Below are 57,671 nucleotides of genomic sequence, written 5' to 3'. Positions count from 1 at the left end.
CAGAAAAACCTATTGGCTTTTCCTGCGAAGTATTTACCAACCAGCCCCTGAACTGGGTCGTTCGCGTCGAGCACCACCAAAAAACGCCCAGTATGCCGGGCAAGAAACAAACCTATCGGCCGCGCAAAACGTACAAAGTCATCCACATTGCGGCAATAGACAAGCTGCTGCGCACATGAAACCTTCTTCAACTTTCGGCTTCGAAATACAAAAGGATGCGCGCCTTGAGGCGTAATGCACCACAGACTAGTGCATCCGCAATCTGCGTGCTCAAGCAGTAGATCGCGATCGTGTGGATCTAAAGAAACATCCAGTTTGGTATGCACATCGACGACGCTGACAGGTGCGTCCTTGGGAGCTCGACTGAACAAGGGGATTGAAACAAAGATTCCATCGCAATATCTGACGTAGCTCAAAGCTTCGATTATGCGAAACGTATGTTCGGCCGGCGTAAGGTTAAGTATCGTGGCGTCCCTGATGCTGGAGGCTTTTCTTATTAGCAGTGGCGCATACATCCTAAATGCCGGATCGACATACAAGCCGGACCCGCCGCAACGGATCTTGGCTTTGCCATTCTCCCAAATTGTCGAAAATATTAAGAGCAAAATACCAACAAGCTCGCCGTCACTGTCGATGACGTATCCAAACCGTGGCAATTCTCCTGCGTGCAGCGGTCGAAGCCTCAAATAGGAGAAAATATGCTCCCAAAAACTGCGAGGGCGGGCGGGGCCGTCGGCCCCCCCTGGCCCATATCCGCGGGTCAGCAGATTTATGGCCGCCGGGATGTCGGCGTCAGTTATGAGTCGGACTTTGATGCGGGGCAACGCCTACCTATAAACTGCCAAATCGAGTTGTGTGGATGGTCGTACGCTTGTTGACCATGCTCGGGTGCGGTTCGCACTGCAATTTCAATTTTCGGATTCAAGAGCACGGCGCACTCGAATTCCAGCACGCCAGGGCCTCACAAGCACTTCCAGCGAATCTTGCCGGTACTCTTTCGCCAGTAGATGCGGAACTTGACGTCGGCATGTCATGTCATCATCATCGACGCGCGACGATACCTGACCACAGCTCCGGTCGGTAGCTCCACTTCGGAGGTACCTCGCTCGGAAGCGCGGGCCTTCCGACATCCACCTTTGCGCCCCCGACTACGCAAGTGCGGTCGGTTAGACTGTGGCATAGAATCCACGCTGCATCTCGACCCGGTTCGGGTCGTACAGCCATCAAAGGGAGGCGTTGGGCCATGAACGTACAGGAAGTCCAACTCCCGGCACTTCACCGCGGAGCCTTCCGTTAAGGGCCAACGGTTTTGAGGGTTGGAAACGTCAGGAGGCCGTCATGATTTTCAACAGCAAGCCCGTCACCCATTCGCGGACATGGACATTCTTCCAAGGCCAGTGGCACGAGGGCAACGTGCCGATCATGGGGCCACGCACCCATGGGCTCTGGCTCGGCTCGACGGTGTTCGATGGTGCACGCGCCTTCGAAGGCGTTACGCCCGATCTCGACCGCCATTGCGCCCGCGTCAATCAATCCGCGCTCAACTTCGGGCTCAAGCCAATCGTCGATCTCGACACATGGCTGGGTCTGGCGCGCGAAGGCATCGCGCGGTTCCCGGCCAATGCCGAGCTCTACATCCGTCCCATGTATTGGCCGCAGAATGGCGTCGGCGGCGGCGTGCTCTTCGATCCGGAAACGATGGACTGGTGCCTTTGTATCTACGAAGCGCCGTTGCCGAAGCCTGTCGGCAGCGCGATCACGCTGTCGCCGTTCCGCAGGCCGACCGCCGAATGCGCGCCGGTCGATGCCAAGGCCGCCTGTCTATACCCGAACTGTTCGCGTGCGCTGATCGAGGCCGCCTCGCGTGGTTTCCAGAACTGCCTGATGCTGGACATGCTCGGCAACGTCGCCGAGTTCGGCAATGCCAACGTGTTCATGGCGAAAGATGGTGCCGTCTATACGCCGGCGCCGAACGGTACCTTCCTGAACGGCATCACCCGGCAGCGGGTGATCGAACTCTTGCGCGGCGAAGGCGTCACCGTGGTAGAGGCGACACTGCGCTATGCCGATTTCCTCGCCGCGGACGAGATCTTTTCGACCGGCAATTTCGCCAAGGTCGCGCCGGTGATCCGGATCGACGACCGGCAGCTCACGCCCGGGCCTTTCTATGCGCGTGCGCGGAGGCTGTATTGGGATTTCGCGCACGCGGTGAAGCTTGCGGCGTGATGGTGATGAACCTCCAACCGAGATTGTGTCGCATGGCTTTTCGGGTCGCCGATCTAATCGTGGATTCTCTGATTGCGCACGGCGTCGACCGGGCATTTAGCGTGCCCGGCGAAAGCTTTCTTGCGCTCCTCGACGCTCTGTATGAACGCGACGAGATCGATCTCGTGACTTGCCGCCACGAGGGAAGCGCGAGCCTTGCCGCAGTTGCCGACGCCAAGCTCACCGGCAGGGCGGGCGTTGTGATGGTAAGCCGCGGACCGGGCGCATCCAACGCGGCGCTTGGCCTGCATGTGGCTTCCCAGGAGGCCATACCCCTCGTATTGCTGGTTGGTCAGGTTGACACGCCGAACCTGAATCGTGACGCAGTGCAGGAGATCGACACCGGGCGGGCGTTCAGCGGCCTCATTAAGTGGTCCACCAGAATAGATTCAGCGGCCCAGGTGCCCGAGATGATGGCGCGCGCATTTTCCGTGGCGCTTGGCGGCACGCCCGGGCCGGTTGTGATCGAGCTTCCTCAAGACGTTCTCGAGATGGAGGCCGGTCTGCTCTCCGCCAGGGTTCACGGCGTTGCGCGAGCCGAGCCCAGTCGCGCCGCCGTGGAGCAGGCAGCCGCCTTGGTTGGCGAGGCGGAGAGGCCGATTCTGCTTGTCGGAGGACAGTGTCGAACTGCGGAATTTCGCGAGGATCTGATTGCGGTGAGCGAGCGCTGGAATGTGCCGGTCGCGGCCACCTTCAAGATGCAAGATCAGTTTCCGAACGATCACCGGCTCTGGATCGGGCAGCTTGGCTTCTTTACTTCGCCAGCGCATGTTGAACTCTTTGAGCGAGCGGACCTGATCGTTGCGATCGGAACGCGGCTCGGCGACTTGTCGTCTCTGGGATTTCGGTTTCCGCGACAATCGCCGACGCCTCAGCCTCTGGTTCACGTCTACCCCGATCCGAATGCGATCGGGACTCACTTCCATACGGATGTTCCGATCGTCGCGTCGGCGCATCCCTTCCTGATATCCTGGCTCGACGTGCCGGTCGTCTCACGCGAGTGCGCGGGGTGGATCGAAGCCGTGTCGAAAGCTCGGGAGGCAGTGCACGCATGGCCCGAGCAGCGCATCCCCAGCGCGGATGTCCTGGGGCATGCGGTTGCGGCCATCGCAAAGCGTTTCCCGGCAGATGGTATCGTGACGACCGACTCCGGCAACTTCGCCGCCTGGGTACACCGTATATTCCGCTTCAAGCCGTCGGCCCGACTGCTCGGCTCGGCCTGCGGCGCGATGGGCAGTGGCGTTCCTTCTGCATTGAGCGCGAGCCTTCGTCATCCGAATCGTCAGGTAATCGCGTTTTGCGGAGACGGCGGTTTCCTGATGACCGGGAACGAGTTGGCAACCGCCGTTGCCCGCCGGCTCAATATCAAGATCGTCATCTCCAACAACCGGTCGTACGGGACCATCCGTTCGCATCAGGAAAAAGCATTTCCGAAACGTCCCTGGGGTACGGACCTGTCCAACCCTGACTTTGCGGCCCTTGCCCGCGCATTCGGCGCGCAGGGCTATACGATCACGAACGCCGCGCAAGCGGCCGATATCGTTGCGGACGCAATGTCGGCGAAGGGCCCCGCGGTGGTCGAAGTTCGATCTGATGTACGCCAAACACTCGATCGATCCCTCGCTGCGGCGTCGGGCTGATGCCTCAGAGCGCTCTGATGGTCTGAACTTTCACCGGTGAAGCATGAACGCGCCGGCAGTCATCGATTTGAAGCAAGCTTCCTCGTGAATTGGAACCGTCCGTTTAAAAAAGCCGCGAGCGTTTCTTCGCGTCGCGGTTTGTCGGCAATGGTTTCCGGTTCCAGGATTCGCCTCGGTCGCGCGTTCCTCAACGCTCGCCAGGCCTAGGCGATCAGTTCAAATCGGAAAATAATGCGTGAAGGAAACTTGAGCAGTTCATGGCTTCGATCGGACTCGATCCCCTGCAGCCTAACCCAAAAGGGGTACCCCCCATGTGAGTTATAGGATTCCCATCGGCGGAGCGCAGAATGAACGGGCGGTATGCCACTGGATCGGCCTGAGCGATTATTTTCTCAGTGATAAGAATTATTGCCGAAGATGGGCCGAAAGCGACTACAAAGTGAGGCCTCAATTTGCGCCTCTCAGGTGTGGAACATGCGGTTTGAAGAAAGAAACATCGGGCTCTTAGGACAATTCGTTCGTTTCAGCGCAATTGGTTTTGCATTGACCTTGGTGATACTGACGATCGTACCGGCCGCGGAACGGCCCGAGACCGGTCTCCAGCACGATGTTGAACATTTCGGAGCATTCTCGCTGCTCGGCCTCCTGTTCGCTTTCGGATTCCGGGCCGAAGCAAGGTCCATGCTGCTTGGTTCAATAGCATTCGCGGCATTCATTGAAGGCACGCAGATCCCGCTGCAGACGCGGCATGCTCGCCTGGAGGATTTTCTGGTCGATGCGGCGGGACTTTGCGTGGGTATCTTAATCGCACGGCTGGTCTCGCGAAGTTACCTCCGGCTGTCTTTGACAAAGGATGGTTTTCGAGCGCCCGTTGAGTAAGCCATCACCTCTCGTTTGATCCTGGAGTCGTCGGTCTGACATGCGAATAACAATGGTCGGCACTGGCTACGTTGGCCTCGTATCCGGCACCGCAACGATCCTTGGTGCCAGGCTCGACTCTAAGTTACTGTCTTCTCACGAAGATCTCGTTTGGGTTCGTTCTGCCGAATATTGCCCCTATCGCGGGCGGACCTCCTTCTCAACGATGTTTTTTCTCAGCTTTGAATCCGAGCGCTGCGAGTAGCGTTCCAGCGCCGCGAGGCGTCGAATCGCCGTATGCAGCGCATCGAGGTCCTGGGATCTCGACAAAATATCAACCTCGTTGAGAGCCTTGGCGCGTTCAACCTCGATCTGGCGGAGACGCTGACACATCGCATCAACGGACGAGTCATCGGTGGATGCATCGCCGTCGGTGCTAGCAATAGTAGCCACGGCCAAGCCATGGCGAAGCGCGTTCATCCTCGAACGCGCTTTGCCTTCCTGACTGCGTGGGCCACGACTTTTCGCGCCATTGCGCCTGTTCGCCGCGATCTGCCGTTGCGATGCCATTTGCTTACTTCATCGATGCTTGCGACTGGTCGGACTTGTTGGCAGCGATGGCCTTCTCTGCTGCCAAGCGCAGTGCCCGGGCGCTGGCTTTGGAGGTCCTCTCCAGATCGTCCAGAAACTTATCCAGACGCTTCTGTGCCGACACGACCAGGCGCTCGATGGTGGCCAAAGCCGGCAATGCGAGTTGGAATGCTTCGACCTCCAGGGCATCGGGTGGGTAGCCGGCGTTCTCAATCACTCTCATCATGGCCGGCCGGGAGGCGGGGTCCTTGAACCACGGCGCCGCGAGCTCACGTGCCTCCGATTGCGCAACCACCTCAGAGATGCCCATCTTCGACGCCGTGCGCACTTTGATTTTGCGGAGCAGGGACTCCAATGCCGGTCGCTGGTGGCTGCGCAGCACTCCGATTTTCATCTGCTGGTAGCGCAGGATGTCCCAAGTCAACACCGTGGCTTGATGCACCGCCAAATAGTCGCGGGAGGTCTGGGGCTTGCCATATTCCGCGAGGCTGTCAAACAGCTGGATGAATTCCTTCGCGTTCTCGTGTGGCAGCAATTGCGGGGTATCGAGATGACGCTGCAGGACATCCAGCGGATAGCTCTTCTTGTCTCGGGCAGATTTATTGTCGCTCATGGTTGGGGCCTCTATGCCGGCACAGAATTGTGCTGGGTATCGAGGAACAGGAGCGGAATGGATTCTGCGAGAGTCCGGTTGTGGGAACAATCGGGTAATGTGGAAAAAATCGAGTGGCGTGCTGCGGATCTAGCTGGCCTTCGGGAAATCGGCAGTTATCAGGCGCACGATCGTCTCGGTGGTCACCGGCGCAAGTCGTTGTTCGCCGAGGTATGCTCGCAGCGGTTTCAAAACCAGCTCAAAAAAATCGTAGACCGGACCGCCTTCCACGTAGACCAACTTGCCCTGGCGCATGACCGGCTCGCGGCGCCGGCGAACCGGCTGCCCGCTCCTGCGAAAGATGTCGCCCAATCGGTCTGCAAGAATTCGATCAGCGCGATTGTGCTTCCGGCCAGCCTTCCGCGTTTTCTGAAGGGAAACGATGGCGGCGCCTGCTGCCTTCGCGATATTCACGTCGGTCGGTTGTTCGATTTCTCCCGGAAAGGCCGCAACCTGGTCTCCCCAAACGTCTCGCCAATGCGTCCCTGGGGGCTCGTCGTCGCGCTGATAGTCGCACGCAATTGCCCACTCGACTGGTGCCGGAAGCTCGCGAGTGAAGAACAGGCCGGGGTTTTTCGAGACTGTCAGAAGGGTAGCGGCGAGTACACCGGCTGGCATGGCGGCCGACGCCGCCGCTGCCACCGTCAGCGCGCTGGCTATTTGACGTAATTCCTCTTGTTCATCTGTCGTTGGAATCGCGTCTGAGTTCTCTTCCGGGGGCGGCAGGTCGTGTTCGGTGTAGAATCCGAGAGCTGTCAAGATGGACCCGCGATCCCGGCACAGTTCCAGATACATCTGATCGAACGCGGCTCCCCACGGAGAGTCGGGTCCCATCAACTGGGCATTGGAAAGAGTTGGCATCAACGCTCCATCAGAATTGACAACCATATCGACCGAAGTTTTTTGCAAACCAAGTCATAATAGTGAATTCGTGTTCACTTATCCCCTGTCATTACAGTCCGGCCATACCGACTTATCGAATCCGCACGGAACTCTTCTTGGCGGAGGCCTTGAGCGGCGAATCTGGCGCCAGCGGTGACGTTCACCAACGGCATCCATAGGGTGACCGCACCGGCAGTGCGCAGGCGGTGACACTGACATCTGAGGACCTGACGACGCTGACCGGCGGCACGATCAACGTGAGTGCGATCGACGGCGTGCATACCGCAAACATCGTCATCCTGGGGCAATATTCGGGGGCCGGCTTCACTACGTCGGTAGACAATGGCGGAGGAACGATGGTCACCTACCACGATCCGCATGCTATCGCTTAAGGAGCGGTCACGGCAAAAGGGGCAGCGCGAGCAGCCCCTTTTGATTGTCAGGATTGCCGCTGTGGTTACCTTAGGCAACGCGGAAGCAGGGTTGATAGATTAGAATAATTGAGCCGCTCCTATTTCCGCTACGTGCTCCTCGGGGCCGTGCCGTCCGACCGTGTACGCAACCAGAGCCGCTGCGCCATCGACATTGGATCGAGACTCAGCTGCTGCCACCACATGCGTTCGTCGCCGTATCGGTGGAGCTCGTGATGGTGAAGTCTGCAAAGCGGCACAGTGAACTCGTCGCTTACTTTACGTCCCATGGCGCGCTGCTGAGCGAACTTAAGATGGTGTGCATCCGAGGGGCTGCGACCGCAGGCGAGGCAGGGCTGGGTGCTCACGAACTTCAGATGATGGCGGTCGCGCAACCGAAGAGGTTTGCTAATCGGGGTGACGAGCTGCGTAGGCGCCTGCGAAGTTGCGCCGACGACGGATGCATTTTGCTGCGTTGCGCCGCGCTTAGGCACGCGATCGTCGTTGAGCTTTGCCGGAATTGACGTGCGGTCGAAACTGGTGTCGCCGTCTGCAATAGCTGGCTTGCTGTTGCCGTTGGTCTCGGCTTTCGCGCTCACCTCGGGCATATCGAGAGCTGCACCACCGTCGTCGCAGAGCTCGTTGAGCTTTGCGGCAAAAGCGGTCTCGACCTCCTGGGCATCCGATGTGGTGAGCTGGTTTTTGAGTTTCAGAATCCGTTGTGCCCACATCGTCAAAGCGTCGGATTTTGTCAAGGCCTCGAGCTCGGAGGTCAGTTTTTCGCGCAGAGCCAGCGAATGATCAGCAGGCAGGACAACGCGGGGCGGTTTGACCTGTTTGCGTCGGCCGTTGTCGGACGCCGTTGGCGCAGGTGGGACGGGCGCAGAAACCGCACTATTCGGCGGCAGGTTTAATCTTGCCGCTGCGGCGATTTGCTCCTGACCAGACTCGTCCAACCCGCTAGGACGGGGCACGGCGCCCATCCCACCAAGATCCGGCGCATCGAGGTCATCTTCGCCGGCAATCCCGACCAGCGTGAACAGCGCGTAGCGCCGGGCATAGGTGAGGGCGGCTCCCATCCGATGGGGGGTGGCCGTCTCGCTGACCGGACAGACCGGCCAATCCGAGGAGACCCATTCGCCGGATGAATGCGCGATCGTCGTGGTTAGCCGGATCAGCCCGGCCGCTTCATCGATCGAGGTGGTTTGCACTGTGGCAATCTCGTGCCGGCCGAGGCTCTTGCGTACCAGATCTAATCCACTGGATAGGGACGCGTAGCGGAAGCTGCGGTCGCCTTCGCGCGGGAAGGGGGACCGGATGGTCGCGGTCAGCGACTTCTCAGGATTGGCAAGTTCGATCTGAGCTTTTGCCAACGCGCCTGCAATTGCGCCAATCGATTGGCTAGAGCGCTGCATGACCGACCTCCGCCACCTGGAGGTCAAAGCTGATGGCGCCCGATTTGGAGCGCTTGGCGCGGATGCCATGCCCGATCGCCTCCTTGGCATCCTCCGGCATCAGCTTCTTCAGCTCGACCTTCGCGGCTTCATGATTGAGGAAGGCTCCGCGGGTCTGGCAAAACACGCCAGCGAATTCCGCCCAGGAATTGGATGAGGTCATGTCCACGATCCGGACCGCCTCGATCCGCGGCCTTGGCGTCTCGACACCGAACAGATGAGGGATCTCGCCAGTCTCGACGCAGCGCCAGAACCTCTTTTCCGCGGTGAGCAGGAGATGCTGGTAGAGCGGGTCGGCTGGGATGGTCATCTCGACCCATTTGCCGCCACCGGTGATGATCGAAAGCACCGCGGAGCGGGACTGGATCACCCACATGTTGTGCTGGAGTTGGGCCATGTGCTTCTCGGCGGCTGCTTCTTCCGAGAACGACCACGGCAGCATGAATTTGGCTTCGAAGACTGCTCCCGTGCTCTCGACAACCCCGTCCAGAGTTGCCGCCATCCACGGGATTACCTGGTGCCGGGCGCGTCGCTGGACATCCTTAACGACATGCCCGCTGTTAAGTTCGTACCACCGCCGATTGAGGTCTTCGGTCACGGTCCCAAGTTGGACGATAAGGTTACCCGACAGGTCCTCGGGCTCGGCCTCGCCACGCTTTTCCCGCCACAGCCGTAGCAGTGCGCTTTCGTCGCTTCCCATGATGATCCGGGCATCAGAGCCTCCGATGAAGGAGCGGCGGGTCGAGGACGAGTGTAGGTTGGCAAAGAACTCTGACATTGCAACTCTCCAGCAACTGATTCGATCGGCGGGTGCGCTATCGATACTGAAAGTATCAATTGATATGAAATCAAAGTCAATACTAAAAGTATCGATTCGTCAGATCAAAGCGGCGCGCGCGCTATTAGATTGGTCCCAGGAGCAATTGGCTTTAGCTGCGGACGTATCCATTCCAACCATTAAGCGGCTGGAGGCAAACGATGGTCCCTTAGGGGGCCGCGGAAATACGGTCGAAAAGATTCTAAATTCGATGGAGGCGGCCGGCGTGGAGTTCATCGACGAGAACGGCGGTGGCCCCGGCGTCCGTCTTCGAAAGCCCGCAAAAGAAAAGCCTCGGAAATGAACCGGTCCAGCGCGTGACGGGCCCGGACATCAAGAGTGCCGCCTTGCTCCAGTCATTTGAAACCGCCGGGGTTCGACGCGTGGCAGGGGGCCTCCTTTTGGACAAAGTGGCCCCTGGTAGCTATATTCGATCTATGCGCATGGCGACGCGGTTCGGAACTTCCGCCGCCGGGCGGGCCAAACAGGAGCAATTCGGGCCTTGCAGGGGAGCAAAATTGCACGCCGAATGACACCAATTCCAGGAACCGCCTCGACCGCGCGTTCCTGAATGACCCCACCCCGTTGCCGGGCGATCAATTCAAATCATGAAGTCATTCAAAGGAACTTCGAGCAGTTCACGCCTTCCATGATCGGACACAATCCGCCGCCGCCTAACCCAAAAGGGGAGGGAGGGTCCCCCATGCGGATTATAGGATTCGCGTAGGCGGAGCGCATAATGACGCATCTGAACAGGCCGTATCGCCATGCGATGGGGGAGTGCAGATGGGTCGTACGGTCGTTCTCGATGAGCAAGTCAATACTGCCCGCGACATCGCGGGCACGTCGCGCAACGCTTCGAACGAGAGGCGGCTTACGCAAAAATCAATGAGGGACCTGCCCACGCAGGGACGATCCGCGATCCTGTGGATGGCCGCCATGCTCGCGATGACATGGGCGTCGGAAACGCGGGCTTCCCCGGATCAATCGCGGGCGGATACGCAATACGCGATGGCTGTCCGCAATCTCGATTCTGTTGGAACGGCAGGTGATGGCGATTTCGGAGCCTTGCCGCCGAGCCGAGGCGGCAACGACAAATCGGTGCAGGTTGCACAAGCGACGACCAGCGATACAGGACAGTCTCCGGAACAGGAACGCCACTGGGCGGAGACACTGTCCTGCGAACTCACCAATGCAAGGCGCGATATCGAGTTGCTGCAACATCTCGAGCAGGAGCGCGATCGGACCGAGTGGCTGGAGCAGGGTCTTGCGGCGGCGCGACGCGATGTCGAAACCCAGATCGCGCTGACGGCTAAAGCGGTCGAAGAAACTGCCGGGGTGAAGCAGGCTGCGCAGAGCGGCGCGGCGGAGTTGCAGAACTCCCTGCAACAGGCGCGTGAGCGGGCGGAGCGGCTGGAGCAGGATCTCGCGGCAGCCCGGCGTGATGTCGAGACCCAGACCGCTCTGGCGGCAAAGGCAAGCGAGGAAGTTTTGCGGCGGAAGCAGGCGGCGGAAGCCGGTGCTGCCGAGCTGAGGCAATCGATGCAGAAGGAGCGCGAAAGAGCCGACGCGCAGGCACAAGACCTCTCCCTGACGCGCAGCGCGATCTATGCATACGAGGCTCAGGTCCGCAAAGCTGGAGACGAAGCGGCGGAACTCAGACAGGCGGCTGCAAACGGTGCGCTTGCGCTGGGAAAATCCGCACAGGACGAGCGCGTGCGGTCCGCGCGACTGGAGGAGGAACTTGCGGGGGCGCGACGCGATGTCGATATCCAGACCGCACTAGCGGCGAAAGCAAGCGAGGAAGCGTCCCGGCTGAAACAGGCGGGGGAGAGCGGCGCGGCGGAGCTGCGGAAATCCCTGCAACAGGAACGTGAGCGTTCCGCGCGGCTGGAGCAGGATCTTACGACAGCGCGGCATGGCTTCGAGACCCAGACTGCATTGGCGGCGAAAGCAAGCGAGGAAGCTTCCCAGCTGAAACAGGCAGGGGAGAGCGGCGCGGCAGAACTGCAGAAATCCCTGCAACGGGAACGCGAGCGTTCCGCGCGGCTGGAGCAGGATCTTACGACAGCGCGGCATGGCTTCGAGACCCAGACCGCATTGGCGGCGAAAGCAAGCGAGGAAGCTTCCCAGCTGAAACAGGCGGGGGAGAGCGGCGCGGCGGAGCTGCAGAAATCCCTGCAACAGGAACGTGAGCGTTCCGCGCGGCTGGAGCAGGATCTTACGACAGCGCGGCATGGCTTCGAGATCCAGACCGCATTGGCGGCGAAAGCAAGCGAGGAAGCTTCCCAGCTGAAACAGGCGGCGGAGAGCGGCACGGCAGAACTGCAGAAATCCCTGCAACAGGAACGCGAGCGGTCCGCGCGGCTCGATCAGGATCTCGCGGCAGCGCGACGCGATGTCGAGACCCAGACTGCATTGGCGACGAAAGCAGGCGAGGAAGCTTCCCAGCTGAAACAGGCGGGGGAGAGCGGCACGGCAGAGCTGCAGAAATCCCTGCAACAGGAGCGCGAGCGGTCCGCGCGACTGGAGCAGGATGTTGCGGCGGCGCGACGCGATGTCGAGACTCAGACCGCGCTGGCGGCAAAGGCAAGCGAGGAGGCTTCGCGGCGGAAACAGGCAGCGGATGCCAGTGCCACGGAGTTGAGACAGTCGATGCAGAAAGAGCGCGAAAGAGCTGACGCGCTGGCGCAAGACCTCTCGATGACGCGCAGTGCGATCTATGCGTACGAAGCGCAGGCCCGCAAAGCCGGCGACGAAGCGGCGGAGCTCAGGCAGGCAGCTGCAAACGGCGCGCCGTCGCTCCGCAAATCCGCGCAGGACGCGCACGATCGGGCGGAGCGGCTGGAGCAGGATCTCGCAACGGCGCGTCGCGATCTCGAAACCCAGACCGCACTGGCGGCCAAGGCGAGCGAGGAGGCCGCCCAGGCGAGGCAAACGGCGGAGCGGGACTTGGCCGCGTTGCGCAGTTCGCTGCAGCAGGAACGCGCCAGGGCCGAACGACTCGAACGGGATCTCGCGCTTGCGCAACGGGTTGCGACCAATCTCGTGACCATCGGTTCGAACGCGCGGGACAAGCCGGTCGATGAAAGCAACAATCCCGCCGCCGACCAGGCACCACCGGCGGGCGCTCGGGGCGATGCTCAGCCCAATTCCGAGGAAGCCGCGGTGGCGGCAGGGTTGGTTGCGCGCGCGAGCGCGCTGCTCCGGCAGGGCGATATAGGCGCAGCGCGGATCGTGCTGGAGCGCGCCGTCGAGATGGGCAGCGCCCAGGCGAGCTTCTCGCTCGCAGAAACCTATGACCCATTGATCCTTGCCAAATGGGGAACTTACGGGACGCGCGGCGATACGATCAAAGCGCAAGATCTCTATGCGAAGGCCGACGCCGCAGGAATTAAGGAGGCGAAAGCGCGGGTCAAGGCGCTGCGTCGGTAGTACCAGGCTTCTCGGAGCTGCGAAAATCCCTAACACGGTTTGCCGTGGAAAGGAGTTGGTCGATGAACAAGCTTGTTGGATTCCGCCGGCGGCTTTTGCTCGCGGCACTGGCCCCGCTGCTCATGATCATTCAGCCTTCCTTTGCGGACGCGCGGCCGCAAGATATTCGGCCGCACAACGTTCGTCCGGTGCGGGTCGAGCCACCGCCGCCAAGGCCGGAAGTGGCGGCAATGAACGCCTGGACCGTCGGCATTGCCGGGGGGCTGCTGGAGGGCGCGCCCATCCGCTTGGCCGCGGAGATCGCCCGCGTGGTCGACGACGGAGACAACCTGCATGTTCTGCCGGTCGTGACTCGAGGGGCCACGGAAAACGTGAATTCACTGCTCTATCTGCGCGGCATCGATGCGGCGATCATCAATTCCGACGCGCTCGAGGAGTACAAGAGCCAGGTGCCGGACATCCAACGCCGGCTTGCCTATGTGCTCAATCTGTTCCCGTCCGAACTGCATATCTTTGTCCGACCGGAGATTCAGAGCCTGAACGACCTCGTCGGCAAGAAGGTGAATTTCAATACCCAAGGCACTGCCGCAGCCTATTCGGGACCGCTGATCTTCAGTCGCCTCGGTCTCGAGGTGGAAAAGACCTTCATCCCGGATCAGGTCGCGCTGGAGCAGATGCGCAAGGGCGAGATGGCGGCCGTCGTCTTCATTACGTCGAAGCCGGTGGATGCTTTCGTGAAGGGCCGATGGGAGTCCGGCTTCAAGTTCCTGCCGGTCCCCTATGACAGCAAGTTCGAGGACTATTATCTTCCAGCCGCTCTCGACGCGACCGACTATCCCAACCTGATCAAACAGGGCGAACGCGTGACCACGATTGCCGTGCCGACCGCGCTGGTCGCCTTCAACTGGCCGGCCAAAACGAACCGCTTTGAGCGCGTCGCACGTTTCGTCGACCACCTGTTTTCGCGGATTGAAAAATTGCAGGGACCCGGCTTCGACGCGAAGTGGAAATCGATCAATCTCGGGGCCACGGTTCCTGGTCTTGCGCGCTTCCCTGCGGCGCAGGCGTGGCTCGATCGCCAGCCGCGCGCGACACAAGCATCGCAATGAAACGCGCGGCCGTCCCGTTCGCGGTTGCAATCGTGGTGACGAGCGGGATTGCATTGGCGCAAGGAACAGAAGACCCGATGGCGAAGCTTCGCGACTGTTCCCCGATGGAGCGCGCCGAACGGCAGCAGTGTCTGGACAAGGCGTCGCGCACCATCGCGCCTGCGCATCAGCCGGCGCCCAACGGAGATGACTGGACGATCAGCCTGACGACTTCGCCCGTCGACTATTCACCGGTCGCCACCGCCACGACCTCATCGCGCGATGGTGCGGGCGAATCAGCAATGAAGCTTTCAATTCGTTGCCGCGGCGGGCGGACCGAACTGGTAGTCGCAGGGACCAGCGCTTTCGGCATCGGCGACGATTACGCGATTTCCTATCGCGTCAACGAGGGGCAGTGGGTGCAGATCTCGGCAGCCGTGGCGGCGTCTCGAGCCGGCATCGCGTTCGGGGGCGACGTCGTTCGCTTGCTGCAGTCCCTTCCAGACAGTGGGAGCCTCAGCATCCACTTTGCATCGCGGACCGGAACTGCTCTGGATGGAACGTTCTCGCTAGTCGGGTTGGATGCGGTGCGTACGAAGATGGTCGCTGCGTGCAGGTGGCCACTTCCAGTCGCGAACCCAACGGGTACTGCAGTCCGATAGCGCCCCCTACCGCTGGGCCGGTTGGTTAAAATCTAAATGACAAAAGAAGCCTCAGAATATGATTTATATACACGTATGTAGCACCGACAACGTACCCTATTTCGTCTCCAAAATCCAAAGTTGCCCATCGGGGTCCGCTTTTAGCCCGTTGCGGCGACGAGTTTTGGCGATAGCGCTCGCGGCGTCGGAGTTGCCGAGAGATTGCGAGCGCGATGAGTGCGTGATCGTCTCCCCCGTCGTTGAAACGCCAGCGGTTGTGGTTCGATGATGTAGAGATCGATGCTCACATAAATTGCCGAAGAACGACGCGAGAGCCAGCCGCGAAACGAACGCACGCAAGTGTCAATCGATCTTAGCGCGTGTTTGCGAAGGCGCTTCGCCGCCGCCTGGGTCGATGCCGCGGATAGTGAAATTCGAACTCCGCGACCAGTCGCCAAAGCTCCACCTGGTAACCGTCCGCTAGCTGCCCGGCGAGCGCTTTCGCGGAAAGATCGTCTGCGCAGTCAAGATTGAGCACGCCCTCCAACTGGCCATCTTCGTCCAGGATGTAGACACGATAGAGCGGCATCGCTTGTCCCCGGCCAGCGGCGGCATTCTAGCTGCCAGCGTCGCGATCGTGCTTGGAGATTTTGGGTCCTTACGAGCTACCTCCGATGGGCGGCGCGCCACCTGGGGCGGCCTGCACTGGAGCGTGGAGACGCCGAGGCTTGCGAATCCCAGGACATGCTGACCGCGCGAAGGAGCTGTCATTGGGGCCCCTCGCATGAAGGCGCTGGCCCATCCGCTTTGGCATCTCAGATCGACGCTCTGCCGCGTAGTCGGGTGCTCAGCGCCGAGACGCTAGAGATCTGGACCGCCCCTGGACCTTCAGAACTGGCGTATCGCGATAGCCGTTGGGATTCTTCAGTTGCCAACGCCAATGGTCCGCACACATTTGCTGCAAGGACCGCGCCGATCTCCAACCCAGCGCTTCCCTCGCAAACGTCGGGTCGGCGTAACAGATGGCGACATCCCCCGCCCGGCGTTCCCCGATTTCATACGGAATCGATCTGCCGCTCACCGCCTCGAATGCCCGAATGACCTCCAGAACGCTGCTGCCATTGCCTGTTCCAAGATTGACCGTGAGCACGCCGGGCCGTGTCAGGTGGCGCAAGGCGCTTAGATGACCGGATGCAAGATCGACGACATGAATGAAGTCGCGGATTCCGGTGCCATCCGGAGTATCATAGTCGCCGCCCCAAATCGACAGCTTGTCGCGCTGTCCAATTGCCACCTGCGCCACAAATGGCAACAGGTTGTTCGGAACGCCCAGCGGGTCTTCTCCGACGAGCCCGCTTTCGTGCGCGCCAACCGGATTGAAGTAGCGCAGAATGCCAATCCGCCAATCATCGTCGGACCGATAGATATCCCTCAGAATTTCTTCGATGAAGCACTTTGTACGGCCGTACGGATTTGTCGGCCCGAGAGGATGCTTCTCATCGACCGGCAGGTACCGGGGGGGCCCGTAAACCGTAGCGGACGAACTGAAGACGAGCGTCTTCACATTCGCCCTCTTCATGGCCGACACGAGCCGCATCGTTCCGAGGACGTTGTTCTCGTAATACGTCATGGGCCGAACGTTGGAATCGCCGACGGCTTTCAGACCCGCAAGGTGAATGACCGCGGTCACTCCGCAGTCACGAAGTATTTCGTAGATGGCCTCTTCGTCCCGCACGTCGGCGTGCCGGAAGACAAGCGACCGCCCGCAGATGGATTGCACCCGCTCGAGAGACGCTTTGTTGCTGTTTGAGAGATTGTCGATTGCGACGACGTCGAGTCCGGCGTCCAGCAACGCGACGCAGACATGGGACCCGATGTAGCCGGCACCTCCGGTCAACAAGATCATCAGCGACACCTTCCCTGTTGGCTCAACCGGCTTCCGCGCGATGCCTTCCCAGGCGCCGGCTACGCTCTCCAGAGACCGTGAGCTTAGTCATCCCTCCACGTGACTCTCGCCGGAAGCCCAGTGCAACGGCCCCGAAGGATTACCCCTTCGAGCGCCTCGCGCGGAGTGTTTCGATGGCACACGCGACAAAGGCGATCGAGAGCGAGGAAAAGCCGGGAATATAGGTGCTACCGACGCAGCCTCGCACCGCGCTTTCCCTTCCTTGGATTCCCGCGGCGTCGGCCTTCGCATCCGGCGAGGGCCGCGGAGGCTTCACTTCACGCCGAAGAAGAAAAGCGGCTCAGCGCGTGCACTCGCTGAGACCGCCCAAAAGTCGGAGCTGGCTGAACAGCGAGGGACGAAGCTGGATTGCGTCTGCCCGGTCCAATGGTTGGCCTGTACGGGCATGCCGCTGCCCGAGCGAGAGTGAACGAAATTCGGCGGTTAGACTAGGAACAACTTGCGGATCTAGGAATCGATCTACTACTTCCGGATTCGCCGTGCGCCGTGCGCCGTGTACGATCCCTGTATATTATCGACTGCTCGAGCTATCTCCGGAGGCTGGGAAGAAGCACATTCGCCGTTCGCCGGACATGCAAGCCTCCGCGATGCGCCGGAAGGGCATCGCCGGGCGCCTGATCGCTCGGGACGCGGCCGTCCGAGCGGCAAACCGGCACGCCGTCATGCGCCTCAGATGGGCAGGAGCACAATCTCCGAATAGAGCCTGTCGAGGTCACCGGCCGCCAGCAGCGGGGAACGGTAACAGGTGCGCATCGGGACTAGAACGCCCCTTGGCCGGACCGGAAAGAGCCGCGCCTCTGCGACGAGCACCGCCGTCCGCTGCCGGCGCAGGATCGCCAGCTTGACTCGCTCGAGATGCCGCGACAGCAGCTCCGGCGCACTGCAATGCAGGATGTCCGAATACGGGATCCGCACCGGCAGAACTCGCCCCAGTCCCCCCAGTCGCCTCGCACTCAGCCGGTGCGTACGGCGCTTCACCACCAGATAGGCATGATTGGACCCGTCGCTGACGGTGAGCTGCAGGCAATCATACGGCGTGTGATCGTCGAAGATCTGTCGTTGCTGGCTGGTCAGCCTCTCGCGGACCACGGCCGGATCGAAGCTGATGACCGGCCGGTTCGGCCCGAACAGCGCCTCGGCCTGTAGCAATGGCGGCATGAAGATCCTGTGCGAGTCCAGCGGCGTGAAACGCTGCGCCAGCAGGGCAGCCCAGGAGGTCGGGTTCGGGGTAAAAGACGTGTAGGTGAGGCTCTCGTCCCGCAGCACCGCGGCGAGCAGGGCCATGCCCCATCCGCGGTACTTCGCGTGCACGGCCCAGGAGGAGAGGTTGCAGACAAGCGCTGCCTGCCCGTCCTCCTGCCGCCGGGCGGTAATGGTGCCGATGAAGCCGACGATTGCGTTGCCGTCGAGGAGCACAAAGCCGCGCCCGCGATCGGACCAGTCATGGTCGAATAGTCGGCGCCAGGTGGCGGCCTTGAGTCCCGACTCGCGGAAGGCCTGCTCGAGGAAGCGGCAGACCGGCTCCCGATCGTCCGGACCGAGGGCACGGACATGCGGGCCCGACCCACCAGCCTGCTGCGCCGCTATCGCCTCCGCGCCGACGGACAGGGCCGCGGCCAGGCCCTCGATCGACGGCGCCGACAGCAAGGCCGAGAAGGGCAGGGGACGCCCAACATGGTCCTCAATCTCAAGCAGCAGGTTCACCACTGCCAGCGAGTCCACGCCGAAGCCAAGAAGATTATCGGACCAGCTGATGGGCGAGACGCCCAGCACGCGCTCGCAGACCGCCTGCAGCTCCCGCCGCAGCGGCACACCATCCGGGATCGCCCCACGGCCCGGCGCCGGCCCCCGCGACGCCTTGATGGCCGCAGATGCCCCGACCACTGGATGCTTGGCAATGGCATCGAGGCATTCCGGGTTCTGCAGGGCATCACGGTTCCGTGCAGGGCGGCCATTCACCGCATCGCGCGCTGCGGCTTCGGACCGCTTGCCGTTGAAGGTGACCGGAAGCGCCTCGACCTGTGCGATGCGCGCCGGCACGAACGCGGGGGAGCCGCAGCGCGCAAGTTCGGAGCGGATGTGCTTCGCCAGCGTGGTGTCGAGCACCAGGCCTTCGCGCAGCACGACCAGGAGAACCATGCGCGTGCCGCCGGGCTCCTCCTCTGCCTGCTGCTCGACCGCCATCGCATCGAGGATCTCCTCGATGTCACCGAGGATGCGGTAGATCTCCGCGGTGCCAATGCGGATGCCGCGCACATTGAGGACCCCGTCGGAACGGCCATGCAGCCGCCAACCGCCATCCGACGTGGCCTCGATCAGGTCGCCATGCGTCCAGAAGCCGGGGTTCTGGGCGAAATAGGCGGCATGGAAGCGCGTGCCGTCGGCATCACCGTGAAAGCCGAGGGGGCGCGAGGGAAAAGGGTTGGCGCAGACCAGTTCGCCGATCCGCGTCTCCGGATCGTCGGGTGGCGGCAGCGAGCGGACATCGAGGCCGAGGCTGCGGCACTGTGCCTCGCCGCGATGGACGGGGAGGACCGGATTGCCCAGGACAAAACAGCCGATGATGTCGGTGCCGCCCGAGATCGACTGGAGCGGCATCGCCGCTTTCACTTCGCCGCGCACCCAGTCGTACTGGCGGGGATACAGGATCGAGCCGGTGGAGAGCACGGCCCGCAGGGCGGAAAGGTCGAACATCCGGCCCGGGGAGAAGCCTGCCTGCTCGCAAAAGTGAAGATAGGCAGGATTGGTGCCGAAGACGGTCACGCGCTCCTCGGTGACGATCCGCCAGAAGGTGTCCGGCCCTTCGAGCGGCCCATCGTAAAGGACGATCTCCACGCCGGAGGCCAGGGCAGAGAGCTGCCAGTTCCACATCATCCAGCCGCAGGAGGTCTGGAAGAACAGCTTGTCGCCCGGTCGGAGATCGCAGTGCAACCGGTGCTCCTTCACGTGCTCCAGCAGGGTGCCGCCGGCGCCGTGCTGGATGCATTTCGGCGCGCCCGTGGTGCCGGAGGAGAACATCGTGAACAGGGGCTGGTTGAACGGATGGCGCAGCCAGCCGGGTCGGTCCTCGCTGCCAACGGCATCGCGCAGCAGATCGGCAAGCCTGTGCTGGGGCACCGTCCTCTCGCTGGCCGGAAGCGAGCCGTTGTCCAGCGCGATGATCGCGGCGAGGCCGGGCAGGCCGGCCGCCGCGCCAGCGACGCGCTCGGCGACGGGCACGCCCGCATCCCATGGCTCCGCCCGGAGACAGCCGAACAGCACTACGGGCTCGAGCGGGGCGAAGCGCGCGAGGATGGCGGGCACGCCCATGTCCGGCGCGCAGCTGGCGAAGGTCGCGCCAATGGCAGCGGTGGCCAGGGCGGCAATGACCGCCTCGGCATTGTTGCGTGCGATCGCCGCGACATGGTCGCCACGGCGCACACCCAGTCGCTGCAACGACGTCGCCAGCCGCGCGACCGCGATGCGCAGTGCGCCACGCGTGAACCGGTCGCGGCTGCCGCCAGCGTGGCAGGCCGTCAGGACCGGCTGGTCGAGACTGCCGTCGAGCAGGCACTCGGCGTAGTTCAGACGGAGATCTGGGAAGAAGCGGGCGGTCTCGCAGGCATCGCCGACACAGACCGGGTCGACCGCACCGTCCCGGGGCAGGCCAGACCACTCCAGGAAGTAGCGCCAGAAGCTGCGGAATCCCTGCACCGAGAAGCGGTCCATCGCAGCATGATCGGGCAGGGTCTGCCCCGTTCGGGCCTCACACCATTGCCTGAAGGCGATCAGTAGCGAATTCGCGACAGCCTGGTCATCGGGAGAGAACACCATTTGCTCCAGACTGGTCACGACCTTCTCCCTCTAACCTGTAAAGCTTCAGCCGATTTCCAAGTTACGCTTTTCTTCATCTCATCGTAAGTCTCCCCCAGCGCGCCCGCGTGTGTCCGCTTTCTATACCAACTGACCTGAGCCCCTTCTTTCATCCAGCGGCGGGTAGAGTCCCGGGTCGATTTGAGCCTTGGTGGCTCGGTGATGCAACGGGATGGGGCGCGGAGCCCTCGGCATCGCGCAGCGTCCCATACCGTTGCATCTTGGGGACGCTGAGTCCGGCGTAGATAGACGGTGCTAGATTGCCAAGACCGCTATGCGGTCTCACCGTGTTGTAGTCGTCTTTCCAGATTGCCAGTACTTCGCGGGCATGGGCAAGGGACGCGAACAGCGTCTCGTTGAGCCATTCGTCCCGCAGCCGTCCGTTGAAGCTCTCGACGAAAGCATTTTGCGGCTTTCCAGGCGCGATGTAGTGCCACGCAATGCCATGTTCCTGTGACCAGCGCAGTATCGTCATGCTGGTGAGTTCGGTACCGTTATCGGAACGATCATCGCTGGGTGGCCGCGACGAGCAACGATGGCATCAAGCTCGCGGGCAACACGCAGGCCGGGTAACGACGTATCGGCGACCAGCGCCAGGCATTCGCGAGTGAAATCATCGACGATCGCCAGGATGCGAAACCGCCGGCCATCGGCGAACGCGTCCGATAGAAAATCCAGGCTCCAGCGCCCCGGCCTCCTGCTCCCGCAAAACCCCAATGATCTGCTCATCCGTGAACCGACTGGCCTTCATGTCCATCCCCCAGCGGGTGACGCGGACTCTACCAATTCTTGGAGGAATTAGCGGGGCTCAGGTCACCGGCGTCTTGTAGTCCGGGAACCTGCTCAGAAGGGCGGCCTTCATAAATCTGAAATGGGAAATCTCCGTAGCCAGTTCCTTGAGCCTACGCTGCCCATTTAAAATCTCGGCGCCAAATAGATCCTGGTGATGGTTATCCAGCGCATCGCGCTCCAGATATTCGTCGGTTCCATTTCCGAAAGTCACCGCGGCGCGTGCCAGGACATCGTCCACCCGGCGGCTCAAGCCTGATTGTTCGCTCTCTGCTGCATGCAGCGCGGTTTCGATCGCGGTTACAATCGAGCCGACACGGGCCAAATCCGTCTCAGCATCCCGTTCGGCCGAACGTGCCCTAAACCCGTCGTCGCCCAGGCGGCCCCTGATAAAGTTGTGTACTCGATCCCGCAAAAGCAGCTGAAACATTGTCGTATTCCGGGTTCAGACTAAGAGGACAGGGAACAAGACATAAGGTCGCTCAATTATATTTAACAAATCCTGAAGCTTCACGGCGATCCGCCTGAGCTCGCGTCTTCCACTCCATCCAGGCGATATCGTGCTTGCAATAGAGTTCGCGCCAGCGCTTCTCACGGGTCGTGGTCGGGGCACCGTTTTCATCCCGGGCAACATGCCCGCCTGTCTCATCCAGAGCCGGAAGATTGTCTAGTCTTTCAAATTCACGCGTTTCTTCGGTCGTCAAACCGATAAGCACGCGACGCCCGCTGCCATCGACAAAGTATCGCCGCGGTAAATGACCCCGGGGGCTAGTCATTTCGCGACATCTCGTTTGCGAACCATCGACCCGTAGACAATTCCGGCCCACTCCTGCACGACCGCCACGTCAGCAATCATCCCTAGGTTTTTGAAGTTTCGAGAGTAGCCACGAATTACGTTCCGGAAATGCCCAGCCCTCGTCACCTCGTCCCGACGCGCAGCGAATCGTCCCCGGTCGCCTCGGTCCGGCCTATCCCTAGTGAGGTATTTGAACTGCTTAGCCTTCGGGGAGGCGCGTCAGGACCATCCTGGTATCGCAGGGTGACCTCGACAGCGTCACCCGGTTGCAACTCGGTATCTTCGCTCGCGATAATCCGTTCCGGCCCTTTCTCGCCTTTTCTAATGATGGCAATGTCCGGCTTACTGCCGGCTCCTCGTACGAGTTGCGATCGAACCATCGCAGTGTACTGAAGCTTCTCACCGACGCTCTGCAGCTTTTCGCGAATTTGGTTGAGCCTTAAGCTTGTGTCTTGCAGCTCACGGAGCAGGTCAAGCCTCCGCTGATCGTCGAGCTTTGTCAGCTTTCTGGAGAACTCGTCCTGCTGCTTCTTGACCTGCAGCAGTTGCGCAGAGGTCTGCAGCTTCCGGGTTGATGACAGCAGCACCGCGCGACGCGCATCCGTAACGCGAGGACTGGTCAAGGAACCCTTGCCGAAGAGATCGGACGCTTTCTGCAGGTCTTCGAGGTCTGACTGAAATCCCTCTTCCTCTCTTTTCTGCTGCTCCGACAGCACGCGGACCTCGTCGTCTCCCTGTCGGACGCCGCGCTCGAGGAACGCCTTTTCCTGCTGATAGTCGCTCTGCTTCGTCTTCAAATATTCCGTTTCTGCATGGACGATTTCCGAAATCGCCGATCGAGCTATGGGCACGTCCGTCAGAGCGCCTGGGCTGATCTGTGCCCCTTCTCCGAGCTCAATCCTGATGCGCCACATACGCGCCTGTTCTTTGGCGAACTCGGTCCAAAGCGATCCATACTCGCTTCTCAAGTCTGCTGACTCGAGATACGGGTTATTCATTCTGATATGCATGATGTCGTAGCCGCCCGCCATAGCGATGACCTGGCGTGCGGTGGTGGCCGGACGATAAGGGTACTCACCCGGCTTCGACACGTCCCCATTTACGTATATCGGCCTGTATTCCGCCACGACCGTCGTGACCTCATCTGCGTCTATCACGATGACGACCTCACGGCCATCCGGGGTCCTCTGTCGAAACACCTTGCTCGCCAGTGCGGCCCCGACTTTGGCCCGGATCTGCGGTAAGGGCAGGCCTGCCACTGAAAGCGTTCCGGCCAGTGGCAACGAAATGTTCCCGTCCATTTGGACGGCAGCACGATGCCGTAGCTCCGGCACGCCCGCCACCGCGACCTCCAGTACATCTCCGATGTTTATTCGATATTCGGCCTTTGCTTGAGTGACGGAAATTGTCAGGCCAACGGCCACCAAGCCCCATTTGATGCAACGACCCAGGTTCCTGCCAAAGACGTCGATATGGAAACAATTGGGCAGCGTGGAGTTCGGCATGGCGGCAACTCTCTGTACGGACGTGGTACGGACGTGGTTATCCAGTGAAATCGTTATCCAGTGAAATCCTTCCAATCTGTCCGCGGAAGGCAGAGCGTTGACACCGCTACCGTCGGAGCACCCGTCCCAACAGGCCATCCGCAAAACCAACGTTCTGTTTCCTCATCGGCGCTGGGCCGCTCACTGCCTTCTATGTTCGATTGATCTGTTCTCTTTTGATTATTCGACAATTTAATCCCGCAGCGCCCCGGCTCAATCGTCCATCGTAGTTACTCCACTCTACCCATTTATTGCCAATTCCACCCAGTGACCCGAATGCTACTGTTTTGGCTGAGAAACGGAATGGCTGGCTGGGAGTGACCGGTGAGTTATGCGTCCTTTACCAATTCGCCGGCCTCTACCAAGGTTCCGGCACATTCGGGCGCTGGCGGCAGGGCAATTCCAGGGGGCGTTGGTAAGAGCCGATTGGCTGCCCTGTTAGCATTGGCAGCAAGTACCGAATTCCTACTCGTAGCCGTTGCGGCTTATTCCGCAGCCGTCCTCTATCATCGCCTGACCTTCCTGGGCTCGCCGGACGCCGCCAAATATGTCCAGGAATCCCTTCTGATTTCCACATTGCAGTTGCTCGTTTCCATAGCGCTCCGGCAATATTCCCGGATCCAGACCCAGCCCCGGCACGTGTTCCTATGGAGCGGCGCCAGCGGCGTATTCTTCGTATTCTCCTTCTTCATCTCGACGATATTCCTTCTGAAAATCTCAGAAGGCTACTCGCGCGCGACTGTCTTAGCTCAAGCTGTGAGCGTCCTCCTTACGGTACTCTGCACACGGGCAATATGGTTCTCATTGCTACAGCCTGCGATCGCATCAGGGTTGATAGACGCCAGGCGTGCCATTCTTATAGGAGACCCGAGTCACTGCTTGCAGTTTTCCGCACGTGCAATCGCCACCGGAATTCGAACCATCCGCTCGTTCGACTTTCCGACATTTCGCGCCGACCCTTCAGTACCCGCGCGCCCCGGCGCCATCCAAGTGCTACCTGATGCCCGCCAACTGGTCGCGGATTGCCGGCCCCTCCGAGCGGATGACATTGTCATTTTGATTTCGGAGTCGGATGCTCCGGCTGCCCTCGCGCTTGCCAGCGCCCTATCAGAGCTGCCAGTTGACGTTCACGTCGTCCCTGTTGGTGCTATCGATCTCATGGCCGTGTCGCGGATCACTCAGTTCGGCAACATGGTGACGATGCGGATTTTCCAGTCCCCCCTCACTCCTTTCAACCGAGCAATCAAGCGAGCGTTCGACGTCGCCGCTGCAATCGTCGGACTTGTTGTGGTTAGCCCCCTCTTCGTAATCGTTCCGCTCGCAATCAAGCTAGATTCCCGTGGGCCGGTGCTATTTCGCCAGACGCGGCACGGCTTCAACAACGAGCCCATTCGCGTGCTGAAATTCAGATCGATGACCGTGATGGAGGACGGCGACAATTTCAGACCTGTCACCAGACACGATCCACGTGTGACTCGTCTGGGACGCTTCATGCGCCATACCAATATCGATGAGCTTCCGCAGTTATTCAATGTCCTGGTCGGCGATATGTCGCTCGTCGGCCCCCGCCCACACGCGACCTCGCAGAACGAGGTGTTCGCTGAGCTGATTTCGTCATTTTCCCGTCGCCACAACGTCAAGCCCGGCATTACCGGCTGGGCTCAGGTCAACGGCTACCGTGGCGAGACCGATACCCTCGAGAAGATGCAGCGTCGTGTGGAGCATGATCTATACTACATCGACAACTGGTCACTCCTTCTCGATCTCAAAATCATAGTCATGACCCTCTTTTCCAGGAAGGTGTATTGGAATGCTCATTGACGCCCTTCCGTCTGCTGCATCTTCTAATTACCGATCTTTCATTTGGTGAATTGCGAGGCGTATTGGACTTGGGCATCCGTCGTCCACCGGACGCCTTCATCTTATGTGCGAAGCCTTAGAAGTGAAATCATGAACGCTGGTACGGGAAAATGCTGCAAACTCCGAGCAGAACGAATAGTTCGATAAGTCAGGATACCTCGCCTGAATTTCGTTTGCCGATCGTGTCCTTGGCAGATGTGACAGACTTCATACGGCGGCGGGTCTCAGTCATATCGTTGACGTGTTTGGCAACGTGGGGGATCGCTTTCCTTTATCTCATCGCTGCGACACCGAAGTTTACGGCCGAAGCGGATCTCGTCATAGAATCGAAAGCGCCTCTAGGAGACTCTGCGTCCGTCTCAACGATCGTGGAAAGTCAGATCGGAATTATAAGATCCGATAGTATCGCTCGCGCCGTGATACGGAAACTCGATTTAGCAAAAAATCCTGAATTTCTCGGACAAATTGGTATCCGCGGCTCGATAGCCCGGTTGCTCGGCTGGCGCAAACCGGAAACGGAAGCAACCGCGATACGATATGCGTTGGAATCTTTCCAACGCAAGCTTTCGGTCAAGCGCGTCGGTCTCACATATATCGTCGGGGTTAGCTTCGAGTCCGCCGACTCTGAGCAAGCGGCGCTGATCTTAAACACCGTTGCGGAAACATATATCGCGTATCAAATGGACGCAAAATACAATTCCACTCTCCGAGATGAGACATGGATTAAGAATCGATTGAACGAACTGGGCAGTCACGCGTCAGCTGCCCAAAAAGCATTGGAGGATTACCACAAGAACAGGAAGGATATCGCGAGTTCAGCCAATACTGTCGATGCAGGTGTGGCGCGATCGCAATCGACGGCGGAGACGCAAGGTGAGCTCCGCGACTTGGTAGCCGCTGCGGAATCGTCCACAACCGCACTTGATAATTTTCGCCACGTGCTGCGTCATGGGGAGGCCGCGCGACAGCAATCCTTGCCAGGTTTCGAGGCGCGTCTGGTCACCGAGGCGTTGCCTCCGTTAAGGGCAAGCTCGCCAAAAGGCGTAATCGTGCTTGGAATAGCGACCGTTGCGGGGATGCTTCTTGGCATCGCAATCGGGATGCTGCGCGATCTGTCAGATCGAGGCATCCATACCACCGGGCAGGTCTTGAGGGAGCTTCAAATAGCCTGCATCGCAGTTGTCCCAAGGGTCAAGCCCGACGGCGTTTGGAGAAAGTTGACAATAGTTTTCTCTGGCCCTGCTGAAAAGATGCGGATGAAGTTGGCGAGCCTCGAAAGCCCGGTTACTTCAATGCGAAATGGTCCAGTGTCCAATGCCATGCCATCACCAGATGGCGAACGCATATCTAAGCGTTCTTTATCCAACCGCACGTCAACGGACCGTGCAAGATCGCGAAGCATCGTACGAACAGAGAATCCGATCTGGACTATTACTGATGCACCACAGTCCCGATTTACCGAGTCGTTTCTCGAGATCAAACTGGCCATCGATACGATGAACCGTAGCGGCAAGCGAAACCAGGTTATTGGGATTACCTCGACGCAGCCCAATGAGGGAAAGTCCACCGTTGCAGCGGCCTTGGCGTTACTCATGGCACATGCTGGGGCTCGAGTAATTCTGGTAGACTGCAATCTGCGAAATCGATCACTCTCAGCCGCATTAGCTCCGACTGCCGCGTTTGGCATTTTAGATGTCATGACAGGGGCGGTTTCAGTATCTGAAACAACTTGGACCGATTCAATATCAGAATTGGCTTTTCTACCAGTTGGCAATAACTCCCGATCAATTTACGCGAGCGCCGTTCTGACCTCCGAGAAACTCCAGAAACTATTTCAGACTCTTCGTGAGGCCTACACATATGTCATTGTCGATCTGCCAGCCGTGGTGCCGTTTGCAGATGTTCGCGCCGCGGCGCATTTATTGGATTCGTTCATCCTTGTTGTCGAACCGGGGCGCGCAAACATCGGTGTCATCGAGCGTGCGCTTAAAGTCTGTAGCGACATAAACGAACTTATGCTCGGGGTCGCGCTGAACAAGGCAGATACGAATTTCCCGCGGATCGAGGGGAGCTGCGAGTGAGGGTGGCTCTCGTATCGCTCCACCACGCGGAGTATGCGTCCCGACTCGCCTTGGCGCTTGATAGACGCCACGAGGTGTTGCTGATCTTGGATTCTTCCAATGCCGCGTTAGAGCTCTCCAGGTCCTTGCGGGATGCGCTCGTTAGACGCGGGAACGTTGTATGGTTTGGACAGCAAAGACGCCGCAGTGCGCCGCTCCACGTGATGAGGCTGACGCGTGAGATCCGACGATTTCGACCCGACGTGATTCATGTTCAAGAGGTGGCGAGTTGCGTTCCAACGTGGGCCAACGACGTTCTGAGATATTCAATTCCGCTCGTCGTTACCGTGCACGATCCAGTCCCGCATAGTGGAGCTGATCGGCGCTGGGTCGGGAAGTTCCCTAGTACGGTCCGTTTGCGCTCCCGCGCAGATCGTTTGTTAGTACATGGCGAAAGATTACGAGAGGAATGGCGAGGGAGAGAGCCGAAGCTGAGTTATCAGCTTGCTTCGGTTCCACACGGTGTGTATGGCGATGATCAAGGTCGAGTGGAAACAATTCCCGAGAAGCCGCCGGTGTTTTTGTTTTTTGGACGAATCGAGGCCTACAAGGGGCTCGGATTCGTCTTGGAGGCAGGACGATTGCTGGCTTTGAGAGGCTTTACCTTTCGATTGGTGATTGCGGGGACGGGCTCCGCACTCGATCTGTATCGTCCCCAACTCCGCGAAATGCCTTGGGTCGAGTTGACGGATCGTCGTATTCACGCTGACGAAATTCCGCAGATATTCCGGCGAGCGAGTGCCGTTGTGCTTCCGTATACGGATGCCACCCAGAGCGGGGTCGCTGCGATGGCGTTCGGTTTTGGGCGGCCCGTCATCGCCTCCTGCGTCGGTGGATTGCCTGACGTAGTTGCCAATGAGTACAATGGTTTGTTGGTTCCGCCAAAGGACGTGGGTGCGCTGGCGGAAGCAATGGCACGCGTCATTGTGAGCGAGGAGCTATGCAACCAACTTCGCGTTGGCGCGATGGAGTGTGCTTGCAGTGAATTGAGCTGGGACGTCATCGCAGGAGAGACGTCGGCGGTGTACGAGGATGCTCTACGCGCTCATGGTCACGCTTACGCCGGCTCGTCCCCAATTCGCTGCAAGGTCTAGTGAAGAACGTGAGCATGACGTAGACGTCTTCTGGCCACCGATCTGCGGGTCCGAGCAGGCATTCGAGAGTATGTTCATGCGTGTCATTTTCGTGCTCAACGGACTTGTCTCAGGAGGCGCCGAGCTCCATACGTTGCAGCTTGCCAATGCGCTGGCAACCAAAGGTGACGTTTGCATGATAGCGAGCCTCACCCGCAACGATTTGACGGCGCATCTCAGCAATAACCCCATACAAATGTTCAATGGAAACCGGATTTACGATCTTGGCACGCTATCGAGCGTCGCAAGGCTAATCCGCGCCTACAAACCCCAGGTAATCGTCGCGATAGAAGAAAGGCCACTGCTGTTCGCAACCATTTCCCGGCAACTGGCCGGGTCAAATGCCAAACTCGTATCAATACTTCATAAAGCGTACCTGCAGACCGGCAAGGAGCGCGTCTTCGATCGCCTTTACCGCCATGTCGCCGCCCGCGCGGACGCACTGATCTACGTTTCCCAGAACCAGCGCAAGCTATGGGAAGATCGCGGGTTTTCGCCTCACCGTTCGATCGTCATCCAGAATGGTGTGGACCTGCGTCGCTTTTCCGCTCATTCAGTTGTCGAATGGAGAGATCGAACCCGCTCGCAGTTGGGGCTCGCGCCAGACGATTATGTGATCGGCATGTGCGCTCAATTTCGTCCTGAGAAAAATCATTGTCAGTTGATCGACGCAGTGCGGGTTCTTCGAAATCGAGGCTATCCAGTGAAAGCGCTGCTGGTGGGAGCCGGTCCGACACAAGCGACTGTTGCGCAGTACGCTAGAGAAAATCGACTGCTGGAGCACGTAATCTTTGCTGGATACCAGCAAGACGTTCGACCTTATACAAGTGCGATTGACGTTGGCGTTCTCTGTAGTCTCTACGAAGCAGCCCCACTTGCCGTATTGGAAATGATGTCGATGGGTTTGCCGGTCGTCGCCTGCGACGTTGGTGGCACCGCCGAAATCGTAATCCCTGGGGAGACCGGCTATCTATTTCCGGTCGGAGATACGGACTCCTTGGTAAGCTCTATCGAGATCATGAGCGGCCCCCTTAAGCGAGAAGCGATCGGCCAGGCCGCATCAAAATTCGTCGCCGCGAATTTCGGAGTCGACCGCATGCTCGACAATTACAGGGCGTTCTTGAGCGAACTCTTGTTAGGGCAACGCCGATGCGATATCTGACTCATTCCGATAGAAACCGGCAGATATCCGCGGCTCTCTACTCGAAGATCACAGAGCTGCTGTTTGTCGGTCTACTGCTGGTCTTTATATATCCGTTTTTCATTGCAATTTCCGGGATCGATCCGACACTTCCTCTCGAAGACCAATCTCAAGTTAAAACAGTATACTATTTGCGGTTGGCGCTTCCGCTTTTGTGCCTTGCAATTACCTCTATGTATCGTGGTTTTGGATTATTGCTCTCTCTTCCCAGAGCCATCACGATATATCTTTTGCTTTGCCTTATATCGACTATATGGTCTGTAAACCCATATGACACATTTAAGTACACCTCATTGTTGTTTCTATACGTTCTTGCTGTCGCGGCTATCTGTCATGTTTTGAATATGGAGGTGGTCTGCAAAATCATCGTTAAGGTATTGGCGTTTTTGATTCTCGCGAGCGTGGTGATGGCGCTCGCCTTTCCGAATTATGGCACACACCAAGTGGTTGATGCCTTCGAAGGTATTCATGCCGGCCACTGGCGCGGAGTATTCGTCCACAAAAATCATTTGGGCGCTGCCGCGGCTATAGGCCTTTTCACCTTCATGTTTTTTCGGCGGCTCATGGATGCGTCCTTTGGCTTCCGCTTGACGTGTATTATTGCGGCGATTGCGTGCCTGATATTCGCCCAGTCGGCCGGCGCGTTGATCGCTATATGCGTTATGTTGGTCTATTACTGGGTGATAAGAACTGTTCCTGCTTCTGCAAATCTCCTGTTGCTGGTTATCTTTGGTGTGAGCGCACTGGCATATACAGCCTTCATTTTTTTCGGTGCGGACCTCGTAGCTGTCGTCGGACGCGACGTGACTTTGACCGGACGCACCGATATTTGGCCCATCGTGCTTGACGCAATTTGGCAGAAGCCCCTCCTTGGGTTCGGTTATTACGCTGCAACGCAAGATTTCGTGGGACCTATTCTCGATGCCTCGGTGGGGGTCCGCTATTCCCACAATGGCTATCTAGACGTCTTGCTTGGGACCGGGATTGTTGGTCTAGTTTCGTTGCTGTTTTGTTTTTTCTCAGTCCTAGTAGCAGGCATTGGCCGCGTGAAGACGTCTGCCGGCTCAGAAGCGGAGTGCTTTATGCTGCTTTTGACTTTTCTCATTTTAGGCCTGTTCTATTCCTTCTTTGAGGAAACAATAGCCTCGAATGAGGGCACGCTCGGCGCGCTGACTTTCTTATCTCTAACCGCGATCCCATTGTATTTGCGAGTCGATCGCGGCAATTGTCAGAGGCCGCGATCGATCGACACATGATTCTATGATAGCCAAAGTCGGAATGGTGATGTCGATCGGCGGCGTGGTCCCCTCCTCGTGTCTCGCATTGGTGAACTCGATCGCTGCCGGCTCCACACGGTCATGAGACAAGCGGAAGAACGCGCCGTTCATGATGCCACGCGGCCGCGGACAACTCGTTGTGGGTACTCCCGAGTCCACCCGTCCGTAATTCCTTTTAGTCGCGCATCAACATTGCTTGACCGGTTTAGCATGACCGTCTGGAACGTCTCATTCTCGCTAGCGTCACGAACATGCTGGCGACGGGAGACCATTGCATGCTGCCCGATCCGGCGAAGAGCCGCAATCCGCGGAGATCGCGCGCTGATCGGGACTCGCTTACGGAAGGATGTTGATTGATGATATGCGCGCCGACGAGGACGCCCATTGAATACAAGGGGCTGTCGTTTTTCGATCTGCCCAAGGCGCTATATGGATCCCTGGCAGACGGGATGGCCGACGAGAACAAGTGGCACTTCCGCCACAATAACACTGAGAGCCATATGGCCTTTCTCAGGGAGTGGGGCCCCCGGATGGCCAAGTGGGCCGATGACTTACGCTTTCCGAAGGGAAGCGTTCATCTCGATTTGGGCGCCGGAGAAGGCATACTGAGTTACCTCGTCGCGCGCCGTGGATACCACTCCATTGCCGTAGAGTTGTCTGCGACGATTCTTCACAGCGCGACCCTGTTCCGGGCTGGGCTTGATCGCGAGAGTCCGAACGGCGACTCTACAATGCGTCTTTGGATCGCGAATATTTATGATTTGCCTCTTGAGACCGCTAGCGTTGATTTTGTGACCATCAAGCAAGTCATCCACCACTTGGAAGATGTCGATGGCTTGATGAATGAGGTCTCACGCGTATTAAAGCCAGATGGAGTGGCCTATATTCTTTGGGAGCCCTTTTACACGAGTATTCCAGTTCTTCGGCAGCGCGAGCTTAAACGAGAGAGAGCTCGTGAGTTGCCGATGGGAATCCACCACGTATATCACACTTATGGAACTTATAAGCGCATATTTGATCGGTGGCTCGTTTCGCCAAAGATTGAGACGGAATATGAGATCAAAAAGCCGCGACACTATCTGACACGGAACCGCTTCACGCGCGGAATAATTTCGGCTTCTGGACATGCAAAGCCGCACCAACAATCCACTCGCGGCGCACGTGAGCAAATCCAAATTGAGCCGCAAGATTTTCTGTGCGAGGAATTGCTTGATCACGGTCTCAAGACCACCCTTTGTCGCAAGAGCTACCTGGACAGCCTTGCACGCACTTGAAGTTGACGTTGCGGCTCGCGCCCGGCTGAGGCGCGCTTTGCGAGAGCAGGTAGCTGGCGATCCGCGGGAGCCGGTCTTCACCTCGACGGTGAGCGCCATGCCCCGGGCCGAGATCGACGCGACGACCCGTCGTTAGGACCTGCAGATCAGGCCGGAAGGGCGGTGCTAACCTGCAGGTCCCCCCTCGCGGCTAAGGCGTGCACACATTTCTGAGGGTCCATCCTTGAACCATGTGTTCGAAGCGTTGCCAACCTCTTCGCATGGTGATCGGCCCTGGCGGACGCTCGGAAGCGTAGCCGGTCCAACCTCCAAGACGGGCAATGATCGTCTCCCTCCGGCGAGGGCCGCCTTGTTGGATTAGTCCAATTGGTGCGTAACAGTCCTTATGGACAGCCATAAGCGCAGTACTCAGCTTGAACGGCTTGAGGTGGTCGAGACTGGTCGCCGGCGGCGCTGGTCGGATGACGAGAAGCTGCGGATCGTCACCGAGAGCTTTCAAGCGCCGCGCGCGATATCGTCGACGGCGAGACGCCATGGCATATCGCGTTCGTTGCTGATGACATGGCGGCGCTCGTTCGGTCCCGAGCCGATCAGCCCTCAAAGCGAGCAATCCGGCTTTGCGCGGGTCGTCCTTGCCGCTGAGGTCGATCCGGCGGTTGCTGCCACGCCGACGAGCGGGCAGATGGTGATCGTCGTTGGCAGGGATCGTCGGGTGATTGTCGATGCCGGCGTCGATGCGGCCGCCCTGGCGCGGGTGCTGCAGGTTTTGGAGCGTCGATGATCCCGATCTCTTCGAGCGCACGCATCTGGATTGCGACCGGCTACACTGACATGCGCAAGGGCATGCAGGGTTTGTCATTATTGGTGCAGGAAAACCTTGGTCGTGATCCGTTCGCCGGAGATGTCTTCGTGTTCCGCGGACGCGGCGGTTCGCTGATCAAGGCCTTGTGGCACGATGGAATTGGATTGTCGCTCTACGCCAAGCGGTTGGACCGTGGCCGTTTTGTCTGGCCGGTGACGGTGGGCGGTGTGGTGGGGCTGACCGCGGCGCAGATGAGTTATCTGCTGGAGGCGATCGACTGGCGCAACCCGCAGCACACGTGGCGGCCACAGAGCGCAGGATAGGCTTAAAAAATGTTCTGAGGTGCGGAAGAAAAGACGCCTCAAATCGCCCCTTTTGTGATTCCATCAGGGCCATGGGTGACGGCCTTGAATCGCTGCCAGACGACATCGAAACGCTGAAAGCGGCATTGATCGTTGCTCGCGCGGAGGCGGCGGCCGCCCGCGCTCGGCAATCCGACGACCAGGCATTGATCGCCCATCTGAAGCTGCAGATCGAGAAACTCAACCGCGACCGCTATGGCCCGCGCTCGGAGCGTACCGCGCGGCTATTGGATCAGCTCGAACTGACGCTGGAGGAGCTGGAGAGTTCGGCGACGGAGGACGAACTCGCAGCCGAAATGGCCGCGGCCAAAACCACGAAGGTGGCGTCGTTCACCCGCAAGCGGCCGTCACGTCAGCCGTTCCCGGAGCATCTGCCTCGCGAGCGGGTGATCGTACCGGGACCTGTGGCGTGTGCCTGCTGTGGCGGCGCGCAGCTGTCCAGGCTCGGCGAGGACATCACCGAGACGCTGGAGGTCATCCCGAAGTCCTGGAAGGTGATCCAGCACGTCCGCGAGAAGTTTACTTGCCGTGATTGCGAGAAGATCAGCCAGGCCCCGGCGCCGTTCCATGTGCTTGCCCGCGGCTGGGCGGGGCCAAGCCTGCTGGCGATGGTGCTGTTCGAGAAGTTTGGTCAACATCAGCCGCTGAACCGGCAAGCAGAGCGCTATGCCAAGGAGGGCGTGCCGATCAGTCTGTCGACCCTGGCCGACCAGGTCGGCGGCTGTACGGCGGCGCTGGCACCGTTGTTCAGGCGCCTCGAGGCCTATGTGCTGAGCGCCGAGCGATTGCACGGGGACGACACCACGGTCCCGGTCCTGGCCAAAGGCAAGACCGATACCGGCCGGATCTGGGTCTATGTGCGCGACGACAAGCCTTTTGGCGGGCAGGCCCCGCCGGGGGCGGTGTTCTATTACTCGCGCGATCGCGCCGGCGAGCATCCCCAGGCTCACTTGGCCAACTACAGTGGAATCTTCCAGGCTGACGCCTACGGCGGCTATGGCAAGCTCTATGAGCTTGGCCGCACGCCTGGGCCTATCCTGGAAGCGGCCTGTTGGGTCCACGCCCGGCGGCCATTCTTCGTGATGGCCGATCTGGCCGAGAACGCGCGTCGCAAGGCTCAGGGCAAGAAGCCGGCAGTGATCTCGCCGCTGGCGCTGGAAACAGTCCGCCGGATCGACGCCCTGTTCGAGATCGAGCGGGCCATTAACGGTCAGAGCGCCGAAAGGCGCAAGGCCGTCCGGCAGGAACTCAGCGCGCCGCTCGTGGCCGATCTGCAAGCCTGGATGCGCGCGCAACGCGCCAAGCTCTCGCGCGGCAACGATGTCGCCAAGGCCATGGACTACATGCTCAAGCGCTGGAGCGCATTTACCCGCTTCCTCGATGACGGCCGCATCTGCCTGTCAAACAATGCGGCCGAGCGTGGCGTGCGCGGCATCGCTTTGGGTCGGAAGTCGTGGTTGTTCTGCGGCTCGGATCGCGGCGGCGAGCGGGCCGCGGTGATGTACAGCCTCATCGTCACCGCCAAGATGAACGACGTCGATCCGCAAGCCTGGCTCGCCGACGTTCTCGCGCGCATCGCCGAGCATCCTGTCCAAAGGCTCGACGAACTGCTGCCATGGAATTGGCGCTCCGCCATCCGCAACGTTGATCAAGCAGCCTGAGCCGAAAATGACCCGCGCGCGGTCTTCGCCGGATGCTTACCAATGATCCAGGCGAGCCAGTCGATCGAATGCTTGGCATGCGGGTTCTTTTGCTTGGCGGTCTTACCTTCGAGATGGACCTGCAAGGCTTCGAGCATGGGCAGTTGGTCGGCCGCGACAACATCGGTGGCCGGGCGATCGACCGTGCCATCACGTGCGAGCACGAGCTGCATGATCCTGGTGGCTGCGATCATCGCGATGGCGGCGAGATTGAACGTAAGCGCCAAGCCGATGCCGTTTAGGTCTTGTATTTCCAAGGCATGAGTTCATCGATCTGAGAGATCGGCCACCTGTTGGCGATTCGCTCGAGCGTCTGCGTCAGCCAGGCGAGCGGATCGACGTCGTTCATTTTTGCCGTCTGCAGAAGGGTGGCGATGGTTGCCCACGTCCTGCCACCGCCATCGCTACCCGCGAAGAGCGCATTCTTTCGCGTTATTGTCTGGGGTCTGATGGCCCGTTCGACAATGTTGGAATCGATTTCGACACGACCGTCGAGGAGGAAGCGCCCGAGAGCCTCGCGTCGGGACGTGGCGTAGCGGATCGCCTCGGCCAGTTTTGACTTTCCCGAGATGCGCGGCAATTCTGTTTCCCAGCGTTTGAAGAGGTCAGCTACGATGGCCGCCGAACGGTCCCGACGCGCGGTCAGGCGTGCGGCAGGATCGCGGCCGCGGATCTCCTCTTCAATCTTCCAGACCTCGGCCATCGTCGTGATCGTCTGCGTCGCAATTTGCGAACTGCCGTTGATGTGCAGTTCATAGAACCGTCTGCGCAGATGTGCCCAGCAGCCCGCGAGAGCCATCACTTCATTGGAGCCGGCTTTCGCTTTGGCCAGCTGTGTGTAGGCGGCGTAACCATCCACCTGCAGAATGCCGGTGAAGCCTGCCAGATGACGCGCCACGCAGTCGCCGCTGCGGCTGTCCTCGAAGCGATAGGCGACCATCGGCGGACTGGTGCGCCCGAAGGGCCTGTCGTCGCGCGCATAGGCCCATAACCAGGCCTTTTGGGTCTTGCCGTTTCCCGGCGCCAGCGTCGGCAACGTGGTTTCGTCGGCGAACACCCTGTCGCCCTGCTTGATGCGCTCGAGAACATAGTCCGCCAGAGGCTGCAGTTCGAAGCCGACCTTGCCCATCCATTGGGCCATCAGCGAACGGCTCAGTTCGGTCTTGTCGCGGGCGTAGATCGTCTCCTGCCGATACAGCGGCAGGCCGTCGGCATATTTGGCGACGGCGATCTGGGCCAGAAGCGCCTCGGTCGGAATGCCGCTTTCGATGATATGGGGCGGCGCCGGCGCCTGGATCACGCCGTCGCGGCCACGATAGGCGTATTTCGGACGGCGGGTCACCAGCACCCGGAACTTCGCCGCCGTCACGTCGAGACGCTCTGACACGTCCTCGCCAATCAGGACCTTCTCCAGATCCTCGCAGCCGGGCGGGACCTCTGGCTCAATAACCTGCTCGATCCGCTCCAGGTGAGGCGCAAAGCCCTTGCGCGGCCGCGGCGCGCGCTTCGGCTCGTCCTTGGCCGCTGTCTCCAATTCGGCGTCGATCGCCGCCACGCCGGTCTCGATCTCGTCGAACACGAAGTCGATCTGCTCATCGTCCAGCCGTTCCCCGCGCACGCGTTCCGAGCGCGTGCCGTAAAGCATGCGTTCAAACGTCTTGACGATCGCCGTCAGCTCCGCAATTCGCGCATCCGAGGTGGTGTTGATCAGCTTGAGAGCCGCGATCTCGGAGGCTATGCGGCTATTCTCCGCCTCCATCGCCGCATGCTGCTCGACCGTGGCCAGGACCATCGCCTTGAGCGTATCAACATCGTTGGGAAGCTCTGCAACGGTCGGCATCATCGCCCGATATCAGAGCATGATCGCCGCTGAGTTTCGAGGCATTTCAAATGCCCCGATTCAAAATGTCACAGCCCTTTGCTAGCCAACCGATTGCGGACGCTGCACCGTTGTCGGTCGAACCTTTTTCCAGTCCATCCCGTCGACAAGGGCAAGCAACTGCGCATATTCAGCCGCACTGTTGCCGGCGCGATCCGCGGCCAACAAAACTGCTCCTTCTCGAGCGTTTTCGCAAACAGGCAAATACCGCCGCCGTCCCACCAAACGATCTTCACCCGGTCGGCTCGTTTCGAGCGGAAGACGTAGAGCGCTCCGTTGAAGGGATCAACACCGCCGTCGCGCACCAGGGCCATCAGCGACACCGGTCCTTTGCGGAAGTCGACCGGCGTGCTGGCAACATAAACTTCAACGCCCGACGGGATCATGCCTTGCGAACCGCACGGATGACATTGGCGAGATGATCAGGCTCGACATCGCTTCCGGCGCGCAACACCACTTCACCAATGACAATTTCCACCAGCGCGCGGCTCACCGCTGCAAAGCGCTCGAACCGCATTGGCCGACCGGCGTCTACCGCCCCGTTCCCGATCGCAGCCCTCGCTGCCCGATCTGGTTGGCGAGCCAGGCGAGGGACGTGATATAGAATCGGGTCTCGCGCTCGACCTTGTCGGCGATTTCCCGGGTGCTTTCGACCATGACGACGCCCTCCAATTGCGGCCAGTCGTGGCGTTCTTTGAGCCAGGCGACGTCGTGGATGGCGGTGTAGCGTCTGGTTTCGATGCGGCCGTGATCGCCATCGACCGTCTCGTGGCGGCTGATCTTGGCATCCTTGAAATCATTGGCTTTCTGCTCGGCCACGAACAGCTCGACATCGTCACGCAGAGCGCTCTGATTGCCCTTGAGGGCGAGAATGTAATCAGCCTTGTTGTCCACGATCTTCTTGGCAATGCCGCGCTGGCAGCCCATTGAAGGAGCCATCGATCGTCAGGAGCCGCTATTTACTCCTTTTTAGGTAGCCACGATAATCCGAATGGTTGACTGGTATCAGGCGTGGCCCCGTTGCAATGTTTGGCCGAGCCGAAAGCTTGGTGGTCAGGGAGCCGTAAACAAGGCGTGCGGCACTGAAACGAAACAGGTTAAAAAAGGCACCCTACCGATCGGGAGTGCGTATTATGTTAGTTCCCTCCTTACCATTAACTGGCGTGCGAAGCCGAGCTCCGCTGCGGTTGGGCCTGGCTGGAGGGGGTACTGATGTAAGCCCCTACCCAGAGCAATATGGTGGCGCGGTTCTAAATGCGACAATCAATCGATACGCATTTGCTTTCATTGAGCCATCACCCGATTGGAAGGTGCGCTTCATCGCTACTGATCTGGAGGTTGAGGAAACATTTGCCCTCGATTTGGAGGCGATTTCTACCGCGCGCCTCAAGCTGCACGCTGCTGTTTACAGTCGAATGGTCCGTGAATTTGCCGGTGGTTGCCCGCTTGCCATTACTGTGCGTACATTGGTCGATGCGCCCGCTGGCTCCGGTTTAGGCTCCTCATCGGCGCTCGTGGTTGCGCTTGTTGAGGCCTTTCGGGCAGTGCTCGATCTTCCGTTGGGCGCGTATGAGATCGCTCACCTGGCATTTGAGGTAGAGCGTATAGACCTGGGCCTTGCTGGAGGCAAGCAGGACCAATACGCAGCAGCCTTTGGGGGTATTAACTTTATCGAGTTCATGGCGGATAATAAGGTTATCGTTAATCCGCTTCGAATCTCTCGAGCTACTTTGAATGAGCTGGAGACCTCCCTTATCACATGCTTTTCCGGTATTTCGCGACAATCCGACGAGATAATTGAGCATCAAAAACAGGGCATACTCAATAAATCTGCCAAGACTCTTGAGAGCCTGCATCTCTTGAAGGGTGATGCGATTGAGATGAAACGAGCACTGTTGCTTGCGGACATCCCCGCTATGGCTCTTATTCTCAATAGGTCTTGGGCCGCGAAAAAGGAAACTTCGAGCGCAGTCACAAACCAGCGCATCGACGAGCTAAATGCGAGAGCTCTTGAGACGGGTGCCCTGGCGGGCAAAGTCTCCGGCGCGGGAGGGGGCGGATTCATCATGTTCATCGTGCCACCAGAGCGGCGGTTCAATATCATTCGCAGCCTCAATGATACCGGAGCAGCCGCCAGTCCTGTGCAATTCACATCTGTCGGCGCCGAGTCCTGGGTCGTGCCGACTGCCAGTCCGATGAGTTCTCAGTCGGCAAGCGCTGGCCGTGGTCGACCTTTCAATGCTGCGACCAGTAACCTGCGATGATCGACCGCAATTTCGGCCGTGGACGACGGCCTTGCTTTCGCAATGGCAATTCAAGGAGCGTTTATCGTGCTCGCTGCTGATATTGAATTTGTTTCGAAGCACCTAGATGAGTCCCGCCGCGTTCTCGACGAGGCATGCACATCGGCCGAATTCATGTCCGCCGTCATCAGCATCTCCGCGACCATCTCGAGTGCTATGAGAGCAGGTCACAGGTTGTTTATCGCTGGGAATGGCGGCAGCGCTAGCGACGCGCAGCATATCGCTGGCGAATTTCTCTCGCGTCTCAACTATGATCGAGCTCCACTGCCCGCGATTGCTCTTACTACGGACAGCTCTGTCATGACGGCCATCGGAAACGATTACGGTTATGAACACCTTTTCGAGAGGCAGATCCTTGGCCTCGCACGATCGAATGACGTTTTCATTGGCATCTCGACTTCTGGACGATCGCCAAATGTCCTTCGTGCCCTTGCCGCTGGTCACGAATTAGGGATGACCACCATCGGGTTTACTGGCCGATCTGCGCCAGCCATGAGCGAACACTGTAATCTAATGCTGTGCGCGCCATCGAATTCGACGCCACAGATCCAGCAAATCCATATCGTGGCGGCCCACGCTATCTGTGGCCTGGTCGAAAGCTCGTTATTCCCTCGAGATTTGTAATCTTCAGTGATTACCGTGCGACAAGCAGTGGTGTTGTGCGGCGGATTCGGAAGCCGCCTGGGTCCGCTGACCGCGCGAACGCCAAAACCATTACTCCCGATCGGAGAGCATCCCCTTCTCGAGATCCTGCTTGGTCAAATCGGCCGTTATGGATTTGATCGGGTACTATTGCTCGCAGGCTTTGAAGGTAGGCAGGTGATAGACTTCGCGAGAAGGACAGACGCGACTCGTCGATTTGGTCTCACGATCGACGTCGTGACGGAGCCCAAACCGCTGGGGACTGGGGGGGCACTGCGCTTTGCCCGCGGCGCTTTGGAGGAGACTTTCTTGCTATTGAACGGTGACACCTGGTTCGACATTGATCTCCTTCAACTTTGCGCGTTTGCGGAGGAGAGGCCGCAAGCTATCGCTACTGTGGCACTGCGCCGACTGCAAGATAGCGCCCGATATGGGGTTCTTGAGCTCGATAGTGATGGCTGGATTCGCCACTTCGCCAGCCGTTCCCAAATCGTGGGTTCAGCATTGATCAACGGTGGTGTCTATTTAATGCACCGCGACATCACAATGCAGATTCGTGACGTGTCCTCCCTTGAAGAAGACGTATTTCCCGCGTTGGCCGCGCAGCAGCGTGTTGCAGGAGTCGTCTTCGACGGGTTCTTCATAGATATTGGGGTGCCAGAGTCGTATCTAAACGCGCAAACTGCAATACCGGCGCGGTTGAAGAAACCGGCAGTTTTCCTGGATCGCGATGGAGTTCTGAATTTTGATGACGGCCACGTGGGATCAGTCGATCGCTTTCGATGGATGCCGGGTGCCTTCGAAGCGGTCCGCAGATTAAACAAGGAGGGGTATTACGTATTCGTCATTACCAATCAAGCCGGTGTCGCACACGGACTCTATCAGGAGCAGGACGTGCGGGAGTTGCATCGTTGGATGTCGCAGGAGCTGCGTGCGCGTGGTGCGCAACTAGATGACGTGAGGTACTGTCCATTTCATCCAGCAGGAAAAGTTCTTTCGTATCGGAAGAGTTCGGATTGGCGCAAGCCCGCGCCTGGTATGTTACTCGATTTGATCGCATGCTGGCCCGTCAACGTCGAGCGCAGCTTTGTCATCGGGGACAAGGATATTGATATTGAGGCGGCGCAGCGCGCGGGCCTTGTGGGCTACAAGTTCGGTGGCGGCGATCTTGTCTCCTTTGTCGATGGTCTCCTTTGTCGATGAATGTATTGCAGACCGGATGAAGCGCGTAGGCTCGGAGTAAAAACACACTTCTGGGATCAGTGGTCTCAGAACGACGAATAGTGTGCGCTGGGCAGCGCATGAATCATGGGGGTTGAAGTCCCCCTCGGCGATCGGATGAGGGGCGCTGTATCCAAAAGCGGGGGCAATGCCTCGCCCGGCGCCTTGCTGCAGACCATGATCCATCAACGCTACAAACTGCGCCGCAGCGTCATCGTCACCTCCAATCGCGTCGTGCAGGATTGGGGCACATACCTGGGGCATAATACCATGAGAACGACGATCCTCGATCGCCTCATGCATCATTGCCATCTGCTCGAGTTCGATGGACGAAGCTATCGCCTCAAAGAAGCCGCTGAAGCCCTTGCCCGCGAAACAAAGTCAAACTAACAATCCACTTCTGTCCTGCCTTGTGGGTGGAGGAGTTTGACTGACCCTACCCGGGGGAATTTGAAGTGACCCGCGGGGAGCCTGCGCCAGCACGCGACGCACGGTCGTGTGATGCAGGTGAGCTGGCGCGCGATGGTGCCGCAGCGCCACTTTTCGACGTGATACAGGCGCAGGATCCGGGCCTCCAGTTCAGCGGTGATGGTCACAAACACGCTCCGTGGTCAGTCGGGTGGATCGAGGGACGGCCCGCGACGTCGCACGAAGTCGATCCGCACGAACAATGGCAGCCGGCTGCAGCAGCGACAGCATCGTGATGAACGCGATGTCGCTGTCGCCGCAGGGTCTTCGAGACGTGCCGGTTGGCCGCCGGCGACAGCGATCGAGGCCGGCGGCACTACATCATCCACTTCCGGAGCGGGTGAACCTGATGCGTCACGGTTTTATTACGGGCGCGGTAACGTCGAGCGCGAGCCGCATGCAGATGGCGGCCGCGACGGGTGCGTTGATAGCGCCGGCCGGCGTTGCGCACGCTCGCCCGCCGCATCGTCCTGGAGCACTCGGCTGTGCAATAGCGCTGACCGCGATCGCAACGACCACAGATCAGCACCTGGGCCCGGCAGCGGGCACACAAGAACAAGCGGCCCGCGGCCTGCATCGGCGATCCCCGGCAAATGCCGAAGACAAGGCCGACGTGAGGCTCGACGGATGCGCGATGGCCGCTATACTGCGCGCCACGCAATCCCCGTCTGCCGATCACGCAGACTGTTGGTGGATTGGTACAGGCGCGGCTCCGGCTTCACTTTGCAGGGTTACGACGGCGCCGCGCCTGTGGTCTCTTCAGCGACCCTTCCTATCCGCCGAGGCGGGGGCGCTGCGCAACCCGGGACAGCTCCGCGCCCCGCCCAGCCCGTCGTGGGGAAACACGTCTTCGGCCATCCGTACGGAAGTAGCCGCCCGCTCAATCTCGCCGCGCGTACGATGTCGCCAGATTTACGCGGTTCTCGAAAGCCATCGACAATAATTAAATGATACGAGCGAGTCATCATCTAACCTGAAAGAAAGTTGGAAGAAGGCTTGAGATAACGGCGCGATCCTCGCTTGTGAAAAGAAGTAGCCACGCCGATCCGGCATACAGAGCAAAGGATATCGCTGCCTGAAGTATGGTCGAGGGCAGCGTCCGATCGTCGAACGGCAACATCAAGAGATAGGCGAGCCCTGATGTCATCACAGCCAATGCGGTTGTCATTGCGACGGAGGTATCGACGATCTTGATTCCAAACATGGTGCGCACGACAGCGTAGCGAACGAGATCAACCCCAACGAGCGTGGCAAAGCTTGCTACCGCGGCGCCCAATTGTCCGTAGCGCGGAACCAGGATCGAGCAGATCAGCAGAGAGAAGAGAAGTCCGGATCCCAAGAGGGCGGTCTCCCGGAGATGCCAACCAGTCATCGAAAGCGCAAATCCGCTGTATCGGAATATCGTCTGTAGAAATGTTCTTGCAGCGATAACTGCGACAACGGCGAAATCCACCGCAAAGGACGGCCCGAGTACTAGATCAATGCGGTCTCCCCAGAAGAGAACGGCGGCGAAGATCGGCGCTGATAGGATGGCAGCGCGACGGATATTGTCCGCTAGCACCTTCTCCATTGCAATGAGGTCTTTGTGCCGAAAACACAACGCGACACGAGCGCCTAAGGTTTGTCCGAGCGACTCCCCTGCAAGGCCGATAAGCTGTGCGACCATGAGGATAACCGCGTATTGGCCGACGTCTTTTGACGTTCCAAAGTGACCAAGAAAGAGTGAGTCAGCAGTCCCGAGCCAGGTGGAAAAAACCATCGAAGCTCCTAAGCTTGGCGAATAAACAAATAGGGACCGAATGTCCGCCCAATCCTGGGGACGTCCTGTCCTAGATCCTGTCAAGTCCTTTCGGGCTTGCAGAGCGAGCACAGCCCAGGAAATCACATACGACGCGGATGTGCCAACGACGACCGCCCACAGGCGCAAGCCAATTGCAAAAAGAAGCCCTATAAGCAATAGGCGAGCCGTTGGCTGAACCACACAATTGGCAATTACGTATGGCTCGGGCCTCAATATTCCGCGATAGGCGCCGCTCAACACGGCGAGGTCAGTTGCAAAGGGGAGCGCAATCAGGGTGACGAGCAGAATGCTCGAGAACTGGGGATACCGGTAGATGGCCTCCTCGACAAAGGTGCTCAATCCCATCGCGGCAACCACGCATGGAGCCAGTGCGAGGCCGAACGCTAGGGAGCGGAAGAATGTTAGTTGCGTGAGTCGGGCCGAAAGCCGCTCCGGCTCGGCTCCGAGATGGCGCAGCAAAGCAACATTAAGCCCGAGGGGAGTAATGATGCCGCAGCTTTCTAGGATATTTCGAGCCACAATGAAGATGCCATACTGGGGCGCACCAATTACCCGCGCGAGTATGATCCCAGCCACGAAACTCACGGCTTTCGCGTAGATCATTGCGGCGGCGTTGAGCGGCGCTCCTTTCAGGAAGTGATAGGAGGAAGCAAGCTCTGTGGTCCTGCTGGAGGCCATAACTGGAATATCCCTTCATTTTCGACGTAGGTCAGGAACGATGCAGCACCTCGGCGAAGCGCCGCGAAATCTGAGCGGCGAGAAGGGGAACGGTCCGTTCGACGGTGAGGGCAGCGATCCGTTTGACGTGAGCGTCATCTCCATCTCGGAATTGGCCGACGCGGGCGCTTGGGAGAAGCAGCCAGTTCCGGGCAGACTATTTGTCAATGGGCATCTCTTTTGAGTGTGCGTCGATCCAATGGATGACGGGAGGGGGCCGAGCCGAGATCACGCGGCCCGGCGGCTCGCCCGCGACAGGCCTCCAGGTGCCCGTGCGGGTAGATATACGACACGTCGTGGATCTCTGCACTATGACCTGCGGCTCGCAGGTCGGTGGGGTCGACGTTAAAGCGAAATCCGGATTGCGGCGATTTCTCACCGCCGATCGTATCCCAAATAAAACAATGCTCTCCGGTCATCAGCATCACGGTTGAAGATAGATCATCGTAACTGCGCGAGCAACGCGCCGCGCCGTCCGCTCACATGAGAAGCAGGGAAGCCGAAAGGGGTAACCCGAAAGGGGTAACCCGAAAGGGTCCGCACATCGGGCGATTCGTCGGAGAGGTGTTCGATCGAATCGGTCGAGTGTAGACGTTGGGGCGAGCACGTCAGTATCTGCCTCGTGCGGGACCTCACGATAAGATCACCGACGGGGCCAAGGGAGGCTCAGCAGGTCGGTCGGCGGATTAGCTTCCAGTTGCTGCCGACTGAGCGACGTGTAGTAGAGAGTTTTCCACTCCGTCGTCAGCTTGATCCAGTTGTTCAAACCGGCCGCGGTGTTGTTCACGTTCAACCCCGCGTATTGAGCAGTGGAGCTTCGCCACCAATCGGCGCCGATCTGGGCAACCAGATTCGCGTTGGGATCGTTGGTCTTCATCTGCGCTTCAATGAAGACACCGTCGACCGTTCCGGGAGTGAAAGTTCCGCGCGCCGTGGGCCAGAAATGGTCGTTATATCCGCTCGGCGGCGCGTCCATGGATACACTGCCATCTGACAACTTTTGCATGGTCAGGGCCGTGTGCGCATCAGTGGAGAAATCCGCGACGTAATGGCCTCCGCTGATGCCGACCTGCGCTTGGTCTTGTACTTTGACCCAGGTTCCGTTGGTGAGGTGAACGTAGGTCGTGAAGTCCTGTACCTGCACAGTGTCGTTGGCATTGTTCGGGCTGACCGCTGCTCCGGCCTGCTGATAAACCTGGGCCCATGCCGACAGAGCCGACCACCCAGATGGCGGTGGCGTCGTTGGCGTGCTGGACGTATCTCTATCCCAGGAAAGCCCGAGCGGAAATCCTTGGCTATTGCCGGGCGTATTTTGGCGGATGGCTTCCGACAACGCGGTTGATGGGGGGGAGGAATGCATTGGCCCTGGCGAACGGGACGAGGCGAGCTTCTCCAGGCGGGAGTCGATCGCAGGCGAAACGTCGGCGGCATCAGAATCGATGGCGAAGCCATCGAGCGGCGAACAGGCCAAGAAAAGAAGCCCGACAACAGCACCGACAACTCGACCAGTGGATGACATATAAATCCCGTATGGAATTCCGCTCGTTGTACGCCTACGCGAGCCCGGCTCATGCGCTCCGGTATCTTCATCCCCCTATTGCCGACGATCATGCGGTGCACAGGCAGCATGTGGCGCCAACCAGTGACGCTCAGAGCAATCCGTGCAGAGCAGTCTCGCCCGAGACGATTTTAGGCCTGAAAGCGACGCTGAGCTCTCTCTCTCTCTGTCCCTTTCTTGCGCGCGTCAATGAATATTGCGCCTTGTAGAAGGTCTTCATCGCTCAGATTGCGATAACGCTCGAGAAGCTTTGGACGAATAGATGAGACGATAGCAAGCTGCTCGTCGCCATAATGAACTCCATTTTCGATGCGTTCGACATGCGGAACAATTTCGGTATTCAACCCGACAACTTTTCCGGTCAATACACGTGTCTCGTATCCTAGAGAGCTGAGCTTGGCCCGGTAGCGGCTCACATCCTCTCTATTAGGATCCCCGGTATAAGAGGACATGAGATGATAAAGCCAATCAGGAATCGTCAATAGTGTCAGGGGATTGTATCCATGCTTCGAGAAAATTTCATGATCAGACAGATCGACCCCATGCAGCATTCTGCCTTTTTCATTCAACAATTTGTCCATCGAATCGAATGCTAAGCTTAAATCATACACATGCTCTAACACAGCCATTGAAATTACAAAATCAAAAGATCCAATATAAAGCTTATCTGCCGCATTCTCTATAGGTAGATCATATAGATATGTGAGTTTTTCTGTATTGAAAATTGGTTTTGTCTCCAAAGAGACAGCTTCGTCGAAGCGTCGTCTTTCTATATCGGTGAGCTCATTTCGTAGAGCGGAGTATATCGCCCGCTCTTGCTCACCGTTTCGGGGCGTATAAAATCGATCTACAGCGACGACCTGATTTACTCCCTTGGCCAGAAACAATAAGGCCACCCCGAAGCTGTCGCCCGGACCGATTTCGAGAAAGCGTTTCCCTCGCAACTCTTCCTCGGTCATTTTTCCGTTATCCATATACGAATTATACAGTTTTTTGATATACTCAATGCTGTGGCGGGTGTCGAAACGATGCACTGTATGAGTGCTGCCCGATGTGTTGCTCCTATCGCCTAAACTGAGACGCGCCCAAAACAGACCGTTCCTTGCCAATTTGCGGAATGTAATTGTCGTCATCGACGAATATCCATTCATAGTTTTCTCCCTGTGTCGGGCGATAAAATCGAACCTGTTGCACGTGATGAACTTTTCATGGCCCCGCGCTCTCATCCAATGCATCAGGCATTTACCAGCGACCGGTAGGTCTCCAGCAAGTTGGCGTTGTGTCTGTCGACGGAAAACTGCTTCTCTGCTCTGGTTCGCCCCGCAGCGCCCATGCGCGCACGGAGCGAGGGATCGTCCATCAGGCGGCTGATGTGGCTTCGGAGTTCATCGGCATCGCCTGGCTCGAACAAGACTCCCGTCTCGCCGTCAACAACCAGTTCCGGAATACCGCCTATCCGGCTCGCCACAACGGGTTTGCCATAAGCCATCGCTTCCAGCACCGACATTGGACAATTCTCGTACCACTCTGACGGCACTACGATTGCCGAGGCGCCACCGATCGTCGCCTTCAGCGCCTGTCCTGACAACTGGCCAACAAACCGGGCGTTGCGGTATCGCATCCGCAAGCCACGCTCCAAAGGACCAGTCCCGGCAACCACTAGGTCCCAGGTCCCCTCAGCTTCATGGGCCCGCAACAGAGTCTCCACGCCCTTCTCTCTGGAAAGCCGCCCAAAATAGAGAACGTATCCATCGTCCTGCGCGCTCACATCTATTTCGGCGGTATCTACGCCATTATAGAGCAATACGACCTGTTCCGATCGGAACCGATGCAAAGCCGCATCGCGCATGAACTGGCTCGGCGCAAGAAATCGATCCACCTTTTCATAGCTGCCAAGCCAACGCTGAATTGTCGCTTCTGCGTAGAGTAGAGCGCTGTCCGCGATGGCCCCCCCGGCACAGCGGTTCATCAAGACTTGACGGAAATCTCCGTCCAGGCACAGCGAGCAAGGGCGCCCCGCCCGCAGACGCAAATATGACGGGCAGACCGGCTTGAAGTCGTGCAGCGTCAACACAACCGGAATGCCCCGCGACTTGGCAACACTGATGATTGACGGCGTTATCTGATGATAAACATTATGGCAGTGCATGAGATCGGGTCGCATTTTGTCGATCAGGGCAGCGATCTTGCTTACCGCTTCTCTGGAATGGACCAACGAAAGTGCGATGCCTATTTTTGAGAGGCTTCTGCCCTCATAGTCCTTACGGGATACGAAATGGGATACGTAAGGTGATTCACGATTCCGTTCGTCTTGCATGGAGAAATCGATCACTTGCTCGCCCGAGTGCAACAGGTAGTCGCGCTCTTGAAACATGACGACTTCCGCGCCGCCTTTGTGGAAAAAAAACTTATTGGCCATCAGTATCTTCATCAGCGCAGTCTCATACCGTGCTTGAACTCCGCGATAGAGGCTGACTCGTCAAGTCCTCTATTATGCGCCGACACAGAGCGCTCGTCGCAGCCGTCGCGTTGTTCTGTCTGATGGCTGTCGCACAGACTTGCACGACCCAATTCATCACACGAGAGACGCCAGCGTAGTCCTCTGTTGCGATACCGTCGCACCGGCCCGGAATACCCAGGCCGACGTTTCATTCAATCAATCCCATACTGACTCATCCAGCTGACGCTCTATGCCCCCTAAGTTCGGCTTCTCCGATGCGTACTGCTCTCCGATATACCCTGATGGTTTGCTTCACCACAGAGTGCCAGTCATAACGTTCGGCTACCCATCTGCGAGTGCTCTCGCGCATTTCCACCGGCCAGGGCATGCGTGCGAATGACTCCAACCGAGCGGCAAGTGCAGGCACATCCCCCAAAGGAAAATAGTGCTTCGCCTCCAATCCAATCTCCTGATGTGCGGGGAGATCACTGGCGACCACAGGAAGCCCGTAACTCAATGCCTCCAGAAGCACGATCGGCAAACCTTCGTGAGAAGATGGCAGGACGAAAACACCGGCATGAGCATACAACTCGCGCAACGCAAGGCCGGTCTGGAAGCCAGCCAAGACCACGCCGGGGGTCGCATGTACGAGCGCCGCTACTTCTGCAGCGTAGGCGTCCGGGTGGTCGGAAGCCCCAATCAACAGAAGCTTCCACCCGTTCAGCTTAGCTGTTGCGTACGCCGCGATCAGATCCTTGTGCCGCTTCTCTGGCACCAAGCGGCTCACCGTCAACACGTATCGACCTGGCGTCAGCCCGAACGTTTCCAGCGCCGAAGTGCTGCTCGGCAATTCCGGCAGGTCGACACCGTTAGGTATCACGTACGATTCCAGACCGTACTTGTCACGTATGAGGTTGCGGATCGTCCGAGAGATCACGATGCGGCGGTTGCAAAACCGCATCCCCCATGCCTCTCCAGTACGCAAAACCGCCCTGGCAAATAGCCCCCATTTCTCTCGATTATAATCAGGGCCATGATGCGTCACAACCACATGCAGCCCCAACAGGCGGGCCAGCGGCACCATCAGAGCTGGCCCGATTGCTTGGATGTGCAAGACTTGTGGGCGCCGCCAAGCTGCCGCCAGCACCCCCAGGAACGAATGAACTATCGTCTCAAGAGCCCGGGATTTAGGTGACCAGATCCGCAGGTACCGTACCCCCTTCCAATCGTCGCCCCGGTCACCCGGCACATAGGCGGAACGCACGACCACCTCAACATCACAATCCAGCTCTCTCAGCAATTGGCACAAGTGCTCCGCATGAGCTTCCACTCCGCCCTGTACGCCGGGAAATCCGCGCAGCCCAAGCATCATCACGCGCAACATGGAATGACCCCGTGCACAACAACATGGCCATGCTTCCAGCGAGAATGACCTTGCTGATGGTTACGTTAGGCCACCCACCACTGTTGACGCGGGGCTAAAAGGCGTTACCGGGCGGGAGAGTCGGGAGTACCCACAAAGAGGTGTCCGCAGGAGGCGGGACGTCTTGGCAAATCCGCCCGCTCGATGCGATGCTTCCACGCATCGAAACCGGGTTGTCCGTGAAGAGGTGGTTGCTGGCTCCATGGAACAGCTACTGAAGGATTTCGTGCGCCACAGCGTTAGCTGGGCTGGGCTTATGCCGGCTGTTCGCAGTCTATTTGCGGGCCGCGCCGCCATAATCATGTTCCACGAGATACAGAAAGAGTTTCGATCTGAATTGGCAACCGGGACGTCAATTTCCCTGTTCGAGCACTCACTCAGTTGGCTGCGGCGAGAAGGATGGGAAATTGTGAGCCTTGAGGAATGTCTTGAGCGAGTGTTGAGGAACGATCGATCGCATCGCTATGCAGTGCTCACTTTCGATGATGGTTACCGAGACAATGTTTCGGTGGCGCTTCCAATCCTTGAGCGGCATAACGCGCCATTCCTTATGTACGTGCCGACTGGTGCTCCCACGCGAACCCTACAAGCGTGGTGGCTCGGACTGCGCGAATTATTTCGCTCACAGGATGATGTTACAATCGATGCAATGGACACCCGGTTCCATTGTCCTGATTTCCAGGCAAAGGTATCCGCGTTGGCCCGAGCCGCACAGTGGGTTCATGAGGACTATCACCGTGCGGCGATGCTCGCTCCAACCTTCCACAAAGCTGGTGTATCGCTGTCTGCCCTGAATGACAGGTATTTTCTTGACGAAAGGGAAATTCAAGTTCTGTCACGCCATCCTCTCGTTTCGATTGGCGGACACACAACCTCACACCCAGCGCTCAAGACGCTGGATTGTTCTTCGGCGCGAGCCGAAATGGTCGATAATAAAAACTATCTCCAGAATTTGACCCAAAAGCCGGTATGTCACTTCGCTTATCCATATGGCGACCCAGAAGCATGTGGTCCTCGCGAAGAGAATCTCGCCAGCGACGCAGGCTTTTCGACCGCGGTAACCACACGGCCCGAGCAACTGGGGGCTCTGCACCTAAATCACTATAAGCTCCCTCGCATTTTCGTTGGTGGGTTTGACTCAGAAATAGCATTTCAGGCTCGCATGAATGGCCTCCAGCGAGCCTTTCACATGCTGCTTGGTGATCATCAGGCCGCTTGATGCAGGGTCGGCTGCCGCGGCTTTCCCGCAGGGCGACGAAGATCGCCTTGGAAGCGCTGCGGTCGAGCCCAGACCCACGGCCAGCCGATCCTTCACGCGACAGGCTTCTGGGTGTCCGTGCTGGTGGGGGCCTTCGATGCATATCGGATGTCTGCACAATGAGCCCCGGCTTCGCTGGTCGATTGGTCGACGATAATGCGAAATCCAAGGAAAAAAGCCGACGGTGTAATCCCAAAGGGCCGGCACTTGAGGCGAATTTGACGGTAGGATACGTGCGTATAACCACGTTACCCTGGACCCTCACCGTTGCCCGAGTCGCCGGGTCTGAACGCCCCTGCTGAGTGCGCCGCATCGGAGAGGCCGGCCGGAACGGGAAGTCAGCCTGCGCCAAGGGAGCCAAGTCGATGAAAGCACGGACCCGGATTCCGCTGACGAACGGTTGGGATCACGCGATGGAGGTGATGTCCCGCGAGATTCGCTCGATCAAGGATCCTGGCAAGGTTCTTGAGATCCTCGAAGCTGGTTGCGGCCAGAAGTGGGATCTCGACATCGGCGATGGCGGCTATGTGCTGACCGGCATCGACCTCGACCCCGAAGCCCTTCGCGTCCGGCGCGACGAAACGAAGGACCTCCACGAAGCCATCGTCGGGGACCTGCGCACGGCCGATTTCGGTCAGCGGACCTTCGACGTCATCTTCAACTCCTTCGTCCTGGAGCACGTGCCGGGGGCGCAGCAGGTCCTGGAGAGGTTCAACAGATGGGTGAAGCCGGGCGGGCTGATCATCATCATGATCCCCGACCCCTATTCGGCGTACGGCTTCACCTCCAGGATGACGCCGCACTGGATTCACGTGCTCTTCTATCGTCTGATCCTCGGACAGAAGAACGCCGGCAAGCCAGGCAACGCCCCCTACCCCGTCACCTACGACAAGGTGGTGTCGCGCGAAGGCATTCGGGCGTTCTGTGGAGAGAACGCACTGGTCCTGGCCGCCGAATATGGGATGTCTGGCGGCCTGAGCAACAACAGCCTTAAGCAGAAGCTGATGGAAGCCTACAAGAAGACGCTTCAGGTCCTGTCCTTCGGCCGCCTGAGCTCCGATTACAACGACATCATCTTTATCATCCGCAAACCGGCTCTCCCCGCGCGGGCGGACCTGCAGGTTAGCACCGCCCTTCCGGCCTGATCTGCAGGTTCTAGCGACGGGTCATGTCTATCAAGCGCCGCCGCTCGGGCTCGCGCGTCGGTGGACAGCGGCAGGCGCATGAATCGTCTCGCCCGAGACCATCGCCCGCGACGGCCGCGACGTCGCCGAGCCCAGGTCTCGTGCCCAGAACATACCGGAGGGCGGACAGCAGCAGGGGCCGGACGATCTCGTCTAGGCCGCCCGGATATCGCTCGACCAGCGGCAGCTGACGGCCGGCGATCGCGTCGTCGATCTCAGCCCGGGCATGGCGGTCACCGTGGAGGTGAAGACCGGATCCCGCCGGATCATCAGCTATCTGCTCTCACCGCTCGCCAAGTATGAACATGACGCCCTGCGGGAGCGTTAGGAAGCGCTTTGTTGGCTCTGCGAGCAGATTGCCGAGCGCAGCTATGAAGATGTCGGGCGTCGTTGAAATCCGAACTCCGGCGGCTGCGCGGCGCTGTTGCGCTCGCTCCTCGGCGAAGGTGAGGTGTGATTGTCGGGTGCCAACAGGTGAACAACGGATCTGGAGCATAGCCGGCACCTCGGCGGCCATCGCACGGAAGCCGGAGCTTTTTCCCTGACGGTGAGAGTATGACACGTCCAAGGGACCGAACAGGTTTGAACATGAGGGTCTGCGGACCACGCTGCGGGTCGGATTGTTCACCGCATTCAGTGCCGCGGCCTGGCTTGACCAACAGATCCAGCCGCCTTGGTCGGCAGGCAAAACTCGAAGGTGCTGCGCAGGCGCGGTTTGGCGGAGGGCGTCGACGCGATCGCCGCCATGGCATCGGCGTTCTTCAACTTCCATCGCAAGCGATTGATCGAGCTGCCGCGCAGTATCGCTTCCCATCGATCTGCGAAACCGACGTGTCAAGGGCGGCGGCCTGATGTCGTACGGACCGAGCTTTCCTGATTTGTACCGTCGATCGCCGTCCATGAACAACTTGCATTTCAGGCTGGGAAGGGTGATTCGCGAGGCTGAGGCTGGCGAGGATTTGGGACAACAAGAGGCTGAGCCGGCGGATGAGGCGACGGAAGTTGTAGCCGGCGGCGGCGAGGACGACGTTGTTGGCATCGCCACGCCGGAACCAGAGATAGTTGCGGCCCATGCGGTGTGAACCTCCTCCGAATTGATGGACACCTGTAGTAGGCTCGAGGAGCCAGGAGGTGTCGGATGGAAGCACGTCAACGTCGGTTGTTTACGAACGATTACAAGCGGCAAGCAGTCGATCTGGTGGCTTCGAGCGGTCGCTCGATCGGATCGGTGGCCAAGGAACTTGGCCTGCGCGATTCCGTATTGCGGCGCTGGGTGGGGCAACGTGGGGCTGGGCGGGAGCCGACGGCACCGGCGCGGCGCCCCACAACGCAGGCGACGGTGCCGTCGGCGGACCACGCGGCGGAGTTCACGCTTGATTGCGGGCGTTACCCCTCGTTTCTGGCCAGAGAGGAAGACCCTGAACTTGTAATCGGGCGGTGCATTGTGGCCGCGATATCCCTTGTCGGCGAGGATGCGCGCGATGGTGCTGCCGACCAGCGCCTCCATGTCCGGGATCACGGTTGCCAAGTTGTGGCCATCATATGGATTGCCGGGCAGCACCTTCACATGGGTGACGAACTGCCCGCCACTGGCGCGCGCCAGCGTGGTCGCCACTGAGACCTTGACGCCGAACTCGTAGGGCCGGTGCGCGTTGCCCTTGCCGATGCATTCCACCTCCGGCGCGTGCAGCGAGTAGACCTTGGGTCCGCGCTGGCGCTGCGTCTGCTCGCGCACCTGTCGGGCTAGCGGCTGGATGCGTCTTAACACCATCTCCTCAAGCCAGCGGTCGCCCTCGATCTTGCGAGCGACGTCGCGGATGACACGGCCGAGATAGGTCCTGAGCGTCTTCAGGGCCCGGTTGGCGCGCTTGAATTGCTTGGCGTGGGCATAGCGCTGGTGCTTGATCAGAGCGAACCTGCCCACCCGCGCATAGGATTGGCGCAACTTGATGCCATACCTCTGCGCCAGCCGCACCAGGATCTCGCGGGCGCGGTTGAGGAGCTTCGCATCGGTCGGGAACATCACGTTCTTCGGCTGAACCGTGGTGTCGACGATGATGCGGTTGAGGTCAGTCGGCTTAATGGCCTTGGTCTTGGTGGCAACCGCAAGGCTCTCCTGCAGCAAGGCCTGCAGCTTCTCCTCGCCCATGCGCTGGCGCCAGCGTGTCAGCGAGGAGCGGTCGAACACCAGGCGATGCTGGAAGAACTCCTCGCTGCAGAAGAACTGGTAATAGGGGTTCTCGACCCAGCGCTCACACGGCACCTCGTCGGAGAGGTCGTAGGTGTGCTTGAGGATCGCAAGCCCCGCCATCAATCGCGTCGGCAGTGGCGGGCGGCCCGGATCATCCGTGTAGACCGCCCCGAACTCCCGTTCCAGGAACTCCCAATCCACCGTGCGCCCCAGCGCTACCAGCGGATGCTTCATGTCGATGATCTGGTCGAGACGGGACCGGAACAGATCCTGCTCTCCCGTCTCCCGCCGTTCCGGTGGCCGCATCTGGTCCCGCGCCAAAACATTCAAAGGCGAGTGAATCACAAATCAAATTTGCAAGGAATCCCCTTCCGCACACCCGATTCCCGGCAAACTCGATCGCCTTAGCCTGCCGTTTCCAGATTCCAAATCAATGACTTGGGAATTCTTCACGGACGACGATCAAGCTACGCCCGACCAGCCCGATCGAGCATCTCTTCCACGCCGACGCAATTTGACAGAAAAATCAATGGTGTGTCTTGAACCTACCTATCGGGCACGTTTCGGCGAAATAACATAGGGCGGAACATACGTGTGTATAAATCACATTTTGAAAGTCTTTTCGCCATTTTTGCTTATTAACCAACCGACCCAGCAGTCGGGGGGGCCAGTTTCCAAATTCCCACTGCTTTGAAATCCGCTCGCGGTCCGAGGCTGCGATGCGTTGAAATGTGTTCGCGGTCCGAGGCTGCGAGCAAGCAGTATGTCGCGCGCCCGCTATGCGTGGCAGTGGAATTCCGTCTTCAATCTCAACTTCCTGAAAAGGAGATCTTAGAGTGTCCACAAGTGCTTTGAACGACGCCATCTCTCAGAACACACCAGGCAATAGCCAGGGATTACCGGTCGGGCTTTCCTGGGATACAGATACGTCCAGCACTACAAAGGTAATGCCACCGCCATCTGGGTGGTCGGCTCTTTCAGCATGGGCACAGGTTTATCAGGAGGCCGGAGCTCCGGTTAGCCCGAATAATGCCAGCGACACCGTGCAGGTACAGGGCTTCACGACCTACCTTCTCCTTACCAACGGATCCTGGGTCGAGGTACAAAACCAGGCGCAGAGCGGCATCGCTGGAGGCCATTACGTCGCGGATTTCTCCACTGATGCGCATACGGCCCTGACCGAGCAAACCTTGTCAGATGGCAGCGTCTCGATGGACGCGCCGCCGGCCGGATACAATGATCATTTTTGGCCCACGGCCCGCGGAACTTTCGCGCCCGGAACGGTCGCCGGCGTCTTTATCGAAGCGAACATGAGGACCAACGATCCTAGCGCGAATCTGGTGGCCCAGATCGGCGCCGATTGGTGGCAAAGCGCCACTGCTCAATACGCGGGGTTGAACGTGAACAACCACGCTGTCGGTTTGAACGACTGGACCAAGCTGACGACGCAGTGGCAACCCGTCTACTATACCACGCTCAGTGCGGCGCAACTAACAGCTGATCCACCGCCCGGCCTGGCCTCGACGACGCCAACCACACCTACGACGCCAACGACCCCAACGGTCTCGCCGGCGGTGACGCAGGCCTCCGCTTCACCGGGGACGGGAATCGAGCACGCCGGCAATACCATCACATTGACGCTCGGCTTCAACGAGGCCGTGAACGTCACTGGCACGCCTACACTGAAGCTCAATGACGGCGGAACGGCCACTTATGTCAGTGGCTCGGGTACGAGCTCGCTCACCTTCCACACCACGGTCGCGTCGACGGACACGAACACCTCGGCCCTTGCCATCACCGCGGTCAATCTTCCGACCGGCGCAAGCATCAGGGATGCATCCGGTGTTGCGGCGAACCTCGCGGGCGCGGTGAAGACGTTCTCCGGTCTCCAGATCGATCCGGTCCTGCCGGCGGTGACGCAGGCCACAGCCTCTCCGGGAACCGGCATCGAGCTCCCAGGAAATACGATCGCGCTGACGCTCGGCTTCAACGAGGCCGTGACCGTGACCGGCACGCCGACGCTGTCGCTCAACGATGGCGATACCGCCACCTATGTGGGCGGCTCCGGCACGAGCGCGCTCACCTTCCGCACCACGGTCGCGTCGACCGACACCAGTACCTCGGCGCTCGCCATTACCGGGGTCAATCTTGCGAACGGTGCGAGCATCCATGATGCATCGGGCGTTGCGGCGAACCTCGCGGGCGCGGTGAAGACCTTCTCTGGTCTTCAGATCGATCCTCCGGTCGTGCCTCCGGTCCTGCCGGCGGTGACGCAGGCCACGGCCTCTCCGGGAACCGGCACCGAGGTCGTAGGAAACACGATCACGCTGGCGCTCGGCTTCAATGAGGCCGTGACCGTGACGGGCACGCCGACACTGTCGCTCAATGATGGTGGAACGGCGAGCTACGTCAGTGGCTCGGGCACGGGCACGCTCACCTTCCGCACCACGGTCGCGTCGACCGACACCAATACCTCGGCGCTCGCCATCACCGGGGTCAATCTTGCGAACGGTGCGAGCATCCATGATGCATCGGGCGCTGCGGCGAACCTCGCGGGCGCGGTGAAGACGTTCTCCGGTCTCCAGGTCGCGACGTCGACCTCGTCACCGACCTCGCCATCGGCTCCGTCCACCCCGTCATCGATCGCGCCGGTCCTCACCGTCGCGGATTCGACGCTCTCGGTGACCGGGCGCGGCGGTACGGTCGGTTTGGGGGTCAATGTGACAACGACAGATCCCAACGACGCCGTGACCGTGAACATCACGGGGTTGCCGAAGTACGAGACAATCACCGACAAACTCGATGGTAAGACGTTCGGGGGAAATAACGTTACCTTGACGGCAGCGGAGGTCGACAGCGGACTGGTGCTGCAATCGAACTACCGGGGCGGGGCTCATCCTGTAGCGACCCTAACGCTGACGGCAGCCGGGAAGGATCCGAGCACCGGCGCCGTTACGACGTCCGCGTCGCAGACCATCACCGTGACGGATCCTCGGCCTGCGACCGCCACGACCACAACGTCGCCGCACACGACCACCGTGACGGATCCTGCGCCTGCGACCGGCACGACCACAACGTCGCCGCACACGACCACCGTGACGAATCCTGCGCCGGCGACCGACACGACCACGGCGTCGCCGCAGACGATCAGCCTGACGGATCCTGCGCCAGCGACCG

At 59.3% G+C, this 57,671-nt stretch carries 45 protein-coding genes and 7 pseudogenes (2 of these 52 running past the window's edge); 28 read left to right on the top strand and 24 right to left on the bottom strand.

All coding sequences use genetic code 11. The features are described from left to right. On the bottom strand, nt 1–824 hold the 5' portion of the coding sequence (locus tag NL528_RS34265) for an acyl-CoA acyltransferase (protein ID WP_309178786.1). 70 nt of this gene lie to the left of the window's left edge; the window shows 824 of its 894 coding nt (coding positions 1–824); it begins with the start codon at nt 822–824; its stop codon lies beyond the left edge, outside the window. A gap of 514 nt (nt 825–1,338) precedes the next feature. Here NL528_RS34265 and NL528_RS34260 point away from each other — a divergent pair. From NL528_RS34260 to NL528_RS34250, 3 genes are all read left to right on the top strand, one after another. After that, complete coding sequence (locus tag NL528_RS34260) at nt 1,339–2,226, top strand: branched-chain amino acid aminotransferase (RefSeq protein ID WP_309178785.1); 888 nt, start codon at nt 1,339–1,341, stop codon at nt 2,224–2,226. A 32-nt stretch (nt 2,227–2,258) separates the two neighbouring features. Next, complete coding sequence (locus tag NL528_RS34255; protein ID WP_309178784.1) at nt 2,259–3,905, top strand: thiamine pyrophosphate-dependent enzyme; 1,647 nt, start codon at nt 2,259–2,261, stop codon at nt 3,903–3,905. Between the two features lie 474 nt (nt 3,906–4,379). Next, entirely contained in the window at nt 4,380–4,784 is a 405-nt protein-coding gene (locus tag NL528_RS34250; protein ID WP_309178783.1) for a VanZ family protein, read from the top strand. 177 nt (nt 4,785–4,961) lie between these two features. On the opposite strand, the gene NL528_RS34245 is transcribed toward NL528_RS34250, so the two are convergent. The 3 genes from NL528_RS34245 to NL528_RS34235 all read right to left on the bottom strand — a co-directional run bounded on the left by NL528_RS34245 (nt 4,962) and on the right by NL528_RS34235 (nt 6,867). Further along, nucleotides 4,962–5,333, bottom strand: a complete 372-nt coding sequence (locus NL528_RS34245; RefSeq protein WP_309178782.1) for a hypothetical protein — start codon at nt 5,331–5,333, stop codon at nt 4,962–4,964. 4 nt (nt 5,334–5,337) lie between these two features. Beyond that, nucleotides 5,338–5,967: a hypothetical protein gene (locus NL528_RS34240; RefSeq protein ID WP_309178781.1), complete on the bottom strand. Its 630-nt coding sequence runs from the start codon at nt 5,965–5,967 to the stop codon at nt 5,338–5,340. 129 nt (nt 5,968–6,096) lie between these two features. Further along, on the bottom strand, nt 6,097–6,867 hold the full coding sequence (locus NL528_RS34235; RefSeq protein WP_309178780.1) for a hypothetical protein: 771 nt from the start codon (nt 6,865–6,867) through the stop codon (nt 6,097–6,099). Between the two features lie 227 nt (nt 6,868–7,094). Between NL528_RS34235 and NL528_RS34230 the strand changes: the two genes are divergently transcribed. Continuing rightward, complete coding sequence (locus NL528_RS34230; protein ID WP_309178779.1) at nt 7,095–7,280, top strand: hypothetical protein; 186 nt, start codon at nt 7,095–7,097, stop codon at nt 7,278–7,280. A 128-nt stretch (nt 7,281–7,408) separates the two neighbouring features. Here NL528_RS34230 and NL528_RS34225 read toward each other — a convergent pair whose 3' ends face one another. Next, on the bottom strand, nt 7,409–8,713 hold the full coding sequence (locus NL528_RS34225) for an ERF family protein (protein WP_309178778.1): 1,305 nt from the start codon (nt 8,711–8,713) through the stop codon (nt 7,409–7,411). After that, on the bottom strand, nt 8,700–9,530 hold the full coding sequence (locus NL528_RS34220; RefSeq protein ID WP_309178777.1) for a YqaJ viral recombinase family protein: 831 nt from the start codon (nt 9,528–9,530) through the stop codon (nt 8,700–8,702). Before NL528_RS34220 ends, NL528_RS34225 begins: the two co-directional genes overlap by 14 nt. On the opposite strand from NL528_RS34220, the gene NL528_RS34215 reads away from it, so the two are divergent. From NL528_RS34215 to NL528_RS34200, 4 genes are all read left to right on the top strand, one after another. Continuing rightward, the gene (locus NL528_RS34215) at nt 9,511–9,873 is read left to right on the top strand and encodes a helix-turn-helix domain-containing protein (RefSeq protein WP_309178776.1); all 363 of its coding nucleotides are present in this window, start codon (nt 9,511–9,513) and stop codon (nt 9,871–9,873) included. The genes NL528_RS34220 and NL528_RS34215 overlap by 20 nt on opposite strands. A 482-nt stretch (nt 9,874–10,355) precedes the next feature. Beyond that, complete coding sequence (locus NL528_RS34210) at nt 10,356–13,004, top strand: hypothetical protein (RefSeq protein ID WP_309178774.1); 2,649 nt, start codon at nt 10,356–10,358, stop codon at nt 13,002–13,004. Nucleotides 13,005–13,066: 62 nt separating this feature from the next. Continuing rightward, the gene (locus tag NL528_RS34205) at nt 13,067–14,113 is read left to right on the top strand and encodes a TAXI family TRAP transporter solute-binding subunit (protein WP_309178773.1); all 1,047 of its coding nucleotides are present in this window, start codon (nt 13,067–13,069) and stop codon (nt 14,111–14,113) included. Nucleotides 14,114–14,190: 77 nt separating this feature from the next. Beyond that, nucleotides 14,191–14,754 carry a hypothetical protein gene (locus NL528_RS34200; RefSeq protein WP_309178772.1) on the top strand — a complete coding sequence of 188 codons (564 nt, stop codon included), beginning with the start codon at nt 14,191–14,193 and terminating at the stop codon, nt 14,752–14,754. 352 nt (nt 14,755–15,106) lie between these two features. Here the strand turns inward: NL528_RS34200 and NL528_RS34195 are convergent, their stop codons facing one another. The 7 genes and pseudogenes from NL528_RS34195 to NL528_RS34165 form a co-directional block, all read right to left on the bottom strand. Next, a complete protein-coding gene (locus NL528_RS34195; protein WP_309178770.1) occupies nt 15,107–15,322 on the bottom strand; it encodes a hypothetical protein in 216 nt (71 codons plus the stop codon). 258 nt (nt 15,323–15,580) lie between these two features. Next, nucleotides 15,581–16,642 carry a UDP-glucose 4-epimerase GalE gene (gene galE / locus NL528_RS34190; protein ID WP_309185114.1) on the bottom strand — a complete coding sequence of 354 codons (1,062 nt, stop codon included), beginning with the start codon at nt 16,640–16,642 and terminating at the stop codon, nt 15,581–15,583. Nucleotides 16,643–17,368: 726 nt separating this feature from the next. Continuing rightward, the gene (locus NL528_RS34185) at nt 17,369–20,530 is read right to left on the bottom strand and encodes an acetoacetate--CoA ligase (protein WP_309178768.1); all 3,162 of its coding nucleotides are present in this window, start codon (nt 20,528–20,530) and stop codon (nt 17,369–17,371) included. Between the two features lie 130 nt (nt 20,531–20,660). Then, nucleotides 20,661–21,238: pseudogene (locus tag NL528_RS34180) on the bottom strand (integrase core domain-containing protein); the annotation flags it as partial. Nucleotides 21,239–21,359: 121 nt separating this feature from the next. Beyond that, nucleotides 21,360–21,770: a hypothetical protein gene (locus tag NL528_RS34175; RefSeq protein WP_309178767.1), complete on the bottom strand. Its 411-nt coding sequence runs from the start codon at nt 21,768–21,770 to the stop codon at nt 21,360–21,362. A 52-nt stretch (nt 21,771–21,822) separates the two neighbouring features. Next, on the bottom strand, nt 21,823–22,056 hold the full coding sequence (locus NL528_RS34170) for a hypothetical protein (protein WP_309178765.1): 234 nt from the start codon (nt 22,054–22,056) through the stop codon (nt 21,823–21,825). Nucleotides 22,057–22,258: 202 nt separating this feature from the next. After that, entirely contained in the window at nt 22,259–23,641 is a 1,383-nt protein-coding gene (locus tag NL528_RS34165; RefSeq protein ID WP_309178764.1) for a polysaccharide biosynthesis/export family protein, read from the bottom strand. A gap of 363 nt (nt 23,642–24,004) precedes the next feature. Between NL528_RS34165 and NL528_RS34160 the strand changes: the two genes are divergently transcribed. The 11 genes and pseudogenes from NL528_RS34160 (at nt 24,005) to NL528_RS34120 (ending at nt 35,370) form a co-directional block, all read left to right on the top strand. Then, nucleotides 24,005–25,501, top strand: coding sequence for an undecaprenyl-phosphate glucose phosphotransferase (locus NL528_RS34160; protein ID WP_309178763.1), 1,497 nt, complete (start codon nt 24,005–24,007; stop codon nt 25,499–25,501). A 149-nt stretch (nt 25,502–25,650) separates the two neighbouring features. Continuing rightward, nucleotides 25,651–25,911: pseudogene (locus NL528_RS47320) on the top strand (hypothetical protein); the annotation flags it as partial. A gap of 45 nt (nt 25,912–25,956) precedes the next feature. Beyond that, nucleotides 25,957–27,621: an AAA family ATPase gene (locus NL528_RS34155; RefSeq protein WP_309178762.1), complete on the top strand. Its 1,665-nt coding sequence runs from the start codon at nt 25,957–25,959 to the stop codon at nt 27,619–27,621. Continuing rightward, a pseudogene (locus NL528_RS47315) lies at nt 27,618–28,019 on the top strand (glycosyltransferase family 4 protein); the annotation flags it as partial. The gene NL528_RS34155 and the pseudogene NL528_RS47315, both read left to right, overlap by 4 nt. Nucleotides 28,020–28,148: 129 nt before the next feature. Continuing rightward, nucleotides 28,149–28,754 (top strand): glycosyltransferase family 4 protein, encoded by a 606-nt coding sequence (locus NL528_RS34150; RefSeq protein ID WP_309178760.1) that lies wholly within the window; start codon nt 28,149–28,151, stop codon nt 28,752–28,754. A 76-nt stretch (nt 28,755–28,830) separates the two neighbouring features. Then, on the top strand, nt 28,831–29,955 hold the full coding sequence (locus NL528_RS34145) for a glycosyltransferase (protein WP_309178758.1): 1,125 nt from the start codon (nt 28,831–28,833) through the stop codon (nt 29,953–29,955). Beyond that, entirely contained in the window at nt 29,943–31,250 is a 1,308-nt protein-coding gene (locus tag NL528_RS34140) for an O-antigen ligase (RefSeq protein WP_309178757.1), read from the top strand. The genes NL528_RS34145 and NL528_RS34140 overlap by 13 nt, the downstream gene beginning before the upstream one ends. A gap of 470 nt (nt 31,251–31,720) precedes the next feature. Continuing rightward, nucleotides 31,721–32,545, top strand: coding sequence for a class I SAM-dependent methyltransferase (locus tag NL528_RS34135; RefSeq protein WP_309178756.1), 825 nt, complete (start codon nt 31,721–31,723; stop codon nt 32,543–32,545). 385 nt (nt 32,546–32,930) lie between these two features. After that, nucleotides 32,931–33,326: a transposase gene (locus NL528_RS34130; protein ID WP_309176640.1), complete on the top strand. Its 396-nt coding sequence runs from the start codon at nt 32,931–32,933 to the stop codon at nt 33,324–33,326. Then, nucleotides 33,323–33,670: an IS66 family insertion sequence element accessory protein TnpB gene (tnpB, locus tag NL528_RS34125; protein WP_309176639.1), complete on the top strand. Its 348-nt coding sequence runs from the start codon at nt 33,323–33,325 to the stop codon at nt 33,668–33,670. The genes NL528_RS34130 and tnpB (NL528_RS34125) overlap by 4 nt, the downstream gene beginning before the upstream one ends. 71 nt (nt 33,671–33,741) lie before the next feature. After that, nucleotides 33,742–35,370, top strand: coding sequence for an IS66 family transposase (locus tag NL528_RS34120; RefSeq protein WP_309176638.1), 1,629 nt, complete (start codon nt 33,742–33,744; stop codon nt 35,368–35,370). Here NL528_RS34120 and NL528_RS34115 read toward each other — a convergent pair. The 5 genes and pseudogenes from NL528_RS34115 to NL528_RS34095 form a co-directional block, all read right to left on the bottom strand. Next, nucleotides 35,358–35,603: a hypothetical protein gene (locus NL528_RS34115; protein WP_309178755.1), complete on the bottom strand. Its 246-nt coding sequence runs from the start codon at nt 35,601–35,603 to the stop codon at nt 35,358–35,360. The genes NL528_RS34120 and NL528_RS34115 overlap by 13 nt on opposite strands. Nucleotides 35,604–35,647: 44 nt before the next feature. Continuing rightward, complete coding sequence (locus tag NL528_RS34110; protein ID WP_309178753.1) at nt 35,648–37,252, bottom strand: IS66 family transposase; 1,605 nt, start codon at nt 37,250–37,252, stop codon at nt 35,648–35,650. Between the two features lie 65 nt (nt 37,253–37,317). Then, nucleotides 37,318–37,674: an IS66 family insertion sequence element accessory protein TnpB gene (tnpB, locus tag NL528_RS34105; protein ID WP_309178752.1), complete on the bottom strand. Its 357-nt coding sequence runs from the start codon at nt 37,672–37,674 to the stop codon at nt 37,318–37,320. Next, complete coding sequence (locus tag NL528_RS34100; RefSeq protein WP_309178751.1) at nt 37,671–37,805, bottom strand: hypothetical protein; 135 nt, start codon at nt 37,803–37,805, stop codon at nt 37,671–37,673. The genes tnpB (NL528_RS34105) and NL528_RS34100 overlap by 4 nt, the downstream gene beginning before the upstream one ends. 47 nt (nt 37,806–37,852) lie before the next feature. Continuing rightward, nucleotides 37,853–38,218, bottom strand: a pseudogene (locus NL528_RS34095) (ISAs1 family transposase); the annotation flags it as partial. A gap of 203 nt (nt 38,219–38,421) precedes the next feature. Between NL528_RS34095 and NL528_RS34090 the strand changes: the two are divergent. From NL528_RS34090 to NL528_RS34075, 4 genes and pseudogenes are all read left to right on the top strand, one after another. Continuing rightward, nucleotides 38,422–39,552, top strand: coding sequence for a GHMP kinase (locus tag NL528_RS34090; protein WP_309178749.1), 1,131 nt, complete (start codon nt 38,422–38,424; stop codon nt 39,550–39,552). A gap of 42 nt (nt 39,553–39,594) precedes the next feature. Continuing rightward, complete coding sequence (locus NL528_RS34085; RefSeq protein ID WP_375144090.1) at nt 39,595–40,215, top strand: D-sedoheptulose 7-phosphate isomerase; 621 nt, start codon at nt 39,595–39,597, stop codon at nt 40,213–40,215. 15 nt (nt 40,216–40,230) lie between these two features. Further along, a complete protein-coding gene (locus tag NL528_RS34080) occupies nt 40,231–41,436 on the top strand; it encodes an HAD-IIIA family hydrolase (RefSeq protein ID WP_309178747.1) in 1,206 nt (401 codons plus the stop codon). Nucleotides 41,437–41,613: 177 nt separating this feature from the next. Further along, nucleotides 41,614–41,844, top strand: a pseudogene (locus NL528_RS34075) (ATP-binding protein); the annotation flags it as partial. Nucleotides 41,845–42,886: 1,042 nt separating this feature from the next. Here NL528_RS34075 and NL528_RS34070 read toward each other — a convergent pair. Then, nucleotides 42,887–44,401, bottom strand: a complete 1,515-nt coding sequence (locus NL528_RS34070; RefSeq protein WP_309178746.1) for an oligosaccharide flippase family protein — start codon at nt 44,399–44,401, stop codon at nt 42,887–42,889. Between the two features lie 40 nt (nt 44,402–44,441). Between NL528_RS34070 and NL528_RS34065 the strand changes: the two genes are divergently transcribed. Beyond that, on the top strand, nt 44,442–44,624 hold the full coding sequence (locus NL528_RS34065) for a hypothetical protein (RefSeq protein ID WP_309178745.1): 183 nt from the start codon (nt 44,442–44,444) through the stop codon (nt 44,622–44,624). Nucleotides 44,625–45,083: 459 nt separating this feature from the next. Here NL528_RS34065 and NL528_RS34060 read toward each other — a convergent pair whose 3' ends face one another. The 4 genes from NL528_RS34060 to NL528_RS34045 all read right to left on the bottom strand — a co-directional run bounded on the left by NL528_RS34060 (nt 45,084) and on the right by NL528_RS34045 (nt 49,822). Continuing rightward, nucleotides 45,084–45,959: a hypothetical protein gene (locus NL528_RS34060; RefSeq protein WP_309178744.1), complete on the bottom strand. Its 876-nt coding sequence runs from the start codon at nt 45,957–45,959 to the stop codon at nt 45,084–45,086. Between the two features lie 170 nt (nt 45,960–46,129). Further along, complete coding sequence (locus NL528_RS34055) at nt 46,130–47,131, bottom strand: methyltransferase domain-containing protein (protein WP_309178743.1); 1,002 nt, start codon at nt 47,129–47,131, stop codon at nt 46,130–46,132. A 101-nt stretch (nt 47,132–47,232) separates the two neighbouring features. Next, complete coding sequence (locus NL528_RS34050; protein ID WP_309178742.1) at nt 47,233–48,429, bottom strand: glycosyltransferase family 4 protein; 1,197 nt, start codon at nt 48,427–48,429, stop codon at nt 47,233–47,235. Nucleotides 48,430–48,670: 241 nt separating this feature from the next. Next, the gene (locus NL528_RS34045; protein WP_309178741.1) at nt 48,671–49,822 is read right to left on the bottom strand and encodes a glycosyltransferase family 4 protein; all 1,152 of its coding nucleotides are present in this window, start codon (nt 49,820–49,822) and stop codon (nt 48,671–48,673) included. Between the two features lie 241 nt (nt 49,823–50,063). On the opposite strand from NL528_RS34045, the gene NL528_RS34040 reads away from it, so the two are divergent. The 3 genes and pseudogenes from NL528_RS34040 to NL528_RS47310 form a co-directional block, all read left to right on the top strand. Further along, the gene (locus NL528_RS34040; protein ID WP_309178740.1) at nt 50,064–51,080 is read left to right on the top strand and encodes a polysaccharide deacetylase family protein; all 1,017 of its coding nucleotides are present in this window, start codon (nt 50,064–50,066) and stop codon (nt 51,078–51,080) included. Between the two features lie 452 nt (nt 51,081–51,532). Continuing rightward, on the top strand, nt 51,533–52,264 hold the full coding sequence (locus NL528_RS34035) for a class I SAM-dependent methyltransferase (protein ID WP_309178739.1): 732 nt from the start codon (nt 51,533–51,535) through the stop codon (nt 52,262–52,264). A gap of 1,177 nt (nt 52,265–53,441) precedes the next feature. Continuing rightward, nucleotides 53,442–53,669: pseudogene (locus tag NL528_RS47310) on the top strand (transposase); the annotation flags it as partial. Here NL528_RS47310 and NL528_RS34030 read toward each other — a convergent pair. Beyond that, nucleotides 53,661–54,800: pseudogene (locus tag NL528_RS34030) on the bottom strand (IS5 family transposase); the annotation flags it as partial. The pseudogenes NL528_RS47310 and NL528_RS34030 overlap by 9 nt on opposite strands. Nucleotides 54,801–55,330: 530 nt before the next feature. On the opposite strand from NL528_RS34030, the gene NL528_RS34025 reads away from it, so the two are divergent. Beyond that, on the top strand, nt 55,331–57,671 hold the 5' portion of the coding sequence (locus NL528_RS34025; RefSeq protein ID WP_309178738.1) for a hypothetical protein. Its footprint extends 488 nt past the window's final position; 2,341 of the gene's 2,829 nt are visible here — the first part of the coding sequence; its start codon is at nt 55,331–55,333; the stop codon falls past the right edge of the window.

The organism is Bradyrhizobium sp. Ash2021 (assembly GCF_031202265.1).
Classification (GTDB): Bacteria; Pseudomonadota; Alphaproteobacteria; order Rhizobiales; family Xanthobacteraceae; genus Bradyrhizobium.
The sequence above is the reverse complement of the archived record's forward strand: the minus strand, read 5'-3'. Positions and strand labels throughout refer to the sequence as shown.

Coding starts and splice junctions, on each gene's coding strand:
- NL528_RS34255 (WP_309178784.1), top strand. CDS start 2,259: ATGGCTTTTCGGGTCGCCGATCTAATCGTGGATTCTCTGATTGCGCAC.
- NL528_RS34120 (WP_309176638.1), top strand. CDS start 33,742: ATGGGTGACGGCCTTGAATCGCTGCCAGACGACATCGAAACGCTGAAA.
- NL528_RS34090 (WP_309178749.1), top strand. CDS start 38,422: ATGTTAGTTCCCTCCTTACCATTAACTGGCGTGCGAAGCCGAGCTCCG.
- NL528_RS34100 (WP_309178751.1), bottom strand. CDS start 37,805: ATGCGGTTCGAGCGCTTTGCAGCGGTGAGCCGCGCGCTGGTGGAAATT.
- NL528_RS34065 (WP_309178745.1), top strand. CDS start 44,442: ATGCAGCACCTCGGCGAAGCGCCGCGAAATCTGAGCGGCGAGAAGGGG.
- NL528_RS34220 (WP_309178777.1), bottom strand. CDS start 9,530: ATGTCAGAGTTCTTTGCCAACCTACACTCGTCCTCGACCCGCCGCTCC.
- NL528_RS34225 (WP_309178778.1), bottom strand. CDS start 8,713: ATGCAGCGCTCTAGCCAATCGATTGGCGCAATTGCAGGCGCGTTGGCA.
- NL528_RS34140 (WP_309178757.1), top strand. CDS start 29,943: ATGCGATATCTGACTCATTCCGATAGAAACCGGCAGATATCCGCGGCT.
- NL528_RS34110 (WP_309178753.1), bottom strand. CDS start 37,252: ATGATGCCGACCGTTGCAGAGCTTCCCAACGATGTTGATACGCTCAAG.
- NL528_RS34175 (WP_309178767.1), bottom strand. CDS start 21,770: ATGTTTCAGCTGCTTTTGCGGGATCGAGTACACAACTTTATCAGGGGC.
- NL528_RS34250 (WP_309178783.1), top strand. CDS start 4,380: ATGCGGTTTGAAGAAAGAAACATCGGGCTCTTAGGACAATTCGTTCGT.
- NL528_RS34260 (WP_309178785.1), top strand. CDS start 1,339: ATGATTTTCAACAGCAAGCCCGTCACCCATTCGCGGACATGGACATTC.
- NL528_RS34055 (WP_309178743.1), bottom strand. CDS start 47,131: ATGACGACAATTACATTCCGCAAATTGGCAAGGAACGGTCTGTTTTGG.
- NL528_RS34135 (WP_309178756.1), top strand. CDS start 31,721: ATGGCCGACGAGAACAAGTGGCACTTCCGCCACAATAACACTGAGAGC.
- NL528_RS34060 (WP_309178744.1), bottom strand. CDS start 45,959: ATGTCATCCACTGGTCGAGTTGTCGGTGCTGTTGTCGGGCTTCTTTTC.
- NL528_RS34130 (WP_309176640.1), top strand. CDS start 32,931: ATGGACAGCCATAAGCGCAGTACTCAGCTTGAACGGCTTGAGGTGGTC.
- NL528_RS34040 (WP_309178740.1), top strand. CDS start 50,064: ATGGAACAGCTACTGAAGGATTTCGTGCGCCACAGCGTTAGCTGGGCT.
- NL528_RS34200 (WP_309178772.1), top strand. CDS start 14,191: ATGGCGAAGCTTCGCGACTGTTCCCCGATGGAGCGCGCCGAACGGCAG.
- tnpB (WP_309178752.1), bottom strand. CDS start 37,674: ATGATCCCGTCGGGCGTTGAAGTTTATGTTGCCAGCACGCCGGTCGAC.
- NL528_RS34070 (WP_309178746.1), bottom strand. CDS start 44,401: ATGGCCTCCAGCAGGACCACAGAGCTTGCTTCCTCCTATCACTTCCTG.
- NL528_RS34045 (WP_309178741.1), bottom strand. CDS start 49,822: ATGTTGCGCGTGATGATGCTTGGGCTGCGCGGATTTCCCGGCGTACAG.
- NL528_RS34210 (WP_309178774.1), top strand. CDS start 10,356: ATGGGTCGTACGGTCGTTCTCGATGAGCAAGTCAATACTGCCCGCGAC.
- NL528_RS34195 (WP_309178770.1), bottom strand. CDS start 15,322: ATGCCGCTCTATCGTGTCTACATCCTGGACGAAGATGGCCAGTTGGAG.
- NL528_RS34115 (WP_309178755.1), bottom strand. CDS start 35,603: ATGATCGCAGCCACCAGGATCATGCAGCTCGTGCTCGCACGTGATGGC.
- NL528_RS34205 (WP_309178773.1), top strand. CDS start 13,067: ATGAACAAGCTTGTTGGATTCCGCCGGCGGCTTTTGCTCGCGGCACTG.
- tnpB (WP_309176639.1), top strand. CDS start 33,323: ATGATCCCGATCTCTTCGAGCGCACGCATCTGGATTGCGACCGGCTAC.
- NL528_RS34165 (WP_309178764.1), bottom strand. CDS start 23,641: ATGCCGAACTCCACGCTGCCCAATTGTTTCCATATCGACGTCTTTGGC.
- NL528_RS34035 (WP_309178739.1), top strand. CDS start 51,533: ATGGAGGTGATGTCCCGCGAGATTCGCTCGATCAAGGATCCTGGCAAG.
- NL528_RS34245 (WP_309178782.1), bottom strand. CDS start 5,333: ATGGCATCGCAACGGCAGATCGCGGCGAACAGGCGCAATGGCGCGAAA.
- NL528_RS34085 (WP_375144090.1), top strand. CDS start 39,595: ATGGCAATTCAAGGAGCGTTTATCGTGCTCGCTGCTGATATTGAATTT.
- NL528_RS34235 (WP_309178780.1), bottom strand. CDS start 6,867: ATGCCAACTCTTTCCAATGCCCAGTTGATGGGACCCGACTCTCCGTGG.
- NL528_RS34240 (WP_309178781.1), bottom strand. CDS start 5,967: ATGAGCGACAATAAATCTGCCCGAGACAAGAAGAGCTATCCGCTGGAT.
- NL528_RS34145 (WP_309178758.1), top strand. CDS start 28,831: ATGCGTGTCATTTTCGTGCTCAACGGACTTGTCTCAGGAGGCGCCGAG.
- NL528_RS34050 (WP_309178742.1), bottom strand. CDS start 48,429: ATGAAGATACTGATGGCCAATAAGTTTTTTTTCCACAAAGGCGGCGCG.